General features: G+C 54.2%; 39 protein-coding genes, 5 tRNA genes and 1 pseudogene (1 of these 45 running past the window's edge). 19 read left to right on the top strand and 26 right to left on the bottom strand.

Going from position 1 to position 57671, the window contains the following annotated elements:
• Together msrQ and msrP are read right to left on the bottom strand one after the other, a co-directional pair.
• A protein-coding gene (gene msrQ, locus ACMHXI_RS04580; protein WP_275955705.1) for a protein-methionine-sulfoxide reductase heme-binding subunit MsrQ crosses the window boundary here: on the bottom strand, window positions 1-6 show its 5' end (the start). It extends 609 nt beyond the left edge of the window; the window shows 6 of its 615 coding nt (coding positions 1-6); its start codon is at window positions 4-6; its stop codon lies off the left edge, out of view.
• Complete coding sequence (msrP, locus tag ACMHXI_RS04575; protein ID WP_413734355.1) at window positions 3-998, bottom strand: protein-methionine-sulfoxide reductase catalytic subunit MsrP; 996 nt, start codon at window positions 996-998, stop codon at window positions 3-5. The genes msrQ and msrP overlap by 4 nt, the downstream gene beginning before the upstream one ends.
• 279 nt (window positions 999-1277) lie before the next feature.
• On the opposite strand from msrP, the gene rmuC reads away from it, so the two are divergent.
• The 11 genes from rmuC (at window position 1278) to ACMHXI_RS04520 (ending at window position 20659) form a co-directional block, all read left to right on the top strand.
• Window positions 1278-2774, top strand: a complete 1497-nt coding sequence (gene rmuC / locus ACMHXI_RS04570; RefSeq protein WP_071237600.1) for a DNA recombination protein RmuC — start codon at window positions 1278-1280, stop codon at window positions 2772-2774.
• A gap of 123 nt (window positions 2775-2897) precedes the next feature.
• Window positions 2898-4772 (top strand): transglycosylase SLT domain-containing protein, encoded by a 1875-nt coding sequence (locus ACMHXI_RS04565; protein WP_413734353.1) that lies wholly within the window; start codon window positions 2898-2900, stop codon window positions 4770-4772.
• Between the two features lie 170 nt (window positions 4773-4942).
• A complete protein-coding gene (locus ACMHXI_RS04560) occupies window positions 4943-5659 on the top strand; it encodes an EAL domain-containing protein (RefSeq protein WP_025009651.1) in 717 nt (238 codons plus the stop codon).
• 13 nt (window positions 5660-5672) lie between these two features.
• Window positions 5673-6575: an AAA family ATPase gene (locus ACMHXI_RS04555; protein ID WP_028779274.1), complete on the top strand. Its 903-nt coding sequence runs from the start codon at window positions 5673-5675 to the stop codon at window positions 6573-6575.
• Window positions 6463-7563 carry a DUF58 domain-containing protein gene (locus ACMHXI_RS04550; protein WP_413734139.1) on the top strand — a complete coding sequence of 367 codons (1101 nt, stop codon included), beginning with the start codon at window positions 6463-6465 and terminating at the stop codon, window positions 7561-7563. The genes ACMHXI_RS04555 and ACMHXI_RS04550 overlap by 113 nt, the downstream gene beginning before the upstream one ends.
• Window positions 7560-9623, top strand: a complete 2064-nt coding sequence (locus tag ACMHXI_RS04545) for a transglutaminaseTgpA domain-containing protein (protein ID WP_413734137.1) — start codon at window positions 7560-7562, stop codon at window positions 9621-9623. Before ACMHXI_RS04550 ends, ACMHXI_RS04545 begins: the two co-directional genes overlap by 4 nt.
• A gap of 51 nt (window positions 9624-9674) precedes the next feature.
• Window positions 9675-13286, top strand: a complete 3612-nt coding sequence (gene recC / locus ACMHXI_RS04540; protein ID WP_208142756.1) for an exodeoxyribonuclease V subunit gamma — start codon at window positions 9675-9677, stop codon at window positions 13284-13286.
• Between the two features lies 1 nt (window position 13287).
• Window positions 13288-16941 carry an exodeoxyribonuclease V subunit beta gene (gene recB / locus ACMHXI_RS04535; RefSeq protein ID WP_413734135.1) on the top strand — a complete coding sequence of 1218 codons (3654 nt, stop codon included), beginning with the start codon at window positions 13288-13290 and terminating at the stop codon, window positions 16939-16941.
• Window positions 16938-18923 (top strand): exodeoxyribonuclease V subunit alpha, encoded by a 1986-nt coding sequence (gene recD, locus ACMHXI_RS04530; RefSeq protein ID WP_248952071.1) that lies wholly within the window; start codon window positions 16938-16940, stop codon window positions 18921-18923. The genes recB and recD overlap by 4 nt, the downstream gene beginning before the upstream one ends.
• 215 nt (window positions 18924-19138) lie before the next feature.
• Entirely contained in the window at window positions 19139-20149 is a 1011-nt protein-coding gene (locus ACMHXI_RS04525) for a D-alanine--D-alanine ligase (protein ID WP_413734133.1), read from the top strand.
• A 117-nt stretch (window positions 20150-20266) separates the two neighbouring features.
• A complete protein-coding gene (locus ACMHXI_RS04520; protein WP_101058896.1) occupies window positions 20267-20659 on the top strand; it encodes a VOC family protein in 393 nt (130 codons plus the stop codon).
• A gap of 111 nt (window positions 20660-20770) precedes the next feature.
• On the opposite strand, the gene ACMHXI_RS04515 is transcribed toward ACMHXI_RS04520, so the two are convergent.
• The 5 genes from ACMHXI_RS04515 to ACMHXI_RS04495 are packed head-to-tail and all read right to left on the bottom strand — an operon-like array spanning window position 20771 to window position 24806.
• On the bottom strand, window positions 20771-21358 hold the full coding sequence (locus ACMHXI_RS04515; protein ID WP_025009645.1) for a cytochrome c3 family protein: 588 nt from the start codon (window positions 21356-21358) through the stop codon (window positions 20771-20773).
• 8 nt (window positions 21359-21366) lie between these two features.
• Window positions 21367-21843, bottom strand: a complete 477-nt coding sequence (locus ACMHXI_RS04510; RefSeq protein WP_101058895.1) for a nitrate reductase cytochrome c-type subunit — start codon at window positions 21841-21843, stop codon at window positions 21367-21369.
• Window positions 21844-21856: 13 nt separating this feature from the next.
• Window positions 21857-24346, bottom strand: coding sequence for a nitrate reductase catalytic subunit NapA (napA, locus tag ACMHXI_RS04505; RefSeq protein ID WP_107004986.1), 2490 nt, complete (start codon window positions 24344-24346; stop codon window positions 21857-21859).
• A 2-nt stretch (window positions 24347-24348) separates the two neighbouring features.
• On the bottom strand, window positions 24349-24606 hold the full coding sequence (locus tag ACMHXI_RS04500; RefSeq protein WP_025009644.1) for a chaperone NapD: 258 nt from the start codon (window positions 24604-24606) through the stop codon (window positions 24349-24351).
• 38 nt (window positions 24607-24644) lie between these two features.
• Window positions 24645-24806, bottom strand: a complete 162-nt coding sequence (locus ACMHXI_RS04495; protein WP_025009643.1) for a nitrate reductase — start codon at window positions 24804-24806, stop codon at window positions 24645-24647.
• Between the two features lie 618 nt (window positions 24807-25424).
• Here ACMHXI_RS04495 and ACMHXI_RS04490 point away from each other — a divergent pair.
• On the top strand, window positions 25425-26738 hold the full coding sequence (locus ACMHXI_RS04490; protein WP_413734350.1) for an ammonia-forming cytochrome c nitrite reductase subunit c552: 1314 nt from the start codon (window positions 25425-25427) through the stop codon (window positions 26736-26738).
• Window positions 26739-26951: 213 nt separating this feature from the next.
• On the opposite strand, the gene hrpA is transcribed toward ACMHXI_RS04490, so the two are convergent.
• The 3 genes from hrpA to ACMHXI_RS04475 form a co-directional block, all read right to left on the bottom strand.
• Window positions 26952-30827 carry an ATP-dependent RNA helicase HrpA gene (gene hrpA / locus ACMHXI_RS04485; RefSeq protein WP_413734130.1) on the bottom strand — a complete coding sequence of 1292 codons (3876 nt, stop codon included), beginning with the start codon at window positions 30825-30827 and terminating at the stop codon, window positions 26952-26954.
• A 108-nt stretch (window positions 30828-30935) separates the two neighbouring features.
• Entirely contained in the window at window positions 30936-31352 is a 417-nt protein-coding gene (locus ACMHXI_RS04480) for a CBS domain-containing protein (RefSeq protein ID WP_028779284.1), read from the bottom strand.
• Window positions 31353-31447: 95 nt separating this feature from the next.
• On the bottom strand, window positions 31448-32482 hold the full coding sequence (locus ACMHXI_RS04475; RefSeq protein ID WP_071237610.1) for an isoaspartyl peptidase/L-asparaginase family protein: 1035 nt from the start codon (window positions 32480-32482) through the stop codon (window positions 31448-31450).
• Between the two features lie 184 nt (window positions 32483-32666).
• Here ACMHXI_RS04475 and ACMHXI_RS04470 point away from each other — a divergent pair, with 184 nt between their 5' ends.
• Window positions 32667-34466, top strand: a complete 1800-nt coding sequence (locus tag ACMHXI_RS04470) for an autotransporter assembly complex protein TamA (RefSeq protein WP_144164866.1) — start codon at window positions 32667-32669, stop codon at window positions 34464-34466.
• The gene (locus ACMHXI_RS04465; protein WP_413734127.1) at window positions 34463-38461 is read left to right on the top strand and encodes a translocation/assembly module TamB domain-containing protein; all 3999 of its coding nucleotides are present in this window, start codon (window positions 34463-34465) and stop codon (window positions 38459-38461) included. The genes ACMHXI_RS04470 and ACMHXI_RS04465 overlap by 4 nt, the downstream gene beginning before the upstream one ends.
• A gap of 174 nt (window positions 38462-38635) precedes the next feature.
• Here ACMHXI_RS04465 and rplY read toward each other — a convergent pair whose 3' ends face one another.
• Window positions 38636-38923 (bottom strand): 50S ribosomal protein L25, encoded by a 288-nt coding sequence (gene rplY, locus ACMHXI_RS04460; protein WP_025009640.1) that lies wholly within the window; start codon window positions 38921-38923, stop codon window positions 38636-38638.
• Between the two features lie 294 nt (window positions 38924-39217).
• Between rplY and ACMHXI_RS04455 the strand changes: the two genes are divergently transcribed.
• Window positions 39218-39721, top strand: coding sequence for a hypothetical protein (locus ACMHXI_RS04455; RefSeq protein ID WP_025009639.1), 504 nt, complete (start codon window positions 39218-39220; stop codon window positions 39719-39721).
• Here the strand turns inward: ACMHXI_RS04455 and ACMHXI_RS04450 are convergent.
• Together ACMHXI_RS04450 and ACMHXI_RS04445 are read right to left on the bottom strand one after the other, a co-directional pair.
• Window positions 39609-40157: a DUF882 domain-containing protein gene (locus tag ACMHXI_RS04450; protein WP_081737067.1), complete on the bottom strand. Its 549-nt coding sequence runs from the start codon at window positions 40155-40157 to the stop codon at window positions 39609-39611. The two genes, ACMHXI_RS04455 and ACMHXI_RS04450, sit on opposite strands and share 113 nt — an antisense overlap.
• Window positions 40158-40341: 184 nt before the next feature.
• Window positions 40342-41796, bottom strand: a complete 1455-nt coding sequence (locus ACMHXI_RS04445; protein ID WP_413734124.1) for a L,D-transpeptidase family protein — start codon at window positions 41794-41796, stop codon at window positions 40342-40344.
• Window positions 41797-41999: 203 nt separating this feature from the next.
• Between ACMHXI_RS04445 and ACMHXI_RS04440 the strand changes: the two are divergent.
• A pseudogene (locus tag ACMHXI_RS04440) lies at window positions 42000-42290 on the top strand (HU family DNA-binding protein); the annotation flags it as partial.
• A gap of 213 nt (window positions 42291-42503) precedes the next feature.
• Here ACMHXI_RS04440 and ACMHXI_RS04435 read toward each other — a convergent pair.
• The 8 genes from ACMHXI_RS04435 to ACMHXI_RS04400 form a co-directional block, all read right to left on the bottom strand.
• Window positions 42504-42577, bottom strand: a tRNA-Cys gene (locus tag ACMHXI_RS04435).
• Between the two features lie 36 nt (window positions 42578-42613).
• Window positions 42614-42689, bottom strand: a tRNA-Gly gene (locus tag ACMHXI_RS04430).
• Window positions 42690-42852: 163 nt separating this feature from the next.
• The gene (pgsA, locus tag ACMHXI_RS04425; RefSeq protein WP_028779289.1) at window positions 42853-43401 is read right to left on the bottom strand and encodes a CDP-diacylglycerol--glycerol-3-phosphate 3-phosphatidyltransferase; all 549 of its coding nucleotides are present in this window, start codon (window positions 43399-43401) and stop codon (window positions 42853-42855) included.
• A gap of 47 nt (window positions 43402-43448) precedes the next feature.
• On the bottom strand, window positions 43449-45278 hold the full coding sequence (gene uvrC, locus ACMHXI_RS04420; protein WP_117200649.1) for an excinuclease ABC subunit UvrC: 1830 nt from the start codon (window positions 45276-45278) through the stop codon (window positions 43449-43451).
• A gap of 90 nt (window positions 45279-45368) precedes the next feature.
• Window positions 45369-46013, bottom strand: a complete 645-nt coding sequence (gene uvrY / locus ACMHXI_RS04415) for a UvrY/SirA/GacA family response regulator transcription factor (protein ID WP_025009635.1) — start codon at window positions 46011-46013, stop codon at window positions 45369-45371.
• A 276-nt stretch (window positions 46014-46289) separates the two neighbouring features.
• A complete protein-coding gene (gene abiEi, locus ACMHXI_RS04410) occupies window positions 46290-46811 on the bottom strand; it encodes a type IV toxin-antitoxin system AbiEi family antitoxin (RefSeq protein ID WP_025009634.1) in 522 nt (173 codons plus the stop codon).
• Window positions 46812-47169: 358 nt separating this feature from the next.
• Window positions 47170-47260: transfer RNA gene (locus tag ACMHXI_RS04405), tRNA-Ser, on the bottom strand.
• Between the two features lie 988 nt (window positions 47261-48248).
• Window positions 48249-48339: transfer RNA gene (locus ACMHXI_RS04400), tRNA-Ser, on the bottom strand.
• A 206-nt stretch (window positions 48340-48545) separates the two neighbouring features.
• On the opposite strand from ACMHXI_RS04400, the gene ACMHXI_RS04395 reads away from it, so the two are divergent.
• Complete coding sequence (locus ACMHXI_RS04395) at window positions 48546-50150, top strand: Lon-insertion domain-containing protein (protein WP_123116252.1); 1605 nt, start codon at window positions 48546-48548, stop codon at window positions 50148-50150.
• Window positions 50151-50226: 76 nt separating this feature from the next.
• Window positions 50227-50742, top strand: coding sequence for a bifunctional 3-hydroxydecanoyl-ACP dehydratase/trans-2-decenoyl-ACP isomerase (gene fabA / locus ACMHXI_RS04390; RefSeq protein WP_025009632.1), 516 nt, complete (start codon window positions 50227-50229; stop codon window positions 50740-50742).
• Between the two features lie 97 nt (window positions 50743-50839).
• On the opposite strand, the gene rmf is transcribed toward fabA, so the two are convergent.
• From rmf to rlmKL, 5 genes are all read right to left on the bottom strand, one after another.
• On the bottom strand, window positions 50840-51016 hold the full coding sequence (rmf, locus tag ACMHXI_RS04385; RefSeq protein WP_081737068.1) for a ribosome modulation factor: 177 nt from the start codon (window positions 51014-51016) through the stop codon (window positions 50840-50842).
• Window positions 51017-51198: 182 nt separating this feature from the next.
• Entirely contained in the window at window positions 51199-53040 is a 1842-nt protein-coding gene (locus ACMHXI_RS04380) for a DUF3466 family protein (RefSeq protein WP_413734120.1), read from the bottom strand.
• 29 nt (window positions 53041-53069) lie between these two features.
• On the bottom strand, window positions 53070-54983 hold the full coding sequence (locus ACMHXI_RS04375) for an ABC transporter ATP-binding protein (protein ID WP_208125948.1): 1914 nt from the start codon (window positions 54981-54983) through the stop codon (window positions 53070-53072).
• Between the two features lies 1 nt (window position 54984).
• On the bottom strand, window positions 54985-55215 hold the full coding sequence (locus ACMHXI_RS04370; protein ID WP_208141604.1) for a glutaredoxin family protein: 231 nt from the start codon (window positions 55213-55215) through the stop codon (window positions 54985-54987).
• The gene (gene rlmKL, locus ACMHXI_RS04365) at window positions 55208-57337 is read right to left on the bottom strand and encodes a bifunctional 23S rRNA (guanine(2069)-N(7))-methyltransferase RlmK/23S rRNA (guanine(2445)-N(2))-methyltransferase RlmL (RefSeq protein WP_208184711.1); all 2130 of its coding nucleotides are present in this window, start codon (window positions 57335-57337) and stop codon (window positions 55208-55210) included. The genes ACMHXI_RS04370 and rlmKL overlap by 8 nt, the downstream gene beginning before the upstream one ends.
• A 243-nt stretch (window positions 57338-57580) precedes the next feature.
• Between rlmKL and ACMHXI_RS04360 the strand changes: the two genes are divergently transcribed.
• A tRNA-Met gene (locus ACMHXI_RS04360) sits at window positions 57581-57657 on the top strand.
• Window positions 57658-57671 lie beyond the last annotated feature (14 nt).

Raw genomic sequence — 57671 nt, 5'->3', positions numbered from 1 at the left:
CATCAATAATATTTCCTTAAATCCAGATCCCGGTAAAGATGGGCTACCTGCTCGCCATAACCGTTGAACATCTGGGTCGGGATCCGTTTGGCAGAGAATATCCCACCTTCGGCAATCCGCCGCTCTGTCGCCTGTGACCAACGCGGGTGATCCACCTTGGGGTTCACATTGGCATAAAAACCATATTCATGGGGTGCCAGCTGATTCCAACTGGTCGGCGGCTGTTTATCCAAAAGCCTAATTTTCACGATAGATTTAATGCTCTTGAAACCGTATTTCCAGGGCACCACCAAACGCACGGGAGCACCATTTTGCGGTGGCAGTGTCTTGCCATAGAGGCCCACCGACAGGAAGCTTAACTCGTTCATCGCCTCATCGAGTCTTAATCCCTCCACATAGGGATAATGAATGCCGCCGCCCATCAAGCGATTGCGTTGCCCCGGCATCTGCTCGGGATCAAACAGGGTTTCAAAGGCCACATAAGTCGCAGAGGATTTAACTCCGGCCTTGGCCAGCAAAGCCGCCAGCGGAAAGCCGACCCAGGGGATCACCATGGACCAGGCCTCGACACAGCGCAAACGATAGTGGCGCTCCTCAAGGGGAAGCAACTTGAGCAGATCGTCATAGTCCAGCGTCAAAGGGCGCTCGACCTCGCCTTCCACTTTCAGCATCCAGGGATTGACCTTGAGGTCCTGACTGTTTTCGAAGGGATCTTGTTTACCTGTGCCAAACTCGTAGAAGTTGTTATGGCGGATCACCTTGTCAAGGGGTGTCAGGCTTCCCGGTAATTGAAAGTTAGGGTTGCTGCGATAGTTGAGATTTGAGGTCACAAATGCCTCGCTCTCGCGCTTTTCACCAAAAAGGTCAAACAGGCCTGCCTGAACATGGCCGGGAATACTGGCACCTATGGCGCCGAGCCCCAACACCTTAACTATATTGCGCCGATCGCGAAACACGGCTTCCGGCGTGACTTCAGTTGCCGGCAACTCCCAGGGCATTTGCCTGCCGATACCCGGTTTAAATTTTTTATTGCTCACAGAGACCTCTCAATAGCTGCAGTCAATTCAGTTTATAAGACCCAGGCAGGCAAAGAAAAATTTCCTGCTGGAATAATTCCTGCGGCTTCATTGGCTGAACCTTGGCTGACAAGGGGTACAAAATGGGCAACTCTTGGCCATTTATCCTGAGTCTGCATGCCCTGGCCCTTGAAGGCCCTGACTCATTCTGCGACTCTATCCGGGTTTTCCGCTCCTCTTTTTGCACTCAAGGGACATGATATGGACTTGGCCACCACAATTTCTGCGCCTCAACTCATTGCCGCCGCAGCCGTATTACTGCTGGGTATCTTGCTTGGCGCCCTCTTTAATCAGCGCATGACCCGCGGCCGCTGGCAACAGATCAAAGACCAGTTGGTGCTGCAACATGAACAAAGATGCAGCGAACTTAACGAACAACTCAGCAACAGCCAGGAAAAAGCCGAATGGCTGGTGTCCCAGCTCGGCAAGGCAGAGGCCATTGCCGAGCGGGTGCCCGACCTTGAACAGCAACTCAAGGATGCTCAGCGCAAGCAGTTGGAAACTCAGTTAAACCTGTCAAAATCCAATGCCATGCAGCAGACAATCAGCGCCCGCTTCGACGCCGAGCAGCAGGCGCTCAACGATAAGATTGAACTGCTTGAGCGCAGTGAAGCCCGCCTGAAAGAGCAATTTGAAAACCTGGCCAACAAAATTTTTGAAGACAGAAGCGAAAGGCTAAAATCCCAGAATCTATCGCAGCTGGATGGTGTTCTTGGACCACTGAAGCAACAACTCGAAGGATTCAGAAGACAAATTCATGAATCCTACTCACAGGAACAGAGTGAACGTTCCTCACTGAAACACCAGCTGGAAGATCTCAAGCAGCTCAACCTGCGCATGAGCCAGGATGCGGTCAACCTCACCAAAGCGCTCAAGGGTGACAACAAGCAGCAAGGCAATTGGGGGGAAGTGATCCTGGAGCGGGTGCTGCAGGAAAGTGGCCTCAGACAAGGGCACGAGTATGACGTGCAGCAGGATCTGAAAAATGATGCCGGCAAGCGCTTTAAACCCGATGTCATCGTCCACCTGCCAGCCAACAAGGATGTAGTGATAGATGCCAAGATGTCACTGCTAGCCTATGAGCGCTACTACAATGCCGAAACCGATGAAGAGCGCGCCCTGGCGCTGCGTGAACATATCAACTCTATCCGCGGTCATATCAAAGGCCTGAGTCAGAAGGACTATCAGCAACTGCACGGCATCAAGAGCCTGGATTATGTGCTGATGTTTATTCCGGTGGAACCCGCCTTCCTGCTGGCGCTGGAACAAGAGCCGCAGTTGGTTAATTTTGCGCTCGAAAACAACATCATGCTCGTCAGCCCAACCAATCTTTTGGTGGCACTGCGCACCATCAATAACATCTGGCGCTACGAGTATCAGAACCAACATGCACAGAGGATCGCCAGGCAAGCCGGAAAAATTTACGATAAACTCTGTGGCTATCTGGAAGATATGGACAAACTCGGGCGCGCGCTGGACAATGCAGAGAAGTGTTTCAACGGCGCCATGAATAAGCTGGCTACCGGCAGAGGTAACCTTGTCCGCCAGGCTCACCAGATGCAACAGCTGGGCGTTGAAACCAGTAAACAACTGGATAAACAGTTGCTTGAAAAGGCGATGACAGAGACTTCCTTGCCGACAGACCAGGAGGTTGATGCCATAGAGGATACAGAGCCGGACAGCGAACTGGCTTCCTGAGCTCAACCCCGCTCTCAAGTGAACCAGGCCATCAACAAGGAGTTTTAGATGCGCAGAGCCTTGACCCGAATCGCCCTCGCCGGCAGTGTTGCCTTGAGTGCATTGACAGTATCCACTCCCTGGATGCTGTTTCCCGGGATAGGCCATGCGGCCAAGGCACCTGCCGCTTTGGAGCAACAACGCCAAAGCTACCTAAAGGCCAGAGAAGCGCTGGATAAGGGCCAACTTGAGGAGTATCGCAAGCTCAGGGCCCAACTCAAGGATTACCCACTCAGTATCTATCTGGATTTTCACGCCGAGCTGGATGACATAATGGCGCTTTCTGGCTCAAAGGCGCTAAAGGCATTGGACAAGTTTGAGCATTCACCCTTGCACGCCAGTGCCCGCCACAGGTACCTGGTGCAAGCCGGTGCCGACAAACGCTGGCAAGACTTTCTGGCCATTTCCCCGGAACTTCCACGAGCCACAGAGCTGCAATGCTATTTTTACCGGGCCAAGCTTGGCCAGGGTGAGGCTCAGGTCGCCTGGGATGGCGCTCGCCAACTCTGGCTCTATGGTCGCTCCCGTCCCAAGGAGTGCGATCCCCTGTTCAATGCCTGGAGCAAGGCCGGGCACCGCACTCAGGAATTGATTTGGTCGCGGATGATGCTGGCCTTTGATGCCGGCCAAAGCGGTCTGTTGCAGTATCTGGGGCGTAAAGTGACTCAGCATCAGAGCCAGGCCAAGCTGCTGCAGGCGGTATACAAAGATCCCAATCGCCTCAGGCACATGAATCAGTTTGATGGCGATGCCCCCATCTACAGCGACATAGTGTCCGCCGGGCTTAAGCGCCTGGCCCGCAAAGATCTGCGTCAGGCAGTTCGCCTGTACGTCAAGTATGAAAAAGCCGGCAGATTCAGCGATTTCCAAGGGCGACAACTCAACCGTTATCTGGTCAGACGAGCGCTTATCGTCGAGGACGAGGGGCTTAGAGATCATATCGACACCATGCTGCCGCTGCTCAAGGCCGACGATCTGACCGAGCGCCGTCTGCGCTGGGCTATTGCCGAGCAAAATGACGCCGATATCCGCCGTTTTCTGCCGCTGCTCAGCGACGAAGGCCGCAACGATGCCCGCTGGCGCTACTGGCACCTGAGGGTCAATGGCCGGGACGATACCATGCTCGAAGCGCTCAGCAAAGAGCGTAATTTCTATGGTTTCTGGGCCGCCGCCGAACTCGGTGTCGCCCCCAACCTGGCGCATGTGCCGACTCAATCCCAGGCGCAAATGCAGGCAAGACTCGCCGATGACAAGGCGCTGGCGCGGGTATCTGAACTGCTGGCACTGGATAAACTGGTCGATGCCCGCATCGAATGGAGCCAAATGCTCGCCCGCCACAACAAGCAGATGCGCGCCCAGTACGGCGTCTACGCTCAGCAGCAAGGTTGGGACGCGCTGGCGGTTGAAGCCAGTATTCAGGCCAAGCTCTGGAATGATATGGAGATGCGCTTTCCCTATGCAGCAGACCCTTTCTTTACCCGGGCAGGCAAAGACTTCAAGGTCAATGTCAATGAAATTCGAGCAATCTCCCGCCGCGAAAGCGCCTTCTACCCTTATGCGACTTCGTCAGTGGGCGCCAGAGGCCTGATGCAGCTGATGCCGGCCACCGCCAAGCAAACCGCAAAAGAGTTCAAACTGGCGTTCAACGGCAGTCGCAGTCTGTACGACCCGGCCATCAATGTGCCACTCGGTAGCGCCTACTACACCAAGCTACTGGAACAGTTTGACAACAACCGGGTGCTGGCCGTTGCCGCTTACAATGCTGGCCCTCACAGGGTAAAGCGTTGGTTGAAGCAGAGCGATGGCAAACTGGATGTGATGAGCTTTATCGAAACCATCCCCTTCAGTGAAACCCGCTCCTATGTGCAGGCCGTATTCACCTACCGGCAGATTTATGAGCTGCGTCAACAACAGGCGCTGCCACAATTCAGTGAAACAGAGCTTGGCCGCCGCTATTGAAGCGGCGGTGAATTGGCACTGAGTCAATTTCCCAACGCTTTGATATTAAAGCGCTTGTTCCTCGCTGTATTTTTCAGCGCTCGGTACTTTAGTGGGGTAAATGGGCTTGTTATCCCACGGCTATAATGGGAATAATTAGCATTCATTTAGCTAACTCCGTTGATGACTGCATGGATCTTTCTCCTCCGCGGCACATTGCCTGCGAATATCAGCCACTTGTTTGCCCCCGGACCCTGACCATTCAGGGCTATGAGGCCCTGGCCCGCTTTTACAATCAAGAGGGAAAGGCGCTGGCGCCCAATCTGGTATTCGACTGGCTGCACAGAGACAGCCGCGCCCTTGCAGCGGTAGAACTGCAAGCCAAGCTGTTGCAACTCAATCAGGCGCCTAAAACGCCAAGGCTGCACCTGAATCTGGATCCCCACGCGCTGGACAGCGCCAACTGTCAATGCATGATGCAGGCGCTGGACAAATATCAGCAGCAAACCGGAGGCTTGACGGTAGAGCTGATAGAAAACACCTGTGTCAATGACGCCGATAAAGCCCAGGCACTACTCAAGGAACTGCACCGCCGCGGGATTACCGTGGCACTCGATGATGTCGGTGCTCCCCATGCCATGGTGTCGCTGCAACTGCTGACTGCCATCGACTGCATCAAGCTCGACCGTCACTGGCTGAGTGCCATCAAGGCACCGCTCATGGCTAAGCTTTTGGAAAATCTGCTTAATTTTGCCAAGTCCTGCCAAAAAATAACTATACTCGAAGGAATTGAAACCGAGCAGCACCTGTCTCAGGCACTGGCTTTGGATGTGGATTTAGTGCAAGGTTTCTATTTCAGACCTCAGTTCATCCAGACGGAGCCGGAACTGATTTCAGTGACCATCTAACAAGGAAGCCAATGTGTCCAAGAGCCAGATAACCCAGGTACTGCAGCAACTCGAGCAAGTTTTGATAGGCAAGCCCAGGGTAATACGGCTGGCACTGGCCTGTTTACTGGCCCGCGGCCACCTGCTGATTGAAGATCTGCCGGGCATGGGCAAAACCAGTTTATCCCACGCACTGGCGCAAACCTTAGGCTTGAGTTATCAGCGGGTTCAGTTTACCAGCGACATGCTGCCAGCGGATATTCTCGGGGTTTCCATCTTCGATAAGCAGCAATCTGAGTTTGTATTCCACCCCGGCCCCATCTTCAAACAGATGGTGCTGGCCGACGAAATTAACCGCGCCAGCCCCAAGACCCAGAGTGCCTTACTCGAGGCGATGGCAGAGCGGCAGATCACTGTCGACGGTGTGACCCACAGGCTGCCGCATCCTTTTTTTGTGGTCGCCACCCAAAACCCCACCGACCAATCAGGCACCTTTCCACTGCCGGAATCCCAGCTGGACCGCTTTATGATGCGCCTCTCCATTGGTTATCCCAGCCAGGACGCCGAGTTGGCCATGCTCAAAGGACAGGAGCGTAACCAGCCCCTGCCCCAGTGTCTGAGTGCGCTCGAGCTGGATCAACTGCAGCAGGAGTGCGAGCAGGTGGCCGCTTCCGATGCCCTGCTTAACTATATTCTGGCGCTGGTGGAAGCTTCCCGCAGCCAAAACGAAGGCTATGGCCTTTCCCCCAGAGCCACCAAGGCGCTGCTGGCGGCGGCCAAGGCCTGGGCCTATATCCAGGGGCGTCAATATCTGGTGCCCGAAGATGTGCAAGCAGTGTTTGGCGCTGTTGCCGAGCACCGCCTGCGGCATTCGAGCCAACTTCAGGGCGAGCAGTTATCGGCCAAGTTACTCGGCACCATTAATCCCATTCGGTAACAACGAGATGGCCTCTGTGACCTCCCTCTTCTCTGCCCGGTTCAACCGCTGGTTGTCACGGCGTATTCCCGCCGCCAAAGAGCAACGTTTGAGCCACAGAAGCATCTTTATTCTTCCCAGCGCCTTCGGCGTTATCTGGCTGGCGCTGGTACTGCTGCTGTTTCTGTTCGGCACCAACTATCAAAACAACCTGGTGATCGGCCTGGCCATAGTATTGGCCAGCGTGTTTCACACCTGCATCATTCACAGTTACCGCAACTTAGCGGGACTGAGACTCAGTGCCCGTAAGCCTCCGCAAGCCTACGCCGGCGACAGCCTCTCCTTCCCTGTGACCGTCAGTGCCGACAGAAGCCTGTTTCGGCTCGGTTTCAGCTACCCGGGAGAGCGGCAAGTCTTTGTCTCCTGTGTCGATAACCAGGAGCAGACGGCTTTGGTGCCCATGCAGCCAAGACCCAGGGGCCTTTGGCATCCAGGCAGGCTCAAGGTAGAGTCCTGCTACCCTCTGGGGCTCTGTCGCGCCTGGTCTCATCTGGATCTCGACACCAGTCAATGGGTGTTTCCAGCGCCTGTGGTCAGCACACCTAAACTGGGGCGCAGTGAACACGTCCCCGAATCCCAAGACAGTGGCGAGTGGCTCAGCGGCGTCGATGAATACGCCGGGCTTAAGAGCTATGTTCCGGGGGAATCGCTCAAACAGGTGGCCTGGAAACAGTGGGCTCAGGGCCGAGGCATGCTCAGCAAGGAGTTTGCCGAGCCTCAGGGGGCGCCCTTGTGGCTGGAGCTTGATAGCAAGTTAACCGGCGATGAGTTGGAAAAGCGCCTGGGTGAGCTGAGTTATCAGGTCAATCAACTGGCCCATTCAGGCCAAACCTGGGGGCTTAAGTTAGCGGGCAGGACCATAGCGCCTTCTCAAGGCGAACCTCAGCGTCAGGAATGCCTCAAAGCCCTGGCGCTCTATCCAGGTAAGGCTGAAGGTACCGGCCGATGAAAGCCGCTCGCTTGAAAGCCGCGCTCAAGGAGACCTCGGAGGAGATCATCACCCGCCGCACCTTGCTTTGGCTGCTGATCACCAATCTGGCAGTGCTGGCGCCGCTTGCTGGCAAAATCACCCTGGGAACCCTGGGGATCTGCGCCATCTGTTTTGTCTGGCGCTTGGGGATCTATCTTGGCAAGGTCGCCAGGCCCCCCAGAGTGCTGGTGACTGTGCTGGCCATTGCTGCGGCGCTGACGCTGGCGCTGGTGAGTCGCGAACTTGGCCTGCTCAATGCCCTGGTCAACTTGCTAATCCTCGGCTATTCCCTCAAATATATCGAAATGCGCAGTCGCCGCGATGTCAAAGCCGTGGTACTGGTGGGCTACTTTCTTATCGCCCTCACCTTTATCGACCATCAGCAGATGCTCGACGCCCTGCAACTCTCGCTGGTGGCGGCGCTCAACACCTGTGTGTTGGCAAGCCTCTACCACGAACAGGCCTCGTTCAATCGCCAGATCAAGCTAACCCTGGTGCTGCTGGCACAGAGTCTGCCGCTGGCACTGCTGCTTTTTGTGGTGCTGCCGCGTTTCAGTCCGCTTTGGATGGTACCGCAGATGAAAAGCAGTACCACAGGTCTGTCCGATGAGCTTAGCTTTGGTGATATCTCGCGCCTGACCAAATCCAACGAGCTGGCATTTCGCGCCAGTTTCAAGGGCCAGATACCGGCTCCGGAAGACAGGTATTGGCGCGCACTGGTATTGGAAGAATATGACGGCAAACGCTGGCAGCAGTCACGGGGAATAAAGGCGCTGCAGCAAGACAGCTTTATCATGAATCGCCGCCCCGAACCCGGCGCCCCCAAAGGGCCTTTTATCGATTACAGCATCATAGCCGAGCCGAGCGGCCAGCATTGGCTGTTCGGCTTGGATCTCGCCTACAGCATGGATCCGCGCCTGGTGAATCTGCCGGACTTTCGCCTCTATGCCATAAGGCCGGTAGAACAAAGGTTGCAATACCGGGTGATGAGCTATCCTGATGCACCCCTGGATAACCGCTTGAGAGCGCCGCTGCGGCAGGTCAATCTGAGCCTCCCCGATGGAATCAACCCCCGCAGCCGCAAACTTGCCGCCGATTTTGCCCGCCGTTATCCGCAAGCCCAGCAGCGCTTGACGGCCATGATGCAGTATTTCAACAGTCAGCCCTTTTTCTACACCCTGACGCCCCCGCCGGTGGGGCCGCAGCAACTGGACGACTTTTTGTTTGAAAATCGCGCCGGGTTCTGCGTTCACTACGCCTCGGCATTCACCTTCATGGCCAGAGCCACCGGCTTGCCCGCCCGCATTGTCACCGGTTATCAGGGCGGCGAATACAACCCGCAGGCCGGTTATTTCAGCGTGTATCAATATATGGCCCACGCCTGGAGTGAGGTCTATCTCGAAGGTAAAGGCTGGGTACGTTACGACCCCACCGCCATGATAGCGCCCGAACGAATTGAGCAGGGTTTCGACTCCCTGTTCAGCCCGGAAGAAAGCTATCTTTCCGAACTGCCGTTTGCCGGGGTGCGGGCAAGCGACTGGTACAACAGCCTGAGACTCAGGCTCGCCAGCCTGGATTACTACTGGAGCGTCTGGGTACTGGGTTTTGACAACGCGCGCCAGCAAGAAGTGCTCTCCAAACTGCTGGGGGAAGTGAGTATCGGCCGTCTGGCAGCCTTGGTCCTCGGGGTGATGGCCCTTACCTTTATCGTCATTTTGTTCACCACTGGCCTGCTGCGGCTTAAAAGAGGCCCGGACAGCATTAACCGTCACTATCTCAAGGTATGCCGCCAGGCTGCCAGGCTCGGACTGCCAAGGCAGACTTCCCTGGGGCCTGTGAATTACGCCGCGGCGCTTGCCGCGCGCTGGCCGGCGCTGACAGAGGAGATAGAAAGCTGGACCTCACTCTATATTCAGCTCAAGTATCAAGACGCTTCCAAGGAGTCGGCAACGCTCAAACGCCGCTTTATCCGCCAGTCCCGCGCTTTGTGGTTCAAACTGCTGAAACAAGATTTGCAACCCGATAAATCAAGCACCTAGAATAGAGCACCAAAGCAATAAACGGCTCAAAGCCAGGTAACCTTGCTGCCTATGTTTACTCTTATCCAGTCCAACAAGATGGAATTGCTGTCGGCCACCCTGGCAGACCGGCTTCGCGATGGCGTGCCCGGCATGTCGCCGCTTAGCTGTGAGCAAATTCTGGTGCAAAGCCCCGGCATGTCCACCTGGCTCCGCCTGGAGTTGGCGCGCCACAACGGCGTGGCAGCAGCGCAGGAGTTTCCGCTGCCTTCCAGCTTTATCTGGCAGCTCTGTTATCTGCTGCTCGATGACGTGCCCAAGGAAAACCCCTTTACCAAGGCGGCGATGACCTGGAAACTGATGGCACTGTTGCCCTCCCTTCTGGATAGAGACAATTTTGCACCGCTCAGACATTATCTGGGCGACGATGTCGAGCTCAAACTGTTTCAACTCAGCGGCCGTATCGCCGATATTTTCGATCAATATCTGGTATACCGTCCGGAATGGATCCTCGGCTGGGAGCAAAATGAATCTCCGCTGGAGATAGCGCCGCAGCACGCCTGGCAACCCGAGCTTTGGCGCGAGTTGGTGCGTTACAACAATCAGGAGTTGCAACAGAGCCATTACCACAGGGCCAATCTGCACCAGGCGCTGATTGAAACGCTGACAGGCAGCAATCATGCCTTGGAGGGCCTGCCGCCCAGGTTGTTCGTGTTCGGGATCTCCTCGATGGCGCCGCAAACACTGGATGTACTCTATGCGCTCGCCAGTCGCATCGAGGTAGTGATGCTGAGCCTCAGCCCCTGTCGTCACTATTGGGGCGATATCATAGAGCCCAGGGCGCGGGCGCGAATGGCGCTGGCTTTTGAGGGCAAGAAACAGTTGCCCGAGCTCTGGGAAGACAAGCTGGAAGTGGGCAATCCCATTCTGGCCAATAACGGCCGTCTCGGCCGCGAGCTGCTGGATATGGTGCTGGAGCTGCCCCCTGAGCGGCTGGAACTGGAAGAGCTGTTTCACCCCGGCAACACAAATACCCTGCTCGGCGGCATTCAAAATGACATTCTGGAGATGGAAACCTTAGGCGAGCCTCTGGGGCCGGATGTCAGCAAATACCTGAATATCGCCCGGCGCAGGCCCTTGGCCGCCACCGACGACTCCATCACCCTGCGAAGCTGCCACAGCCCGCTGCGGGAAGTGGAAACTTTGCACGATCATCTGCTGCATCGCCTGCGCAGCGACCCTTCGCTTGCCGCCAAGGACATCATGGTGATGCTGCCCGATGTGGCCGCCTACGCCCCCTATATCGATGCGGTGTTTTCCGCCAAGAGCGGCGATCATTTCATCCCCTATGCCATAGCCGATCGCGGCGCGGCCCAGGAATCCCCCTTAATTGCCGGTTTTCTCAACCTTTTGGCGCTGGACAAGAGCCGCTTTGGCCTGACAGACATCATCAGTATTCTCGAAGTGCCCGCTGTGCTGGCCCGCTTTGGCATAGCTCAGGAGGAGCTGGAGCAGCTCAAGGGCTGGCTCAAGGCCGCCGGTATTCGCTGGGGCCGCGACAGTCACAACCGCGAAGAGCTTGGCTTGCCCGGGTTTGACAAACATTCCTGGGCCTTTGGGATCCGCCGCATGCTGCTGGGTTATGCCCTGGGCGATGATGCCGAGCTGTATCAGGGCGATCTGCCGCTGGCCGGTATTGAAGGCCAATCGGCGCAGGCGCTTGGCAAGCTATTGAATTTTATTGAAGCGCTCGATGACTTCAGGGAAGAGCTCAAGCAGCAAACCCCGCCTGATGAGCGGGTGGCGCAGCTTAACGCCCTGCTCGATGCCTTTTATCTGGCCCAGGAAGACGATGCCAGGGAAGAGATCAACGACATTCGCCAGGCCATAGACAGATTCGCCGAAGAGCTGCGACTGTCGGGCTTTAGCGGGGTATTGCCGCTGACAGTGGTTTGGCAATGGTTCAACTCAACCTTGAGTGAGTCCAGGGTCGGTCAGCGTTACCTCGCCGGCAGCGTCAACTTCTGTACCCTGATGCCGATGCGCTCCATTCCCTTCCGCCAGGTGTGTTTGCTGGGGATGAACGATGGCGTCTACCCCAGGGTACAACATCCTGTGGGGTTCGATCTCACCGCCCATGAAAAGCCAAGACGCGGCGACCGCTCAAGACGCCTGGATGACAGATACCTGTTTCTCGAAGCCTTGCTGTCGGCCCGGGATCAGCTCTATATCAGTTACATAGGCCACAGCGAGCGCGATAACAGTGAGCGTATTCCCTCCATGCTGGTATCGGAATTGCTGGAATACATTCAGCTGTGTTATCGCCCGGACGAGGCGCAATTTACACCGCCATCAGTGCCCACAGATGCCGATGAGATTGCCGCCCTTGGCGATCTGGCGGCCGATGCGCTGATGCAGCGCCTCATCATTCAGCAGCCGTTGCAACCCTTTGATGCCCGGCTCTACAGTGACAGCGAGCTGCCCGGCAGTTTTGCAACCCAGTGGTGCCCCCGGGAGATGTTTGCCGCCCAAAGCCCGGCGCCTTTTATTGAGCATGAGCTGGGCGAGGAAACCGCCCTCAAGGAGCCGGAGCTTGAACTCTCGGCGCTGATCCGCTTTTTCCGCAACCCGGCGCAGTATTTCTGTCAGCGGGTGCTACAGCTGGACTTGAGGCTGGATATCGACAGTCAGGACAATGATGAGCCCTTTGAGCTCAACGCCCTGCAACGCTATCAGCTGCAGCTGCTGATGATGCAGGATGCGCTGGAAGACGAGCGCGGAGAGCTGGATGAAACCCTGCTCGACAAGCTCAAGGCCGAAGGTCTGCTGCCGATGGCGCCGTTTGACGATCTGCTGCTGGATCAATACCGCCGCGATATCGCCCCGGCGGTGGAGCGTACCCGTTTTCTTCGCGCCGAATTGCCCAAGCCGGATGCCGTTGAAATAGCGCTCAAGCTTGAGGTCAATGGCCGCAAACTGCTGCTCTGTGGCCGCATCGAAGACTGCTACCCCAAGGGCCTGGTCAACTTAAGGCCGGGTACCACCAAGCCCAAGGATCTGTTGAGCCTCTATATTCGCCATCTGTGCCTCAATGCCAGCGGCATTCACAGGCACAGCTATCTGCTGGATGCCGGTCACTTCCACGCCATGGCGCCGCTCAAGGCCGAATCTGCCAAGGCCCTGCTGGGTCAGTTGGCCGCCTTGTTTGAGCTGGGGCAGCACAGGCCGCTGCCCTTTATGGCGCAAACCTCCATGGCGTACTTCAGCGCCGAGGTAGAAGATGGCTTAAGCGTTGACAGTGAACATCAGCTGCGGCTTGCTGAGGCCGAGAGCGCCTGGTTGGATGATGCCGGGTTCGGTGACGGCCAGGATCCCCATAACGCCCGCCTGTTCCGCTTTCCGGAAGACTTTGGTTTAACCCTTGATGACAGCGCCCATGCTGCCACGGCGGCGGATTTTGGGCTCAAAGCTGGCGAACCTAAGCTGAGTGAAAATGAGTTGAGTGAAGATGAGTTTACGCTGAGCAACATGAGTACGGGGTTGCCAGGCGGTTGGCAACTCAGACTCAAGCAGAGCCTGAGTTTCCCGGCGTTGGCCCAAGGGATTTTGGCGCCGCTTATCAGCCTTTACCACAAAGACAAACTGGCCGCCCTGGCCGATTTTACCCAGATGGGACAGGAATAATATGCAAGCACTGGAGCCATTGAGTTTACCGCTGAGCGGCCGGCGCCTGATTGAGGCCAGTGCCGGAACCGGCAAGACCTACACCATTTCCGGCCTCTATCTGCGCTTATTGCTGGGTGATTTTGAGCGCCCTGGCCTCAGCTGTGAGCAGATCCTGGTGGTCACCTTTACCAACGCCGCCACCGAAGAGCTACGCGACAGAATACGCAAAAGGATCCGCAGCTGTTATCAGCGCTTTATCGGCTTAAGCGTCAAAGACGATTTTATCGAGCAGCTTTATCAGCGCTGCCCGCCAACGCAGCGTGCAACCGCCCTCAAGCAGCTGGATCTGGCGCTCAAGAGCCTGGATGAAGCCGCCATTTTTACCATTCACGGCTTTTGCCAGCGGATCCTCTCGGATATGGCCTTTGAGTCGGCGCTGCTGTTCGAGTCGGAATTTACCCTGGATGACAGCGAATATCTGCGCCAGAGTGTGCGCGATTTCTGGCGCCATGTCTGCTATCGGCTGCCAACAGCGCTGGCGACCGCGATAGCCGCCCATTACGCCACTCCGGATGCGCTGGGGCGCGAATTGAGACCGCTGCTCGGCGCCAGTCAAGCGAGCGCCAACCGCGACCCGGGGAAATTCGACCAATATGCCGAGCAGTTGCAGACTCAGCTCGCAAGGCTACGACTGAGCTGGCCAAGAGAAAGGGACGCCACCGAGGCCCTGCTCCACAGCCTGCCGCTCAACGGCACCAGCTATGGCAAGCAGGCCGATGGCTACCCCAAGCTCACGGCCATGCTGGAGCAGATGGACAACTGGGCCAAGTATCATCAGGGGCTGCCGACCCCGAAACTCCTGGACAGCCTGGCTCTCGGGTCACTGAAACTGAGAAAAGGCGGCGAAATCCCTACAGCACAACAGGCGCCGCTACTGGCGCAGATAGAAGCGCTCAGAGACAGCGTAGACTCGCTTATTCCGGCATTTCTCTATCAGGCAAGAGCCCAGATAGCCGAGCGTTTTGCCGAGCTCAAGGCCGAGCGCAACTTGCTGAGCCCGGACGATCTGCTGCTGACCCTGGCCAAGGCCATAGACGGCCTGACCCAGACGGCGCCGGATAGCGGCCTTGCCATAGGTGAGCAGCTCAAGCAGGAAATAGGCAAACGCTTCCCGGTGGCACTTATCGACGAATTTCAGGATACGGATCCGCTGCAGTTTGCAATTTTCTCCGGCATCTACCCGGCGCAATTGCCGCAGCAGGATGCGGATGCCGGCGCCGAGCCTGAACCCAAGCCTGATCCAAGTCGCACGCTGTTGATGATAGGCGATCCCAAGCAGGCGATTTACGCCTTTCGCGGCGCCGATATCTATACCTATATTGAGGCCAGGCGCAATACCGCCGATCACTATAATCTGGACACCAACTACCGCTCGGCCTGCAACATGATTGCAGCGGTCAACCGCCTGTTTGCCGGTCGCAGCGATCCTTTTATCAGCGACGCCATCCCGTTCGAGCCGGTCAAGGCCAATGACGCTGGCAGTAAACAGCTGCTCGCGCCCGGCAGAGACTCGGCGGCGCTGCAGCTCAGGCTGCTCAAGGAAGATCCGGACAAAGGCCTCAACAAGACCCAGGCCCGTAAACTGCTGGCCGAAGATACCGCCGCCGAAATCGTGCGCCTGCTCAATGCCGCCAACCGCGGCGAGTGCCGCCTCACCGGCAGTGAGCAGCCGCTGCGCGCCCGGGATATCGCCATTTTGGTGCGCGACAGAAATGAAGCCGCCGTCATGCAACAAGCGCTCAATAGCCGCCAGATCGGCGCCGTGTTCCTCAGCCGCGACTCGGTAATGGTCACGGAGGAAGCGCGGGAAATCGCCCTTATCCTCAAGGCGCTCGCCAGCCCCAGGGATGAACGGGCGATTCGCTCGGCACTGGCCTGCCGCTTGCTGGGCTTCAGCGCCAATAAGATCCATGAGTTCAACCAATCTGAGACACTGCGCGCCGAGGTGCTCGATACCTTCATGTCGCTGCATGAGCTCTGGAGCCGCCGCGGCATCATGCCGGCGCTGCTCAATCTCGCGGATCACTGGCAACTGCTGGAACGGCTCGGCCGTGAGGCCAACGCCGAGCGGCGTCTCACCGATTTTCGTCATCTGGCGGAACTGCTGCAGCAAAAATCCACCGAACTCGAAGGCATGAGCGCCCTGGTCAACTGGTTTGAGCAGGAACTGCTCTCCGGCCAAAGCCGTGAAGAGCAGCAACTGAGACTCGCCAGCGAGCAAAACCTGGTGCAGATAGTCACCATCCATAAGAGTAAGGGGCTGGAATATCCTGTGTGCTTCATCCCCTTTGTCAGCCTGGCCCGCGACGGCAGTCGCCGCCCCTCGCCCATGCTGTACCACAAGGACAATCAATTAGTCTGGGATCTGGACGCCAGTGACGAAGGCTGGGAAGCCTGTAAACGCGAGACGCTGGCCGAAGATCTGCGCCTCTTGTATGTGGCGCTGACCCGGCCCGTATATCGCTGTTATCTGGGGCTGGCCAATCACTGCCGCATGAACAAGACGGGCATAAACAGCTTTTTGAAAGACACCGCCATAGGCTATCTGCTCGACATTGAAGACAAGGACTGTGACGGCGACAGGTTGCAAAGCGCCGCCGCATCCCTTGTTTGCGAGGCTATCTCCTTGACCGGGATAGGCGATGCAGACCCAAGTCGCCTTCAAGGCACTGAAAGCCACTCCCAAAGCCCACTTTGTGCCCAGGTGCCGGCGGCGCGTCAAGGCGCGCCCTGGCGGGTCGGCAGCTATTCCGGCTTGGTCAAACATCTGCCCCACGAACGGGTGCTGCCGGGCGCCGGTGATGAGGAGTTTGAAATCGAGCCGGCCTCTGTCTATGAACCACAGGATGTCTTACAAGCCAACCGCTTCAGCTTCGAGCGCGGCGCCAATGCCGGTTCTTTTATGCACCTGGTACTGGAGAAAATCGACTTTACCCAGGCCGAGGAGGAGCTCTTGCTGCATCTGCCCCAGGCGATGCAGCAATACGGCATCGACAGCGATTGGCAAGATGTGCTTTATGACTGGTATCGGGATCTGCTTAACGCCGACATCGCTCTGCCCCAGGGGCAGAGTCTGCGCCTTGGCGACCTCAGCAAGCGCCAAAAGCTGGTGGAGATGGAGTTTTATCTGCCCATTGGCGGCGATACCCAGCTTATCGATACCGAGCTCAGTCGCTTGCTGGCCAAGCACGGTTATGGCGGTGAACTGCGCTTCGATGCCTTCAAGGGCATGCTCAAGGGGTTTATCGATCTTACCTTTGAATATCAGGGCCGTTTCTATATTGCCGATTATAAATCCAACCATTTGGGGGACGATTTCAGCGATTACCGCCAGGACAAGATGGCCGCAGCCATCAGCGAGCACAGATACGATCTCCAGTACCTACTCTACAGCCTGGCGCTGCACAGATACCTGAGCCTCAAACTGCCGGACTATTGTTATCAAAACCATTTCGGCGGCTGCTGTTATCTGTTTTTACGGGGCATGTCCGCGGCCCATCCCGGCGCCGGGGTGTTTGTGGACAGGCCGGATGAAGCGGTGATCCTGGCCCTGGATGCCTTACTCAAGGGTGAGTCGCCCTCGAGCGCCCCTCAGTTGGAGTTGAGTCTATGACAGATAGCCCATCAATACTGCAAAGCAGCCAAGCTGTTACTGCGCTGCTCAAGCAATGGGAAGAGCAGCGGCTGCTGACGGCGCTCGACCGCCACTTTGCGCTGCAGATGGCCGCCATTCACCGGGAGCCATCGCCGCTGTTTCTGCTGCTGTGCGCCCTGCTGAGCCGCCAGTTATCATCGCAGCACGCCTGCCTGCCACTGGGGAGCATAGCGTTTGATAATCCGCTCGCAGAGCCCCACCCCAGTGTGCGCCTCAATACCGACCCGGCAAGCCTTGAGCTGGCGGTGGCCAATTTTGCCGCCGTCGGCGCCCCGGGTGAAGACAAACCCTTGATCCTCGACGCTGGCCGCCTCTACCTCAAACGCTATTATGATTTTGAGTGCCGGGTCGCCCGGCGACTCACCGCCATGGCCGCCACTGAATACCCCGCCACCGACGAAGTGCGGCGCGCGCTGGATTGCCTGTTTTTGCCGCCCGCCAGCCATACTGGCCAAGCGACTAATGATGCAGCTCAAACTGATAGCGAAACTCAAACTGATAGAGAAAATTCCGGCAAACGCGATTGGCAAAAAGTCGCCACCGCCACCGCCTATTGTCGCCAGTTGGCGGTGATCACCGGCGGCCCGGGCACAGGCAAGACCACCACAGTCACTAAGCTACTGATGCTCCTGTGTCTCGGCAGTGAGATGAACATACGTCTGGTGGCCCCCACGGGTAAGGCGGCTGCGCGCCTGACCGAATCGATAAAGGCCTCCAAACAGCGCCTGGCCAAAGAACTTCTTCCCTTTGCCGCCGAGCTTGACCTTGGCGCCATAGACAAGATCCCCGAAGAAGCCGCCACTTTGCATCGTCTGCTGGGGGTGATCCCCGGCTCGCACAAATTCCGTCATCACCAGGACAACCCGCTGCATCTGGATCTGCTGATTGTCGATGAAGCCTCCATGGTGGACTTGCCTATGATGGACCGGCTGCTCGATGCCCTGCCCGCCAATGCCAGGTTGATACTGCTCGGGGATCAGGATCAGCTGGCCTCTGTGGAAGCCGGCGCCGTGCTCGCCGATATCTGCGCCGGTCTGCGCCACCAGCAGGACTGGCGCATGCGTTACAGCGCCGAGTTTGCCGCAACACTGACAAGGCTCACCGGCTTTGACCTCAGCGATTGCGTCAATCTCGCCCCCGGCATAGGCAATAATCTTTGTATGCTGCGTCACAGCCACAGATTCCGCGGCGATGCCGGCATAGGCGTGCTGGCCAAGGCGGTCAACCTCAGTGATGGCACCGCGATAACTGATGCCTGGAATGGCGGCTATCAGGAGCTTGAGTGGCTGGAAATCGGTAAACAGCAGCAGGGGCTGGCTCAGCTTCTCAGCCAAGCCTGTGAGCACTACCGCGACTATCTGGAAGTGGTGCACAGGCCGGACATCAGCGCCGAGGAGATCATCGCCCGTTACAACCGCTTTCGACTGCTGTGCGCCACCCGTGGCGGCGATTTCGGTGTCGAGGGGATCAATCGGCAACTGACACAAGTGTTGAAACAGGCCGGATTGATCGCCCCGCAGCAGGAGTTTTATCCGGGCCGGCCGCTGATCATCCAAAGCAACGATTACAACCTGGGGCTGTTTAACGGCGATATCGGCGTTATTCTGCCCGACCGAGACAGCAACAGGCTGCTGGCGCACTTTATTCAGGCCGACGGCAGTGTGCTCAAGGTGTTGCCGGCGCGTCTTCCCGGCCACGAGACCTGTTTTGCCATGACAGTGCACAAGTCCCAGGGCAGTGAATTTGATTCTGTGGCCTTGGTGTTGCCGCCGAGCCCGAGCCCGGCGCAGCTGCAACTGCTCACCAAGGAGCTGATCTACACCGCCATTACCCGCGCCAAACAACATTTTTGCTGCCTGGGCAACAGCTCAGTGTTTGACGGCGCCTGTCGTCGCCTCACGCGCCGGGCCTCAGGGCTGGCCGATAGGCTGTGGCAGTGATTGTGGCAGAGATTGTGGCTATGGCGGCTTTGGCCGCGACTGGCTGGGACGATAGCGAGAACAGCAACCGGGCCAGATGCCATACGGCCCGTTTCACTCTGGCGGCAAAATAACCAGATGAGAGCCTGCGTCAGCTGCCGTTATACTCAAGGCCTGTCTAAGCAGGCATAATATCGGCCAAGGTTATTTATCAGGCCGCTCAGTCAGGAGAATTCATGAGCAAAACCCATATCTTGTTACTCTGTGGCGGCGGGGCCGCCGAGCACAGTATCTCTCTGATGTCGGCTGACTATATCGAAAGCTGCCTGGCAAATATTCCCGACATGGAAGTGCTCAGGTTGGAGCTGGACGCCGCCGGCCACTACCACACCAAGCAGGGCCAGGTTTGCGAGCTGACCAATCGCCGTGAAGTGCGCTTCGATGAGGCCGAGCCCAGCTGGCCGGTGGACTATGTGATCCCTTGCATTCACGGCTATCCGGGTGAGACCGGCGATATTCAGTCCTATTTCAATCTGATCAACCTGCCCTATTTCGGTTGCGGCTCCGAACCCAGCAGCAACTGCTTCAACAAGGTCACGGCCAAGATGTGGTTCAGTGCGCTCGGCATCCCCAATACCCCTTATCTGTTTCTCAGTGAAGCCGGTGAAGCGGCCAACACCCGCTGCCGTGAGGCCTTGAATGAATGGGGCTCACTGTTTATCAAGGCGGCATCCCAAGGGTCATCCGTCGGCTGTTACCGGGTGGACAACGGCGATGATATCCCCTCGGTGCTGGAGCAAGCCTTCAGTTACTCCCCCTACGTGGTGGTGGAAAAGACCATCAAAGCCAGGGAGCTGGAAGTGGCCGTATATGAATACCAGGGTGAAGTGATAGCCACAGTGCCGGGTGAGATCATCTGCGCCAACAACACCTTCTACAGCTTCGATGAGAAGTATGATGCCAAGAGCAAGGCGGTGACCAAGGTCGAGGCCGAATTGAGCCAAGCGCAAATCGATACCATACGCGATTATGCCATTCGCGCCTTTAAGGGCATGAAGCTGTCCCACCTGTCGCGTATCGACTTCTTCCTTACCGATGAAGGCGAGATACTGCTCAATGAGATCAATACCTTCCCGGGCATGACGCCCATCTCCATGTTCCCCAAGATGCTCAGCAACAATGGCCATGATGTCAGCGAGTGGTTGGTGAGTAACATAAGACGCCATCTGAGCGAACCGCTCAAGTAAAGCATCAGTCCTGAGCCAAGCACCAACCGGACCGAAGCAAAACCACACCCGCCACTCGCGCGGGTGTTCTTTATCCTGCTAAGCTGACAATAGGTGTGACGGCATGCAGGAGATCTTATGTTCAGTGCGATAGATATAGATCATCTGGTGTTGATCTGCAGCAGTCTGGAAACCAGCGAAGCATTCTACACCCAAGTGCTGGGGGCTCGGTTCGAGCGGCGGCTCGACGCCCCTAGCCTGCTGCAACTGAGATTCGGCGGTGCCCTTATCGATCTGGTGCCAAGAAGCGATCAACCCGCAGGCCTCAATATGGCGCACTTCTGCCTCAATATTGCCGCCAAGGATGAAGCCTCAGTGCTGCAACACCTGGAGCAACACGGCGTGCACCATGAAGGCTTTTCGGAAAAATATGGCGCCCGGGGATACAGCCGCTCTATCTATATTTACGATCCGGACGGCAATCAAGTAGAACTTAAACTCTTGAGTCGGCAACAGCAGAGCGGCCAATAAGGCGTTGCTTAATCATGGTTTTTGACTGGCGATTTAACAGATAAAAAAGCGCGCCGGGAAAGTCCGGCGCGCTTTTTTATGAAGCAATAGGCTCTGCCCATAGCTTTGGGCTCAGAAGCCTTCCACTCCCTGCATATCCGGCAGGTGGTGGGCTATCCCCTTGTGGCAGTCGATACAGGTCTTCTCACCGCTTGCCAGCGAGGTGGAGTGCATATTGGCCGCCCGCTGTGACTGACGGGTGAAGTCCATATACTGGAAGTTATGGCAGTTTCGACACTCCAGCGAGTCGTTGGCCTTGAGTCTGGCCCACTCATGCTCGGCCAGTTCGCGCCGCTTGGACTCGAACTTCTCCCGGGTATTGATGGTGCCGAACACCTTGCCCCACACCTCTTTGGAAGCCTGCATCTTACGGGCTATCTTGTCGGTCCAATTATGGGGAACATGACAGTCCGGACAGGTCGCCCGCACCCCGCTGCGGTTAGTAAAATGTATGGTGGTCTTCAGCTCCTGATAGACGTTGTTCTCCATCTCGTGGCAACCGATACAAAAGGCCTCCTGGTTGGTGGCTTCCAAGGCAGTGTTGAAACCACCCCAGAAGATGATCCCGGCAACAAAGCCTCCCAGGGTCAGAAAACCCAGACTGAAGTGAACACTGGGCCGGTTCAGCACCCGCCATATCTGTTTCAGTTTCTCAAACATAGCGACTCCTAATGGCTGGCTGGGTTTTCAGCCCCGGACTTGAGCAAGTGATCCATATCGACAAAGTCATTCTCCACCATCAATCTGGCGTCCAGTTGCGGCACATGGCACTGGGTACAGAAATAACGTCTGGGCGACAACTCGGCCAGAAAGTTATTGTCTCTGTCCATATAGTGAGTCACGCTCACCATAGGTGCCTGCGATTCGCCGGTGCGACTGCGGGCATGACAGGACATGCACTTGTTGACCTTAAGATCCAGCTGGTAGCCGTCTATCTTGTGCGGTATAACCGGCGGTTGCATCGGATAGTTACGGGTCTGTTTGATATCCGTATTTCTCACCTTCTGCATCACAGGCGGTGTCGGCTGGCTATTGAGCGGCGCCTGACGCAAAGTCGCCACCTTATCTTCGGGAATACCGGCAGCGTTGACAGTCAAAGTGGTCATAAGTGCAGCGAAGGCCAACAGGGTATGATTCGATTTCATCTTCTTATCCTCCTCAGGCCTTCATCACTTTCACGGCACACTTCTTGAAATCGGTCTGCTTGGACAGCGGATCCGTGGCATCCAGAGTCACCTTGTTGATCAACTGACTGGCATCGAACCAGGGGACAAACACCAAACCCACCGGTGGCTTGTTGCGGCCGCGGGTTTCCACCCGGGTCAGTATCTCGCCGCGGCGGGACACTACCTTGACCTCATCACCTCGGCGCAGGCCGCGTTTTTTGGCATCATCCGGATGCATAAAGCACACGGCATCCGGGAAGGCGCGATAGAGCTCGGGTACCCTCTGGGTCATGGAGCCTGAGTGCCAATGCTCAAGTACCCGCCCGGTAGAGAGCCAGAGATCATATTCTGCATCCGGGGATTCTGCCGCCGGCTCGTATGGCAGCGCGAAGATAACCGCCTTGCCGTCTTTTTTGCCATAAAACTCAAAGCCCTTGCCGGGTTTAACGTAGGGATCCGAGCCCTCACGGTAGCGCCAGAGGGTTTCTTTGCCGTCAACCACAGGCCAGCGCAAACCATGGGCCTGGTGGTACATTTCAAAGGGAGCCAAGTCGTGACCATGACCACGGCCAAAGGTGGCGTATTCTTCAAAAAGCCCCTTTTGCACATAGAAACCAAAGTGCTTGGCCTCGTCGTTCAGGTACTTGCTGTCGCTTTCACTGAGAGGGAACTTATTGACATTGCCGTTCTGGTACAACACTTCATACAAGGTCTTGCCCTTGTATTCGGGATTGGCCGCCAACACAGCCTCGGACCAGACTTCGTCTGTGGTAAAGCGCTTGGAAAACTCCAGCAACTGCCAGAGATCCGAGCGAGACTGTCCGGGCGCTGTCACCAACTGATGCCAGAACTGGGTGCGGCGCTCGGCGTTACCATAGGCGCCCTCTTTCTCCACCCACATGGCGGTGGGCAAAATGAGATCCGCGGCCTGAGTGGTAACCGTTGGGTAAGCATCGGACACCACAATAAAGTTTTCCGGATTACGGTATCCTGGCAAGCCTTCTTCGTTGATATTGGGGCCGGCCTGCATATTGTTATTCACCTGCACCCAGTAGCAGTTGAGATCGCCATCTTTCAGACGCCGGTTCTGCTCTACCGCGTGGTAGCCTGGCTTGGGCGGAATGATCCCGGAAGGGATTTTCCAGATGGTCTCGGCAATCTTGCGGTGCTCTGGATTATTCACCACCAGATCCGCCGGCAAGCGATGGGAGAAGGTGCCCACTTCCCGCGCAGTACCGCAGGCTGAAGGTTGACCTGTGAGTGAAAACGGACTGTTGCCCGGGGTGGCTATTTTGCCGGTCAGCAAATGGATATTGTAGATAAGGTTGTTACACCAAACCCCGCGGGTATGCTGGTTAAAGCCCATGGTCCAGAAGGAGGTCACCTTCACCTCGGGATCGGCGTAGAGTTTCGCCAGCTCCAGCAATTTATGTTCGGGTACGCCCGAGAGCTTGCTGACCTTCTCCAGGCTGTAATCGGCGACAAACGCCTTGAACTGATCGAAGTCCATCGGGGTGGATTCACCGGCGGTGGCCACGTTCTTGGCTTTTTGCTGCAACGGATGTGAGGGCCGCAGGCCATAGCCGATATCGGTTGTACCTCTGCGGAAGTTCACATGCTTGTTGACGAAGTCCCAATTAACCTTGTCATTGCTGATGATGTAGTTGGCGACATAGTTGAGAATGGCCAGATCGGTTTGCGGCGTGAAGACAATCGGCAAGTCGGCCAAATCAAAGCTTCTGTGCTCGAAGGTGGACATCACAGAGACTTTTACATGGGGCGCGCTAAGGCGTCTGTCTGTGACCCGGCTCCAGAGGATTGGGTGCATCTCGGCCATGTTGGAGCCCCAAAGCACAAAGGCGTCGGCAGCTTCAATATCGTTGTAGCAGCCCATGGGCTCGTCCATGCCAAAGGTACGCATAAAACCGCCCACGGCCGAGGCCATACAGTGACGGGCGTTGGGATCGATATTATTGGAGCCGAAACCCGCCTTCATCAGCTTGGAAGCAGCATAACCTTCCCAAACCGTCCACTGACCTGAACCAAACATGCCCACCGCCGTCGGCCCTTTGGTCTTGATGGTGTGCTTCCACTTCTCGGCCATGATGTCAAAGGCCTGATCCCAACTGATAGGGGTAAATTCACCGTGCTTGTCGTATTTGCCGTCTGTCATCCGCAGCATGGGAGTCTGCAGCCTGTCATGGCCATACATGATCTTCGACAGGAAGTAGCCTTTAATGCAGTTGAGGCCGCGGTTGACCTCACTGTTGGCATCGCCATGGGTCGCCACGACCCGGCCTTCGCGGGTGGCCACCATCACAGAGCAGCCAGTACCGCAAAAGCGGCACGGCGCCTTGTTCCAATCTAACTGGGTGTGCTCTGAACTGGTGATCAGGTTGCTGGCTGTGGCAGGTAAAGCCAATCCGGCGACCCCGGCTGCCGCCATGGCGGCATTGGCCTTCATGAATTCGCGTCTGTTCATTTTCATTGCTCTTCCTCTTCGAGCTGTTCACACTGGTGATACACCATAGCGGTGGAGATCACGCCCTTGAGGGCATTGATCTTGTCCATGGTGGCGAGGATCGCCTGTTCGGTCGGGCCTTCCAGCACCACAACCAGCTTGCTTTCATCGTTAACCGACAACTCGGCATTGCCGAATGACAGAATTTGCTGACGAACGCTGGCCATCTTGGGTGGCATCACCTGAAGGATCAGGCTGCTGACATGCAATTCCCTACTCATCTCGTTCCCCTGTTTTAAGGACTCTCGTTATGCTGGCGTTAACCGGCTCCCGGTGGACCGGTTAAAATTTGACTGAACCAGATGGCAAAACCCAGACCGCTGACCAGTAAAACCGACAGCAGGGGTGCCAAAAAAACCGTCAGGAAGATAAATATCTTCAGCTCCAGACGTTTTTCATCAGTACTCGGTGTCTCGCTCATGGCTCCTCCCTAGGCGCTATGAAGATGGCTTGCTGCTGTGCTGTTCCAGGGCAACGGCCGCCAAGCCAGGCAGATTAAAGCCGCCTTTGAAATGCAACTTGTTTTTCGATTTCAATCATAAAGGCAAAGTGTTAACAAACTGTATACCCCCAAGTTGGTAAACACCTGATGCCGTTGATCTGGATCATATAAATAGCCGGCAAAAGACGGATATCACAGCTTTCAACCGCCTCAATCGATTGTAATTTCGACATTTTCCGTTTTTAGCTATTCAGGCTTACATGAAATACAGCAAAGAAGTGGCTATTTCGCCAATAAAGAGAGGTCAAAAAACCAACGAAATAAGCAAAATATCCATTAGGGAGTAGAGCCCAGCCTGGGCAGGCTTCAAAGGCATAGATCGACAATCAAGGGCGAAACAGAATCCTGTTCTATGTCACAGAACTCAGTAAAAACAGTATCTTGCAGTTGAAGCAACTAGCGTGGAGCCTTAGCATTATCATGCATTTTAGTTAAGTCTTTTAATTTCAGGGCAGACTTCACACGCCTGATTGTACGTCGCCCAACCAAGGAGAGCCTTTAGTGAATCCCTTCCCCCACTCTGCTGCCACACTCCCCATTTTGCTCGGCCTGAGCCTGTCATTTTCCGTTGTCGCAGCAGACAAAACATCGAGCCTGCAATATCAGACCTGGGCCCAAACCGCCGAAGAACTGCAGCGGGAAGATATGCTTGAGAAAAACCCCGCCAGCGTCATCCTCTGGGCTGGCTCGGCTTATGCCGAGGAGTACCATAGCCCCAGAGGGCATCACTTTGCCGTCGCCGATGTCAGCCATAGTCTACGCAGTGGTGTTAGCCCCAAGGCTGGTGAAACAGCCCTGTCGGCCAGCTGTTGGACCTGTAAGACGCCGGATGCGCCCAGGCTGATGAAAGAGCTGGGCGTCGAAGGCTTCTCGGCCAAGAGCTTTGCCGAGCTGGGTCCGGAAATCCAAAACCCTGTGTACTGCTCCGATTGCCATACCCAGGGCTCAGCTGAACTGACACTGCCAAGACCTCATGCCCAGGACGCCATGGCCAAAGTGCACAAACCCTTTGGTGAACAAAATCAGTCGATGCAGCAATCACAGGTTTGCGGCCAATGCCATGTCACTTATTACTTCCAGCCTGAGCGTCAGGACAAGGTCAATATCCCCTGGATCTTCGGCAACAGCGCCGATGAGATAGAAAAGTATTATGATGCCCGGCAGTTTTTCGAGTGGGTGCACCCGGTATCGAGAACGCCGCTGGTGAAGGCGCGCCATCCCGAGTTTGAACATTGGAATCGCAGCGCCCACGCCAAGGCTGGTATCAGTTGTGTCACCTGTCATATGACCCAGGAAACCAGCGCCGACGGCAAATCTTTCACCAACCACAAGATAACCAACCATCTGCCGGACTTTGAAGCGGCCAATTGCAGCAGTTGTCACCAGAGTCAGCAGCAAATTACCCAGCTGATTACCGACAACAAGGCGCTGCTGGAAGCCAAGGCGCAGCAGTTACAGGAACTGCTTATCAAGGCCCATTATGAAGCCGGCGCCGCCTGGAAGGCAGGAGCCCAATGGCAACAGATAGGGTATGCCATCATGGGGATACGACATGCACAGTGGCGCTGGGACTTTGCCATGTCATCCCACGGTATTCACGCCCACAACGCCAAAGAGGGTGAAGCCCTGCTGGACAAGGGCTTAGAGCAGATCCGCACTGCCAGAGAGATATTGAGCAAGCTGAATGCCGACCTTGGCGTAATCCGAGTCGATTATCCGGACTACAGTACCAAGGCCAAGGCGCAGGCCGCCATAGGCGTAGAGCTGGAAAAACTGACCGAGGAGAAGCAAGCCTTTATCGAGACCGAAGTTAAAAAACATTGGTCCAAGGCTGCAAACTTCGGCTATTGAGCGGCAAGGTGAACAATAGCCGGGATGAGAGCCAAGCCTTAATCAAAACATGCAATTTTGATTGGAGAATAAGCGGCGTTCAACAATAGCCGCGGTGGGAAATATGGCCGTTTACCAGGCGGGCACCAGCAGGCACTGTATTGTTCTTGCTGTGCTCTGGGCCCGCCTGTTTTTTTATCGCGTCCACTTTAGGAGCCAGCTGCAGCTGTCCAGTTAAAACTGCTGCAACTGGTTAAGGATGCGCTTTTCCGATATCGGATAGGCAGTGCCCAGACTCTGAGCAAAACAGCTGACCCTGTACTCTTCCAGCATCCAGCGCACCTCGGCCAGCGCCTCCGGTACCGCCTGGCTGCGCGGCACCTTGGCAAGCGCGGCCTTGAACTCTGTCTCGGCGTTGTGAATGCTGTGCAGGTGCAAACGGTCACGGTTGGGATCCACCGGCAGCTTGTCCAGGCGCAGCTCAATCGCCTTGAGATAGCGGATCAGATCGCCAAGACGTCGCCAACCGGAAGCTTCAACAAATCCCTTGAACACCAGGGTGTCCAATTGGCTTTGAATATCACTCATGGCAAAGGCGATATCCAGGCTGATTTTGCCCTTGAGACGCTTACGGATCTTCTGGTGCAAGGTCAAAATCTGCTCTACTTTGAGGGCGATGGCCGCTGCGGTTTCATTGAGCTCGGCCCTGACAATCTCCTTGGCTTTGGCAAAGTCATCGGCGCTGCGGACATCCAACTGCTGCTCATCCAAAAGCTGCTGAATTGCCGCGGCAATAATGTCATCTATCAGTATCTGCACCTGGCCGAAAGGATTGAAATACATCGCCAGTTTGGCCTTGTTGGGCAAGGCCTGCTGTAGATGTTTCACCGGCGATGGAATATTGATAAGCAGCAGCTTTCTCAGTCCTTGTCTGTGGTGGGAAAGAGCCTGCTGTTCGTCATCAAATAATTTGATGGAAACTGTATCACCGGCATCCACCAAGGCGGGGAACGCCTTCACCTCATAGCTGCCTTTGCGGCTTTGATATTCTTTCGGCAGGTCGCCAAAGTTCCATTCGGTCAGGGCGTTTTGCTCTATGCCCTTGTCGGCAACCTTGCGTATCGCTTGGTTCACCTGCCCCTGCAATGATGCCTTGAGACTGTCGAGAGCCCGGCTCTGAGCCAGGAGTTTGCCCTTGTCGTCTTCCACCTTGAAGTTCATCTTCAGATGGTCGGCAATGGCGTTGAGATCGAAATCCTCCGGATTGACACGGGTGCCACTCATTCTCAGCAGCTGTTTGCACAGGGAGGGCAACAAAGGCTGGGCAAAAGGTTCCATCGCCTGCACACAGGCGCGGGCATAATCCGGCGCCGGCACAAAATTGCGCCGCAGCGGTTTGGGCAAGGACTTGATCAGGGCAACACACTTCTCCTCTCTGAGCCCCGGCACCTGCCAGTCAAAATCGGTTTCATCCAACTGATTGAGCAGCGCCACCGGAATAAGCACAGAGACGCCGTCATCCTCGGCCGCCGGTTCAAAATGGTAACTCAGCTTGAGGCTGAGATTGCCCTGCTGCCAGCTGTCGGGGAAGTCCAATGCCGATACATGGGTGTCATCCCTTTGCATCAAGAGTTCGCGGCTGAAATTGAGCAGCTCAGGGGTCTCTTTCCTGGCCTGTTTCCACCAGGTGTTGAATTTGGGCTGGTTGTATATCCCTGGTGGAATGCGCTCATCGTAGAAGGCGAACAAGGCATCTGTATCCACCAGAATGTCGCGCCGCCGCGACTTATGTTCGAGATCTTCCACCTCTTCGAGCAACGCCTGGTTGGCCTTGAAGAAGGCTTCATTGCAGCGCAGCTCACCCTCGGCCAGAGCCGAGCGAATAAAGATTTCCCGAGCCTTAACCGGCTCCAGCGGGCCAAACTGTACCCGGCGGCGGTTGACTATGGTGAGGCCATAGAGCACCTGATTTTCCAGGGCGATCACACTGCCCTGTTTGGCTTCGAAATGAGGCTCGTTGTGCTGCTTCTTGACCAGATGCGCCGCCAGAGACTCGAGCCATACAGGGTCTATACGGGCGCAGGTACGGGCGAACAGGCGTGATGTTTCGGTAAGCTCGGCCGCCATAATCCACTTGGGGCCCTTCTTGGCCAGCGGCGAGCCGGGAAACACAAAGAAGCGCCGGTTGCGGGCCCCCAGATACTCGTTGTCTTTATCCTTGAAACCGATATGGCTCAGCAGCCCCGAGAGCAGCGCCTGGTGCAGTGGCTCATATTCGGCGGCCTGACTGTTGAGGCGCCACTTGAGGTCGTGCACACTCTGACGCAGCTGGGCATAGAGATCCTGCCATTCGCGAATACGCAAATAGGCCAGATACTCGGCCTTCACCTGCTTGCGGAACTGGCTGGATGACAGGCTCTTCTGCTGCTCTTTGAGGTACTGCCACAGATTGAGCCAGGCAACAAAGTCGGAGTCTTTATCGGCAAAACGGCGATGGGCCTCATCGGCGGCCTGTTTCTTCTCATGTGGCCGCTCGCGGGGATCCTGAATCGATAACCCGGCAACAATCACCATCACCTCATGCAGACAGCCAAGCTTATTGGCCTCAAGCACCATGCGGGCCAAGCGGGGATCGACCGGGATCTTCGCCAGATCGCGCCCGAGCGGGGTCAGTTTCAGCGCCCCTTTGTGCTTGCTCACCGCCTGCAACTCTTCGAGCAGCAAGAAACCGTCGCGGATATGGCGCGGATCCGGTGGCTGAATGAAGGGGAAGCCCTCAATGTCACCCAGGCCTATGGCCAGCATCTGCAGGATCACGGATGCCAGGTTGGTGCGCAGAATTTCAGGATCGGTAAACTCCGGCCGATTGATAAAGTCCTGTTCGTCATAGAGGCGAATACAGATCCCCGGTCCAACCCGGCCGCAACGTCCCTGGCGTTGATTGGCACTGGCCTGGGAGATGGGCTCAATCGGCAAACGCTGCACCTTGGTACGATAGCTGTAGCGGCTTATCCTGGCGGTACCTGGGTCGATAACATAGCGGATCCCGGGCACAGTCAGCGAGGTTTCGGCCACGTTGGTGGCCAATACAATGCGCCGCCCTGGATGCGGCTTGAATACCTTGGACTGCTCGCCGTATGACAAACGGGCATAAAGCGGTAAGATCTCGGTATCGCGCAGGTTACGCTTTTTCAGCTGCTCAGCGGTATCGCGGATTTCGCGCTCGCCGTTCATGAAAATCAGAATGTCCCCCGGGCCTTCGCGACAGAGTTCATCGACGGCGGCAAAGATGCCGTCCATCAGATCCAAGTCGGCGTCGTCATCCTGCAACAGGGGGCGGTAGCGGGTTTCCACCGGATAAGTACGGCCGGACACTTCCACCACGGGCGCATTGTCAAAATGCTTGGAAAAGCGCTCCACATCTATGGTGGCCGAGGTGATAATCAACTTGAGATCCGGGCGCTTTTGCAAAATTTGCTTCAGATAACCCAGAATAAAGTCGATGTTGAGACTGCGCTCATGGGCTTCGTCTATGATGAGGCAATCATACTGACTGAGCCATTTATCCGATGCCAGTTCTGCCAGCAGGATACCGTCTGTCATCAACTTGATATAGGAGTCCTGGGAAACCGCATCGGCGAAACGAACCTTAAAACCCACCGCCTGACCCAGCTCTGTCTTGAGTTCATCGGCAACCCGGCTGGCCACGCTGCGGGCCGCCAGCCGTCTGGGCTGAGTGTGGCCAATCAGACCACGGCTGCCAAGCCCTAAGTCGAGACAGATTTTGGGCAGCTGAGTGGTCTTGCCCGAGCCGGTCTCACCGGCCACTATCACCACCTGATGATTGATGATGGCCGAGGCGATTTCATCGCGCTTTTGTGACACCGGCAGCTCATCCGGATACTCGATGACAGGTCTGTCTGCCAGCCTTTGCTGCGCCCTTTCATAAGCCTGCAGCGCGGCTTCACTGAGCTCGGCGAGTTTTTGCTGTTTGGCTTCTGAGTCGGGGCTTTTTTTCAAGCGAAACAAGCTGCGGCGAATGCGCGCCGCATCGGCCTGAAAGCAGAGATCCAGATATTCGCGGGAGAGTGGGTGCAGCTTAGCGTTCAAAACCTTTGTCCATTGGGATCAAAAACGGCGATCCTAACAAGGATACGCCGTCTTGGGTATGCTTACTGACTGATAACGCCCAAATTTCAGTCAAATCAAGCGTTGTTGTCAGGCCGGAGTCAAATAACACTGCTGCATATAGATGTTCATGGCCTTGAGCACATTGGTACGGTTGATGGTTCCCACCACCCGGCCATCTTCCACCACTGGGTATATTTTCGGCTTCTGCCCCAGCATCTGCTCGGCCAGCTGCAATATGCTGTCATCCGGCCTGACCCAAAGGACATCGGCGCGCATGCAGTCGCGCACCACGGCGGTCAAATCGCAGTGATAACTGCTCTTGAGCATGGCAGCCATACAGTCTTGCTGTGACAAAAAGCCCACCAGGCTTCCTGCTGCATCCACCACGGGCGCCCCACCCTTATTGGCCTCAAGCAGTTTTTCCACCGCAGTGGCTATCGACATATCCGCCTTCAGCAACACAGGCTGACGGTCCATATGATCACGTATTTTTATCGAATCCATAGCTTTCCCCAAGTTCAAAACGGCTTCATTGTTCAGTGTAGCCAATATTTTGCCCTTGGGGTTCAAGGCAGCAGCGATTGCCTCAATCCAAAATTTTAGTTATCCCGCCAGATCATCACTTCCGCCGCTTGATTGCTCTTGCGCCAGGCACGGTACATACCTTCGGTGTTGAACGGTGTTGCCACATTGCCTCTTTGGTCAATGGCAATCACCCCACCACTGCCGCCGGCTGAGATCAGCCGCTGATTGATCACTTCATCGGCGGCCTGCAAAATCGATTTTTGCTGATACTTGGCCCTGGCGCAGATATCGCCGGCCACATGGAAACGGATAAAGTACTCACCGTGGCCGGTCGCCGAAACGGCGCAGACACCGTTCTCGGCATAAGTGCCGGCACCTATTACAGGTGAATCACCGATGCGGCCATAACGTTTGGCTGTCATGCCGCCGGTCGAGGTCCCGGCTGCCAGGTTGCCCTGCTTATCCAATGCCACTGCGCCAACGGTACCGAACTTGTAATCAAGATCCAGAGGACTAAGACGCGCCTGAAAGTCTTTATTGGCTTCGGCGGCGTTGATTTTGGCCTTAGCATCGAGAAGCTGCTGATAGCGCGCTTCGCTGTCAAAGCGATTGCCGGGCACCAGCTCCATTCCCAACGTCAGGGCGAACTCCTCGGCGCCCGCCCCCGAGAGCATCACATGCTCTGACTTGTCCATCACGGCTCTGGCGAGATCGATTGGATGACGTATATGTTTAACCCCGGCCACTGCACCGGCATTCATGCTCTTGCCGTCCATAATGGAGGCATCCAGTTCATGAGCACCATCAAAGGTATACACTGCGCCGACTCCGGCATTAAACAAGGGACTGTCTTCCAGCACTCTGATGGCAGCCTGCACCGCCTCCATGCTGGCGCCGCCCTTATCCAGCACCTTATAACCGGCATTGACGGCTTCAGTCAGCTTGTCGCGGTAGGCTTTTTGCTGCTCTTCAGTCAAGGCCGCCTTGGAAATAGTGCCGGCGCCACCATGAATGGCAATCGCAAAAGGAGCCTCGGCCGCCCAGGCCGGCAGCAACCCAGGTAACAGGAGTCCCAGGCTCAGGGCAAGAGTTTTTATTTTTGTTTTCATTGTATTGCTTCCATATTAACGACTGCTGCCTTTGTAACCATTTTATGCCTGGATGGCAATCTGTTACTTGCCTGAGCCAAGATCAGAGGCGACAATAGCAGCAATGTTACGCTAAGCAAAAGTTCTGATTTCCTTGACCAAATACAGTCGCTTTCCCGCGTATATCCTGAGTTTTGCGTCGATCATGCTGGCAAGCCCCCAGGTAGTGGCCGCCGATGATCCTCTGCTTAATCTCCGCATTGAAGGGGTTTCGGGCGAGCTTGAGAAAAATATCCGCGCACACTTGGGCAACTTTCCGGAGTCCAAGGTGCAGCGCCGTGCCTATCTATTTAATGTCAGCGACAGCGTTGAGGCCGCGCTGGAATCCATGGGTTATTACCATGGCAAGCTGGAACAAGAGCTCAAGGAAAGCGAACAAGGGCCGTGGGAGCTCAAGCTCACTATCACTCCGGGAGAAGTTACCCGTCTGCAGTGGGTCGATATCCGCCTCGAAGGCGAAGTACTCAACGACCCCTGGATCAACCGCTGGCTCAGCCAGGTCAAGGTCAAACCCGGCGATCCCCTCAATCACGGCGATTATGAACAGATAAAGTCGCAGCTTATTTCGCTGGCGCTGGCCCGGGGCTATTTTGATGGCCATTATCAAAAATCAGAGATCCGCGTTAATCGCGATCTCAATCTGGCACAGTTCAACCTGTATTTTGACTCGGGTAAGCGTTACCAGTTTGGCGAAGTAAGCTTTGAAGGCCACAGCCTGCAGCCGCAATTGCTCGATGACTTGTTGCCATTCAAACCCGGCGCGCCCTACAGTACCCGCAAGCTCACGCGGCTCAATCAGGAACTGCTGGATACCGGCTATTTTGCCAATATCAAGGTGTTGCCCCAAATCGACAAGTTGACAGAAGACAGCATCCCGGTACGGGTCGAATTGACCCCAAGACCGGATCACTCCATTGAGCTGGGTCTGGGTGCCGATATCGGCTCCAGCACAGACAGCAGCCTGGATCCCAGGGTCCGGGTGACCTGGCGCACCCCACAGATCAACAGTTACGGCCATTCCCAAGAGACCAGCATAGAGTGGTCGAGAGACAGACCCAAATTCCTCTCTACCTATACTATTCCCCTGACTCATCCTTTGGATGATCAGCTCAAGATCCGTGTCGGTCTGCTGAGGGACAAATACGGCGTAACTCAGGACTATGTTCCTGAGGACAGGGACTTTAGCAATACAGGTCAGTTGGAATCGACCAAGAAGCTTCTCGGGGTTGGCCGCAGCAAACGCCTGCATAACGGTTGGCTGCTGAGCTACTCGCTGGAAGCGATTCAGGAAAGCTACACCCAGTCGGATATTGATTATGATCCTGGATTTTTGCTGTTTAGTACCACGCTGTCCAAGACCATCCGCGGCGATAACAGCCTGGATCCCAAGTCGGGTTTCCGGCAACTTTACAGTATTGAATATGCCGATCCTTCACTGGGTTCAGAGATCCGCCTGACTCGGATGCAGGCCAAATTCAAATGGATTGAGACTTTCTTTGAAAAGCACAGATTTGTTTCCCGTCTCGATCTCGGGGTCAACCTGGCGGCCGAAGGCGATCTGGCCTTGATCCCGCCGTCGCTTCGCTACTTCGCCGGTGGCGATCAGAGTATTCGTGGTTACAGCTATCAGGAACTTGGGCCTCACTTGGATTACACCAATGATCAGGGTGGTCTTTCACGGGAGGTGGTCGGTGGCCGCTATCTGGCGGTCGGTAGCCTGGAGTATCAATACTACCTGACCCCAAGCTGGCGGCTGGGTACCTTTGTCGACGCAGGTAACGCCTTTGATGTCAGTCAATTTGAACCTGTGGTTTCCGTGGGCGGTGGTATTCATTGGATATCCCCCATAGGCCCCATCAAACTGGATGTGGGCTTTGGCCTGCACGAATCCGATGCCGAAGACAGGCCCTGGCGTATTCACCTGACCATGGGGACAGAATTATGAGCCAAGCCCCAATGCCACAGGAACCCAACCCAAGCAGCAAGCAAGTGGCAAAAAAGACGCGCCCCCTGTGGCTCAAGTCCTTGAGGTGGTTCACCCGCACACTTTTGTATATCCCGCTCGGCTTGCTGGTGCTGTTGGCACTCTTGCTGGGCACGGCACCCGGGAGCCATTTAGCGGTATTTCTTGCCAGTGCTCTGGTGCCGGATCTTGAGCTGGAATATGCTTCCGGCACCCTGAACCGGGAGCTGCAACTCAAACAGGTACACTGGCAGATGGACGGCATCAGTGTCGCTGCAGATGCCGTTACCCTTGCCTGGCAGCCTGCCTGCCTTTTGCAAAAGCAGTTATGTGTCGACGCCCTGGTGTTGACAACGACCCGGGTCGACATAGACACCCAGGCCTTCGCCTCAGATTCAGCCACAGAGGAAGAAGCGCCAAGTTCGGGAGAGCTGGTACTGCCCTTTGGCATCAGCCTGAAGCGAGCAAGCCTCACGGATATTCAAGTGCGAGTCGATGAGATGCATTTTGATGCTGCGGCATTGAATACAGCAGCCAATTGGCAGGAAAGTGGTTTGCAGATCATCCAGCTTGAAAGCCGCGGGCTCAGCGTGCTGATCCCTGAAGCTAATGCGGCAGAAGCGCAAGCGACTGACAAAGACAAATCAGCCGCAGCGGCCATGCAACAAAAAGCGGCACCAAAGAGTGAGACTGATGAATGGGCGCTGGCGCAGATGCCAAACGTTGCCATGCCCTTCCCCATCTATTTAAAGCACGCCGAGTTGCAGAACTCGCGCCTGCAGATCATGGGGCGGGATGACAGGTTTGAGGAACTGCGTCTCAGCGCCAGCTACATCGGCGCCGAGCTGCGGGTCAACGAGTTTTATGCCAAACACACAGATGCCAGTCTGTCGCTGGAAGGTGAACTGACTCTGGATAAGCATTGGCCCATGGCACTGACGGTACAACTGGAGTTACAGCGTTTACCTGAACTACCGGGACTCGAACAGCAACAGTTGGATCTCGCCCTCAAGGGAGATTTCAGCGACTTGCAACTCAAGGCCAAACTCAGTGGCGAGCAGAGCCTGGCACTCAATGCCAGCGTCAATCTCGCTAACCCGGAACTGCCCTATTCAGTGAACATCTCAGAAGGGGAACTGCACTGGCCCTTTGATCTGGCCCAGTACAGTGTCAGCGGACTGGCGTTGGAAAGCCGCGGCAGCCTCAAGCAACAGGCCGCCAGTGTGGTCGCTCAGATAAGCACTCCCTTCTACCCTGAGCTCAGCCTCAATACCCGCCTGGTGCATCAAGGCCAAAGACTCAAGGTTGAAGAGTTCAGCAGTGACAGCAGCGCCGGTAAACTTGTACTCCAGGGTACGCTGGATTACGCCGATGGCATCGCCTGGGATGCAAATCTTGCGCTTTCACACTTCAACAGCGGCGCAATAACCCTGCCTTCTACCGAAGAAGCTGCGAAGGGAAAAGACCCAAATAGCCAAGTTGCCCACAACAAGCGTAAGAGTGACAACGAGGCAACAAGTGCACAAAGCCAAGCTGACGAGGGCAAATCTGAAGAAAGTCTGGCGGAAGATACGCCGGTGATCCCATCCAGCGATATCAGCGGACAGCTGGCCAGCAGTGGTCGCTGGCAGGATAGCAAGTGGCGAGTGAGTCTGAAGCAGACCCAACTTCAGGGCTCATTGGACCGCCTGCCCTTTGAACTGACTGGCGATCTGGATATAGATGATTCGCTTGAGCTCAGCAGCCAGGGATTATCGCTGCGGGCGCTCAATACCCGCCTGGACCTTTCCGGCAGCGCCAAAGAGCAATGGGATCTCAGTGCCACGCTGGACGTGCCCGATTTCAATCTCTGGCATCCCGAGGCTTTCGGTGCTTTGACAGCCGATATCCAGGTGGTGGGCGATGCCAAACACCCGCAGGTACAGCTCAAGGCCAATACCCAGAGCATCAGATTTGGCGATCTCAAACTCAGCGGCAGTCAACTCAAGGCGCTCTATGCGCCGCTGGATCTGCATGAGTTTGCCCTATCGCTGAAGACAGGTGAATTTGACGGCGTAGGTATTCATCTCGATGGCATCACTCTCAGAGCCAAGGGTAATGAACAGCAACAGAAACTGGGGCTGGAAACCGAGGGCGATCTGCAGCTGGATACTGCCATCCACAGCAAGCTGGATCTCGCCAAACAAAAGGCCAAGGTGGAACTCAGCAAATTCAACTTGGGATCCGTTCTGGGGCTGTGGCAGCTTGAACAAACAGTGTCACTGGACTGGGATCTCAAGCAGACCCGTGGTGAACTCAGTGGCTTTTGTTTGAGTCACCCATCCAGCAGACTCTGCCTGACCGATAATGTTAGCCTCAGTGACAAGGGTGAAGCCAAGTTGCATTATCAGGGGCAACCCGGGCAACTACTCGCCAAGCTGTTACCCGAGCAGTTCAGCTGGCAGGGTGACGCCTTGATGGATGCCGCCATCGCCTGGAAACCCGGCGCGCGTCCGCAGGGTAAGCTCGACTTCCAGTTGGCTCCCGGGAAAGTCAGCCTTAAACGCAAACAGCAAGCCAGTGCCAGCATCGACTATCAGGCGTTGAAACTCAACGCCACCCTGGATGATGATGCGCTGAGAAGCCATATTCTGTTCAATTCCGATGCTCTCGCCCGCTGGGAAAGCCAGCTGGATATCAAGGTCACTCCGGATCGCAGCCTCAGTGGTTACGTCAATATTGAAAAAATCAATCTACAACTGCTTGGCCAGTTCATGCCACAACTTGAAACCATTGAGGGTTTACTCGGCGCCAACTTGAAGTTGGATGGCAGCCTCAACAACCCAGAGCTCAGTGGTCAACTTAACCTACGCGATGGAGCCCTGGCCAGTACAGTCAACCCCACTAGACTGGAGCAGATATCACTGGATATGGCCTTTGCCGGCCAAACTGCCGAGCTCCATGGCCAGTGGATGATGGGCAGCGGCCAGGCGAACCTCAGCGGTCAACTGCGCTGGCCTGAAGGACAATTCAGCGGTGATATCCAGCTCAAGGGGCAAGAGCTCGGTGTCATTCAACCACCACTGGCGATTGTCAATGTCAGCCCGGATATTCAACTGCATTTCAGCCCGGACGCGCTCGATATCAAGGGTGAGGTCAAGGTGCCTTCTGGCAATATCAAGGTGGTGCAACTGCCGGCCGGAGGAGTGAGCGTATCATCCGATGTGGTATTCAGCGACTCTATTTCCGAGCAGGAGGCCAAGGTATCCCCCATGGCTTTGAGCGCCGATCTGAATATAGATGTCGGTGATAAGCTGGCTATCGATGGTATGGGTCTCAAAGGGATGTTGGTGGGTACCTTACGGATGCAGCAATCGCCGCAGAAGCCGCCGCAACTCTTTGGTGATATCAAGGTAGTTAACGGCAGCTATAAATTCATGGGGCAGACGCTGAAAATTGCCACAGGTGCGGTGCAGTTTGTTGGGCCTATGCAAATCCCCAACCTCAATATCGAGGCTATTCGGGAGATCCGCGATGAAGATGTCACCGCCGGGGTACGTATTACAGGCACTCCCAACAAACCGATAGTGACCCTGTTTTCCAACCCCGCCAAGGAGCAGGCCGAAATCCTCTCCTATATTGTTCAGGGTAAAGGTTTTGGCTCCGGCAATGAGCAGAACAACTCACTGATGATGGGCGCAGCGCTGTCGCTGAGCTCCCAGGTCGATGGCGGCGCCATTTCCAGCCTGGGCGACACGGCGGCCGGCCTGGTGGAGATGTTTGGCTTCTCCAATGTGCAGTTGGATACCAATGATGATGGTAAAGTCGCCATCAGCGGCTATATTGGCAAAGATTTGATGATTAAATATGGTGTCGGTGTATTCAATCCGGGTTATGAAATGACGGTACGCTACTATCTGTTGTCGCAGCTCTATCTGGAAAGTGTATCCGGCACTCTGGGCCAGTCACTGGATATCTACTACAGCTTTGATCTTTAAGCTGTAAACACTCATGGTAGCGGATGCCAGCCTTGCGGGTATCCGCTACTTATCCCATCCGGCCTGGACATAAAATGCGACTTAAAGCCTAATTAGCTGTCCCCGCTGCTCAAAACCCAAAATGCAGACATAAAAAAAGCGCCCTGAGGGCGCTTTTCAACATCCAATTATCGATTAAGCGTAAACGAAGTCTACGTGCTCGATCATTGGCTTGAACGCGTGACGCTGCATAGCCTGAGCGCGTACTTTAACTTCTTTGCCGTCCAGAACTATGGTCAGATCGCTGGTGTAGAAGTCATCGTTGCTTTGGATGTTGATGATATCTTTGTGCTCGAACACAATAGCAACGGCTTCTTTGCCGGCGCCATAGATAACGGCTGGAACTTTCCCGTCACGACGCAGGCGGCGGCTCGAACCTTTCCCAATCTCAGTGCGGGTTTGTGCTGGAATAGTGTAAGACATAATAATACTCTTTTGATAGTCAATAACTGGCCACTATTTTCGACCAATAGCGGCCTTCATATAAAGCGGGCGAATACTAGCACAGAGGTAACTGAGCCGACAAGCTGATTTACCCTTTACAGGTAAAAGTGAAGTCAATTTCTCTCTCCCGCTGTTGCTCATCTGTAACATCTGTAATCATTAAGAAAAGCCATTGCTTAGCAGAGGTTTTACCCTGATCGAGATCACAATTTTTCCATCGCCCTGCTGCTACCCTGCTTTCAGTAATCTGGTTTTATTACATGAAGCAGGCCGATGAACGCCAATCTGCAGCAACTGATACGGGATGATAGCCTGTGCTATAAACTGGCAGCGGAACTCCATTACCTGATCGAACATGCTCCGTTTCAACAGGAGAAGCTCGACCTGATTTTATTGGAGTTTCTCGCCTGTAATCAGCAGAAAAGCGGCCATCTGTTACATTTGATGCGTGCCTGCAACTGCCCGGATCTTATCGAGCAATTGAGCTCAGACGCTCTCTTTTATGACAGACTCAACACCTTGGTCGCCGACTGGCAGCAAACCCGCGAGCTGTTACGTCTCAGATTGCAGTTCAGCGAGCTGCTGGCACTGCTTGAAGATAGAAAGCCCCGCGAACAGGGCTTTATCCGCAGGGCAGAAACCAATCTCTCTGTGCCGGAAAAACCTACCAGCTGCGCACCGGCCCGCAGTCAACGTGGACAAATCCCGACTTCGGATAATAGCCGACTCCCCCTAGTTTTAATGACAGGGCAGCCTCACGCAAAGTCTCAAGCTTAACGCCGGGGATCGCGATATCCATTGCCATACCCCGCATATGGTAACTCTTCTTGGCTACGCCGTTACTCTTGCCGGCCAGCATGGCGTTGGTTTTAGGCGAGCGATAACCTGAAATCACATGGATCTCTTCAGAAACCGACAGCGTCTGCTGCAGGTTGAACAGGAGATCGAACAGGCGTTTATCCATAGGGGCCGCCAAATTCAGCCGATGATCTCTCAGCAGATGGCTGAACTGCGACAGAGTGTTACTCTGATAATGACCGTCTTTCCAATAAGTCCCATCGCCACGCTCCCCTGTATGCCGGTTATAAAAACTCAGATATCGACTACCTTTAGTAGACCGACTCGCCATCGCTTTTGAAGGAAGCATAGAAACCATTGCCGCGCCGCCAAGGCCCATCAACAACTGCCTACGGGCAGGACATACTACTGACACTTATTCACCTTGCACAAAAAACAACCACAAGGCGGCAAATTATACGGGATTAACGCCAAGGTCAAGCGCCGATTTAGAGGCAGCGCCGCGGCCTTTTGAGATGAACTAGACAGAAATCGAGATAATTCCTTGCACCACATTAAGTTAGTAAAGCTTGGGTTAGGCGTCCCAAAGATACTGTTTATCAAGGACGCAGCAAATGCTCCTCACTTCCCTGACGCTGCTCTGCCTTGTGGGCCAATTCAGTATTCCTTATTGTCTGCGCCCCAAGTGCCACCTTAACTCCCGGGCTCAATTGATAGATGTCACTGCGAAATTGCGCTGTTTCCCGCTCATCCATCCACGCAGTCCAATAAACCAGATGAACAGGCAGGCGCTGCTCAAAGGCAAACCATTGAGTGGTTTGATAGTCACTTTGCATCCGCTGCCAGGTTCTCTTGTCCCGCACCAGATTATTGGCCATCCAGGACGCCAACTCTTCCACCTTGTCGACCCGGATACAACCGGAAGACAGGGCTCGATTGGCTTTGGCAAACAGATGCTTGTCCGGTGTGTCATGCAGATAAACATTAAAGCCATTGCTGAAATGGAACTTGTAGCGTCCCAAGGCATTATCGGCGCCCGGTTGTTGTACCAAACGATAAGGGAAACGGCCACTCGCCTCTTTTTGCCAGGCTTCGGCGCTCTCTTCCACTCTATTGCCCTGATAGTCATAGACATTGAAATGCCGCTGCTGCAGATATTCACCATTCTTGCGGATCTGCGGCAGTAAGTCGCGCCTCAGTATACCCCTTGGCACAGTCCAGGTAGGATTTAAAACGATATTGGATACCTCACTGCTGAGCAGTGGTGTTTGCCGATAGGGTTTGCCGACTATGACCCTGGAGCGTAACTGCACCTGGTTGTCATCCACCAGAGTCAACTCGAACGCCGGGATATTCACCAACAGATAGCGCTTTCCCAATTGCTGCTTGTAGACGGTGCGGGCAACGAAGTTGCCGGCCAGCATGCGGGCACGTTGCAATGGTTCAGTATTGAGCCAACGCAGCGTATCAGGGCCTATGATGGCATCGGTTTTAAGCCCATGACGGGATTGAAACGCTTCTACCGCCGAGGCCAGCTGCGGTGAATAAACCTTGTTATCGCCCGGCTCGCTGCTGAGATCGCCAAGCCAATATAGACGCTTCGCAATTGTTGGGATCAGCAGATGACTGTCGCCAGGGCGCAGCCAACCACCGGGATCCAACCTGGGCCATTGATGCCGCTCAGCGAGCCAAATCAGATAGCGGATCCGGCTGCTGGTTGCCAGATAGTCGTCTTCCTGAGGTTCCAGCGCCAGCGCCCGGCTGAGCGAATTGGCGTCAAGGGGTAGCGTGTTGAAGGCCAAAGGAACGCCACGACGCTTCCAGAAGGCTGCAATATCCTGTTCAATCCCCTCACGCAACTCCAGTTGAAGGTTAAGATCGCCGCGGCTCATGGAACGTAAATCATCGGCAAACTCCTGCCCTTCAGGCAGCAGAGCCAGCAACTGCAGCTGATTATTCAGGATCCTGATAGCGGCATCATCGGCTTTAACTGCATATGCCGCGCCGCTGAGGAGCAGAATGATCAGTAAAGGCATTAACACGCGCTTTGTCATATCGGCCTCCCGGGACATAAGCTCAATTATGGCAAATATGCGCCGTGATTCGATGATATTTTGCTGACAATTGGCTGAACGACCATTGATTAACATAATACATTGGCAAGTAAATGATTATTAGCGATTGATAATTAACCACTTATCAGCACAAGCCTGTGATCATGGAGATTATTCTGATATAAAATCCTGCCAAAGCAGTAACAGGCAATATAATGAACAGACAAATGCTCATTCGGCAGATGGCCGAAAGACAACAGATCTCAAAGGCTCAAGCCAAAGTGCAACTGCAGCATATTCTGGCTAGCCTTACCCAGGCACTCAGTGAAGGCGAGAAGGTTTATCTGCCGCAGTTTGGCACTTTCGAGCTCAGATACCACCTTCCCCGCAACGGCCGTAACCCACAAACCGGTGAACCTTTGGAGATTGCCGGCAGCAATCAGCCTAGCTTTAAGGCTTCCCCTTCGCTGAAACAGGCTCTGCAGCCAGAGTAATACGTTCTCGGGGCAGGCTCTCTGCCCCCTGCATCAATAGTCATGCTTGTTGCTGGCCAAAGATATCAATACTGACGCTTGTATCTGACAGTTGAACCGGGATTTGATGTGATAAAAGTCAGCAGCTATTAACGAACGTAAACTTGGTATGAAAACAAGGGCTAAGTCTGCTTCTAGTGACTTTAAGGGAATTCAATTTAGGGGGATTAAATTTGGAGGCGCGACCCGGAGTCGAACCGAGATCGACGGATTTGCAATCCGCAGCATAGCCATTCTGCCATCGCGCCTTTTTGGGGTCACAGCATTGAGGTGCTGTGTGAGATTGGAGCGACATATCGGGTTCGAACCGATGACCTGTACCTTGGCAAGGTACCGCTCTACCAACTGAGCTAATGTCGCATCACTTTTCTTGCTTCGTATTCAGAGCCAGCCCTGACCACGGATTGGCATTCTACGCTTTTAACCCCGACTGTCAACGAAGAATTAGTGCTTAACTGTTTGCTTGGACACTAAATAATCTTATCGAAACATTATTGTGCAATCGGGCACAAACTAGCACCGTTTAACCTGCTATCAGATCCTTCCAGGCGGCCTTGATATAACTGATCATCGACCAGAAGGTTAAGAAAGCCGCCACATACAGCAAGGCATAGGCGGTATAGATCATCCAGTCGCCCTGCTTCCAGATAAGGCCAATAATTGCCACCATCTGGGCTGCCGTCTTGTACTTGCCAATCCAGGATACCGCCACAGCGCCGCGTTTACCTATCTCGGCCATCCACTCACGCAGCGCCGATATCACCAGCTCACGCCCTATCATAAACAGCGCCGGCAAGGTCAGCCAGATGGTGTTGTAGTCTTCAACCAGCAGCACCAGGGCCGTGGTCACCATCAGCTTATCGGCCACAGGATCCAGGAAGGCACCAAAACGAGTGGACTGCTCCAGTTTACGGGCCGCATACCCATCCAAGGCGTCGGTAATGGCTGCGAGCCAGAAAACAAATGCAGCCATAAACGGCGCCCAACTGTACGGTAAGTAAAATACCAGAACAAAAACAGGCAGTAAGAACAGCCTAAACCAGGTAAGGGCGATGGGTATATTAAACGGCATGATAAAACCAAATAATCAAAAGCAGCGCCAATCTTGCCTGATTTTTACTACCCCCGCAATGCATCGTGTATCGTTTGAGCCATTTCTGGACTAATCCCGGGCACTTTTGCCAATTCCGCCACACTTGCCCCCTTCACCTGTTGCAATCCCCCCAGATATTGCAGCAAAGCCTTGCGTCTTTTCGGGCCAATCCCCGGGATAGACTCAAGGCTTGAGGTGTTGCGGGTCTTTTGGCGTTTATTTCTATGACCGGTAATCGCAAACCTGTGGGATTCATCACGAATATGTTGAATAAGATGCAGCGCCGGTGAGTCATCCGGCAGTGAAAAGCTCTCTTCGGTATCACCGAAGATCAGGGTTTCCAACCCGGGTTTGCGGCTTTCACCTTTGGCGACCCCGATAAGCGTGGGTACGGCCTCTATGCCGACAAACTTTTCGTTGACCACTTCCTGAGCCATTCTGAGTTGCCCAAGGCCGCCATCGATAAAGACAATATCCGGGATCTTGCCCTGTGCATTGACTTTATCAAACCTGCGAGTCAAGGCCTGCTTCATCGCCGCATAATCATCACCGGGGGTAATGCCCTTGATGTTGTAACGCCGGTATTCGCTCTTGTCCGGTCCTTCGCGATTGAACACCACGCAGGAAGCCACAGTGCTCTCCCCCATGGTATGACTGATATCGAAGCACTCCATACGCTTAATCGGGGTGCTTTGTTCAAGCGCCTCTTCAAGCAGCAGGAATCTCTGCTCCACCGTATTGCGGTGGGCCAGCTTGGTATTGACGGCATTGGTAGCATTGGTCTTGGCCAGGCGCAGATAACCTGCTCTGTCACCCCTGACCCGGGTGCGGATGGCCACTTTCTTGTTCAGTGCGTCCATTAACACCTGCTCCAGCTCTTCCAGCTCCTCATAGCCGTCACTCAGGAGAATTTCCCGCGGGATAGTACGCTGAATATCGACATTGAGATAAAACTGCAGCATAAAGGCTCTGAGTACCTCAGCCATTTCGGTCTGCGCCGGCACGCTGGGATAGTAGCTGCGGCTACCGAAAATCTTGCCCTCGCGAATAAACAACAGGTGGAAACAGGCCACCCCTGAGGCGTAGTGAACCCCAATAACATCAAGATCACCATGGCTGGATGACACTTCCTGCTGCTCGGCCACTCGTCTGAGCGCCATGATCTGATCCCGATAGCGGGCCGCCTGCTCGTAGGCCATGGACTCGGCCGCCTGCTCCATTTTCTTGACCAAGGCGCTGAGCACCTGTTGATCCTTGCCCTTGAGAAACAGGGTCGCCAACTTGACCTGCTCCAGATATTCCTCGTCCGAGACCTTGCCGACACAAGGGGCGCTGCAACGCTTGAGCTGGTACTGCAAACAGGGACGCGAGCGCGCCTTGTAGTAGAGATCGTCACATTGACGAATAGGAAACAGTTTCTGCATCAAATGCAGGCTTTCACGCACCGCACCGCCATTGGGATAAGGCCCGAAATACTGCCCCTTCTCCCGTTGCGGCCCCCTGTGGTAAGCAAGCCTGGGGTGTCTGTGCTGGCTCAGCAAAATAAAGGGGTAAGACTTGTCATCCCTGAGCAGCACATTGTATTTCGGCAAGTACTGCTTGATGTAATCGTTTTCCAGGATCAGTGCTTCGGTTTCACTGTGAGTCAGTGTCACATCGATATTGGCGATATGGGACACCAGCGCCTGAGTCTTCACATTGGGCAGATTCTTGCGAAAATAAGACGAGAGCCGTTTCTTGAGATCTTTGGCCTTGCCCACGTAAATCACGCTACCGCCGCTGTCGTACATACGATAAACGCCCGGCGCTGAGGTCAGATTTTTAAGAAAAAGCTTGGGATTGAATTCCTGCGGCATGAACCCACTCTATGAATAACGGCTGAAGAGATAAAGATTTCAGGGACAGAAAACAACAAAGAAAGAGGGAGCCATGGCTCCCTGTGTAAATCAGAACTGCCCGGTGTCGAGCATTTTATACCGAATCGCCAATCGGGTCAGCTCCACATCGCCGCTGATCCCCAGTTTGGCAAACAAGCGATAGCGGTAGCTGTTAACCGTCTTGGGGCTGAGGTTCAGCTGCTCGGAGATATCATTGACCTTCTCACCATTGGTGATCATCATCATGATCTGCAATTCCCGCTCAGACAGCGACTTGAAGGGGTTCTCATCTGTCTGATCAAACTGACTCAAGGCCATCTGCTGGGCAATTTCCGGTGACAGATATCGCTGCCCGTGAGCCACCTGTCGAATGGCTTGGATCACCTCCGGCGGCTTGGCTCCCTTGGTCAAATAACCGGAAGCACCGGCCTGCATCACCTTGGTCGGGAAAGGATCCTCTGAGTGAATAGTCAATACTATGATTCTGGCATGGGGTTGGTAACGCAGAATTTTACGGGTTGCCTCAAGCCCCCCTATTCCGGGCATATTCATATCCATCAAAATCACATCGGCTTCATTCTGCCTGCTCCACTGCACAGCAGCTTCGCCATCACCGGCTTCCCCTACAACTTTAATGCCTTTCTCATCTTCGAGGATCCGGCGGATCCCGGTTCTGACCAACTCATGGTCATCCACCAAATATACGGATATCAACTTCAACCCACCTTATTATTGTCGGCCTTTTCGTGTAGCCCTGATTCTTCGAAGCCTTTGGGATAATTTAGCCCATCTGCCGACAATAGAAAAGCTCAAGTTAACTTTATGATTATAAAAGAAACTCATTCTTATGTTGACTTGGATAAGGGATAAAGTGCAACAATCTTCCCTTTTGTTGCATAAAAATTCTCTTGCCAAGGCAATAAAATGCCAAAATCAGTGCAACAATGCCTTGGCCGAAAGACAAATAGGTTCTGGTCAACATTGAGCCGGTTAGGATTCAACCAACATATGTAAGTTCCGGCCAACCCGTTTCAAATCTCTCAGGGCAGCCGCTTCTGTAGCCATACGCAGCGGCCTTTGCGGAATTTTGATGGTATTATGCAAAATATCCATGTCATCGCGCTGGGTATGGGTAAATTCGATCGTGCCATAGGGTGTCTTGAAAACTCCCTTTCGACCTGTGGTCATCACGGTAATGTAGCTGATAGGGATCTGCGAAATCGCACCGTATTCAGACAGGGCCGATTCCAGCGAAACATAGTTATACTCACCGCGCCGCAGTGCACAGGCGATATGCTCTACCGCGTAACTATCTCGCCGGCTCAGTGCAAACAGGTATACGCCGCGGCAGGGCCTTTCCAGGATCCCCTGCTTTATCAACCTAGGCAAGCTCTGCTTAAACGCTTCTGCCGTATCATCAAAAAATAGCCGCCTGAGATTCCCCTTGGTATAAACATAAATACCTTTACGATCAAAACTGTGCAGCCGTTGCAAAGCAGTACTGATATCCATAATCCAATCAAGTAGACATAAAAGTGCTTAATAGCATACCTAAATGCCCACTTAAAGCTATTGGAACGAGATGGCCTCTCTGTCTGAATTAAGAGGAAAGTTTATGGACTCGAAACTGTGTAGGTGAGCTCTAACACAGAACTGATTTTCCAGTAGCAATCATTAAAACTGGGACACGAAAAAGCCCGCTTATTTGCACAAGCGTGTCTCTCAGAATAAGGCAGAGGTACAGAGATTTAAATCCTGCATAACGGCGCTATAAACCCAGCAATCCGCTAACCGATACCAGGCTAATCGCTATTATCAAAACCAAGATATGAAAAGCCCGCCTGTTCACACAAGCGGGCCTCTCTGGATATGGCGGAGGAGCAGGGATTTGAACCCTGGATGGGCTATAAACCCATGCCGGTTTTCAAGACCGGTGCATTCAACCACTCTGCCACCCCTCCGGAACGACGCAAATAGTATATCCAACAAAAAAGCGTGTAAACCTTTAATAAATCATTTTATTCCAACTGCTTATTCGTTAAACAAAGCGGCTTTTAGTTAAGCATTTCAGGGCTATAAACTGTCCCAACCCCGTCAGATAGATCTGAGTATCGTTGATGTAGTCGTTGGACAAACAAGTGGATTGGGTTGAGAACCCCTACTCTATTGGCGACTTTAAGTCTATGACTGGCATAGGAACGGAAATACGAAAAGGCCCGCCTGTTTGCACAAGCGAGCCTATCTGAATGCGGCGGATGAGCAGGGATTTGAACCCTGCATAACGGCGCTATAAACCCTCAATACTCTGAGTGGGGCCAGTCCAATAGCAATCATCAAAACTAAATACGAAAAAGCCCGCCTGTTTTCACAAGCGGGCCTCTCTGAATGTGGCGGAGGAGCAGGGATTTGAACCCTGCATGACGGCGCTATAAACCCAGCAATTCTCCAAGTGGTACCTAGCCAGTAGCAATCATCAAAACTAAATACGAAAAAGCCCGCCTGTTTGCACAAGCGGGCTTCTCTGAATATGGCAAAGGAGCAGGGATTTGAACCCTGCATAACGGCGCTATAAACCCAGCAATTCTCCAAGTGGTACCTAGCCAGTAGCAATCATCAAAACCAAATACGAAAAAGCCGCCTGTTTGCACAAGCGGGCTTCTCAGAATATGGCGGATGAGCAGGGATTTGAACCCTGCATAACGGCGCTATAAACCCTCAATACTCTGAGTGGGGCCAGTCCAATAGCAATCATCAAAACCAAATACGAAAAAGCCCGCCTGTTTGCACAAGCGGGCCTCTCTGAATGTGGCGGAGGAGCAGGGATTTGAACCCTGCATAACGGCGCTATAAACCCGCCATTCTCTAACCGCCTATACCTGGCTAATCGCTATCATCAAAACTGAGATACGAAAAAGCCCGCCTGTTTACACAAGCGGGCCTCTCTGAATATGGCGGAGGAGCAGGGATTTGAACCCTGGATGGGCTATAAACCCATGCCGGTTTTCAAGACCGGTGCATTCAACCACTCTGCCACCCCTCCGGAACGGCGCAAATATTATAAGCTCACTAAGCCGTTGTAAACCCTTATTTCTAAAAATATGTTCATATGCCTAAATCTCAGCCATCCGAAAGATTCAAACGGAACTCATATCGAACAATAAAAGCCGCTCCAGAATGGAGATTTACCATGCCGCTCCGTCACCCCTGTGGTAAAATCAGCTTATCTTTAAATGACTTTGAGCCACAATGAAGCCTAGCTTGATCCCGGCCGGGGCCCTTACCCCTCAATACTCCAATCTGCAGCTTCCCACATCGAGCCAACTGACAGATCTATTACTTGGACAAGAAAGAGTCATAGACGCCTTTGGTCTGCTGCAAACCTTATCAGGACAACAGCTCTTCCTGGCAGACTTCCAGGGAATCCACCGCACTTGGCTGTTTGAAGCCCTGAGCGCCCAAAGCAAAATGCCGATGCAATATTTAAGCGGTCGCATCACCCGGGCGCAGCTACTCGGCTATCCGGATAGTCAACCATCAAGGCAACCGGGTGCCCTCGCAAAGCCCGGACTACTTTTTATCTGCGCCGAGTCCTTGTGGAAACGTGAGCCTTTGTGGGAGCTATTGTTGGATGCCATCGAAAAAGGTGGCTTCGAGCTTCAGGGACAATGGCAGCCACTGCAAGCCAAAGTTGTATTGGTGGGCTCGAGTCTGCTCTACAGCGAGCTCAGGTACCATGAGCGCAGATTCAGCGAGTTGTTCGCCCTGCTTGGCGAGCTGGTATTTGAAATTGATTTGCAAAAGGTTACTGTCAATGCCTATGTAGCCTGGCTGGCAGAACTGGCCAAGCTCAGTCATTGTCAACTGACTGAGTCGGCCTTACTGCCTCTGCTCAGGTACAGCAGTCGCCTGACAGAGCATCAGCAGCGCTTGAGCCTCGCCAGCGCAGATTTGGCACAAGTGTTCGCTGAAGCTGCTTTTTACAGCCAGGGGCAAGCGCTGGATGCCAACGCCATTGAACATGCCCTGGCACAACGTCAGCAGCGACATAACGCCCAAGAGCAGCAGTCGGCACAAAATCTTGATGACGCCTTCATCTATTTGCCAACTGAGGGTGCTATGGTGGGGCAAATCAATGGCCTGACAGTGATAGACACCTTGGATTATTGCTACGGCGAGCCGGCCAGGATCACGGCATCAGTGCATTATGGTGATGGTGAAGTGGCTGATATTGAGCGGAAATCTGAGTTGGCGGGCAATATCCACGCCAAGGGAATGATGATCCTGTCCGCATGTCTCTATCGGGTATTTGGCCGCGACGCGCCCTTGCACCTCAATGCCAATATTGTATTTGAGCAGTCCTATCAGGAAATTGACGGCGACAGTGCCTCCTTGGCCGAATATTGCAGCCTGATCTCGGCGATAACCGAACAGCCGATAGACCAAGGACTGGCTGTAACAGGTGCGCTTGATCAGTTCGGCAACGTACAGGCCATCGGCGGTGTCAATGAGAAGATTGAGGGTTTCTTCAAGCTCTGCGCCAGGCGTGGCTTGACCGGCAGCCAAGGGGTGATTATGCCCAAGTCCAATGTGCAGCAACTCAACCTGGCACCCGAGATCATAGCGGCGGTAGAGCAAGGCCAATTCCTGCTCTACGAAATCACTCATGTCGACCAAGCTGTCACTCTGTTGATGGGGATAGAGGCCGGGGAAGCAGACGAAGACAACAACTTCCCCGAAGACACTTTATACGGCATGGTGCAGCAACGACTGGACAAGTTGGCAGGCAATCTTGATGAAGAACCGGGCTATTTTGCGAGCTTGCTGGCAAGATTGCCATTTTTTCGCCAATAAGTAGCTGATCGGAGTTGTTTGGCTTACACCTGTTCGCTAATCTTGGCGGCACTTGATGAAGGATGTGGTAACAACAATGACTAAAGCAAACAGTTTCAACAAAGAAGAGCTCATCGCCTGCGGCCATGGTGAGATATTTGGCAAGAACTCCCCTCGCCTGCCCGTGGACAACATGTTGATGATCGACAGAGTCGTCACCATCAACGACAACGGCGGAGCCTTCGGTAAAGGTGAAATTGTTGCAGAACTGGATATCAACCCGGATCTCTGGTTCTTTGGCTGTCACTTTGTTGATGACCCTGTTATGCCAGGTTGTCTGGGACTGGATGCCATGTGGCAACTGGTTGGCTTTTTCCTTGCCTGGGAAGGGGCCGTGGGTAAAGGTCGCGCACTTGGTGTAGGCGAGGTCAAATTTACCGGCCAGGTGCTGCCAGGCGCCAAGAAGGTGACTTATAAGCTTAATATCAAGCGCACCATACACCGCAAACTGGTGATGGGTATTGCCGATGCGACTTTGGAAGTAGATGGCCGCGAGATCTACTCAGCCACCGATCTGAAAGTGGGTGTATTCAGCGATACCTCAACCTTCTAAAGCCATCGAATACAAGCAACAAGGTCGGCAATTGCCGACCTTGTTGTTTTCAGAGCGCTATAAAAATGCCCTCATCTGGGAGGGCAGTCTTGCTGAATTACTTATTGAACAGGCCGTTTATCCGGCCTTCTACCCCTTCGCGCCAGCCTCCTAGCCACTGGGAGCGAGAATCAAGATTCGAATAAGGACAAAGCTCCTTGGAGCGGCCGCCGACACCGGCTTGGAATCCCTTCGAAAAGGCTCGGTCTAAACGATCTCGTTTTTGTCTCTTCATGCAAGCGTCCTCTGTACTATTTTACATAGAAGCATCAGCTTCACTTGCTATGAATAGAACTTTTCAACGCCGAGATCAATCAAAAAATCGCCAATTATAGCGAAGAAATTTTAAACTATTGAGATCCTGATTAAAAAAAATCGGCGCCTTTTGGGCGCCGAACTCACAGGCTTAAACTAAGCTTAAATTTTGCGTCTGCGCCACCAGATCAGCGGCAGCAATGCCAACCAACCCAAACTGGCCGCACCGGAACGCTCAAACGGCTTATCGATATCACCGTCGTCCACCTGAGTACAAGCTTCCCCACTGCTACTGGGCTTAAGAACAACCATACGCGGCAGATAAGAAGTCACTGGCTGACCGTTACCGTTAAGCTCAAACAGCGGCTTGCCGTTTTCGCCGATCACCAAATTGCCGTCGTCATCAAACTGGTAAGAAGGCTTACGGATAAAGGCAGTACCTACTATGGTGCCTTCCTCATTGATGCTGTTGGCTTCCACCACCACTATGTCAGTGTTGTAGGTCAGGGTTTTGCCTGAGCCATCTTCAACACTCACTTCATGACGTTTCCAGTTGCCTTCGGCATCTTTCTCATAGCCTTTGGACTCACAGGTCAGCAGCTTATTGAGATTACTGAACTCACCAGACTCTTTGTCAAACAGGAAACCCACCTTAGGTCTTGGTTTATCCTTGTCATGGGTAGACTCGATATAACCCACGACCTGACCTTTGTTGTTGATATCTCTGGGCTTGCTGGAGAGATCTGACATGGTGTTGTAGAAATCATTGGGGGTAACCGGCTTGGTCTCAGGGGTATTGGTATCATAGATAAAGAACTTATCGCGGATATAACCCTGAATGTACTTGTTGTAGCTACCGACCAAGATCCCTGCATCATTGACATCATAGGCAATGGAGTTGCGCACATCATCATCGACAACCGGGATCCAATGGTACTTGTATTCACCATTGGCATCTTTACTCCAGTAGGCCGCATCCATTCTCAGGTTGTCTGAATCGTTATAACGATAAACATGGGAGCGTCCGGCAACAACTCCTGAGTTGTTCAGCCCCAGTCCCTGAGCGGTAAAGGTATAGTCTGAATCACCGGGAGTCAGACCAAGTGGTAGTTCAGTACCGGTAACCGCGCCATTTTCATACTGCCAGACATAGGCACGCATCTGGTACTGAATATTGCGGGTGTTGTTGGCGTTGGGATATTTTTCCCGCTGCAAGCACACATCCAGCGGCAGCGTGTTGTCGTCACTGAGGCAAGCCGCGGCCCGTTCGGCGCCATAGTTGCTGATGGCGGTACTGGCATAGCCGGCAACCAGGTTGTTGCTGTTGATGGCTGATGCCATGGACCAACCGCCGAGCTCGGCCGTCTTCTCGTCCTTGGTATAAGTAGTATAAGGCGGCAACAGCGGCACTTCAGTACTGCCGTCTTTAACAAAGCCGCGCTGCTCGAAGTCACGGTAATACCAGTACTCCTGCCCTTCGGTTTCTCCGGTGTAGTCGACTTTCTTCTCTTTACCTGTCATGGCACCGACACGAATACCGGCGTCATTGACGTCGTAGAAGAAACTGTCAACCGAGTTGGCACTGGCCGGATCGGCAGGGTCGGTATCCGCAGGCGGCGTGCTACCGTTTACACTCTCGAAATTGGGTGTCCAGGGACTGGCAGGATCGTTTTCCTGAGAGTTGAAGGTGAAGTTATTGGCAATGATGGGATCATTGATGGAATAGGTGATCTTTTCCTCTGGGGCGATACCATCTTCAATGTCGATAATGCCGTCATCATTATCCACATCCGAGGTGCTGAGCTTTTTCTTGCCCTTGGCTACACCTATGGCTTCATTATTGGCATTAACGCCCATACCATAACCAGTACGAGTATCGGTCAGGTTACCTTTGAGATCATATTCATCCAGGTTGACGACTTCATAGACAGGAGCCGCCTGCGATACCTGTAATACACTGATAACCCCCATGGCCACCAATGACAGCGCACTATTCAACTTCATTAATTTGATTCCCATTTAAATTTTTGAGCTTACTTCATTGACTCGAGTTCTTCCCAACGCTCGAAGTAAGCCTCCAGTTGCTGTTCTTTCTCTGCCAACTGTTGCAATTCGCTGCTCACAATAGCTTGATCCTGCGAATAAAAGTCCGGCTGATTGACGCGCTTCTGCAGCTGTTCCAACTCCTGCTCCAGAGTTTCCATCAAGGCAGGTAAAGCATCCAACTCACGTTGAAGCTTATAGGAAAGCTTTTTGGCTGTCTTGGGTTCTGCGGCTTTTTGCGGCGCAACCTCCTGTTTGACAGGCTTAGCTGCCTCAGGTTCCTCAGCGTCGCGATAGAAACGTGCCCCTTGGGCAACCGCATCCTGATAGCCGCCGACATATTCACTCCAACGGCCGTTGCCACTGAACCACCAGGAACTGGTGACCGTATTATCAATAAAGGCCCGGTCATGACTGACAAGCAGCAGAGTACCTTCATATTCAGTGAGCAGAGACTCTAGCAATTCCAGTGTCTCTATATCAAGATCATTTGTCGGTTCATCGAGAATGATAAGGTTGGCCGGCCTAAGCAGCAGTCTGGCCAGTAGCAAGCGGTTTTTCTCACCGCCGCTGAGCGCCTTGACCGGAGTCCGGGCCCGCATGGGCGAAAACAAAAAGTCCTGCAGATAACTGAGGATATGCCTGTCTTTGCCGTTGACAGTAACAGTGCTCTTACCCTCGCCGACGTTTTCTTCAACTGTCTTCTCCGGATCCAAGGCTTCACGGTATTGGTCAAAGTAGGCGACTTCCAGCTTGGTACCCGTCTTGATTTCACCACTCTGCGGCGCCAACTGACCTATCAACAACTTGATAAGCGTGGATTTACCGCAACCGTTGGGGCCAATCAGTGCGATGCGATCGCCACGCATCACATTGGTGGAAAAGTCTCGTACCAGGTCCTTATCTGCCAGGTTGTAATTGAGATCCTGCACCTCAAACACCAACTTGCCACTGCGATCGGCTTCAGACACCTGCATTCTGGCATTGCCCTGGCGTTCCAGCCGGGCCCGGCGCTCCATTCTCAAGGCCTTGAGAGCCCTCACCCGGCCTTCATTACGGGTACGGCGAGCCTTGATCCCCTGACGGATCCACACCTCTTCCTCGGCGAGTTTCTTGTCGAAGTGCGCATTTTGCTCGGCCTCAACCCTGAGCCACTCCTGCTTACCATCGAGATAACTCTGGTAATCACCGGGCCAGGAGGTAACCACTCCGCGGTCCAGATCCACTATGCGGGTGGCTATCTTCTGAATAAAGCCACGGTCGTGACTGATAAAGGCGATGGCGCCCTTATATCCCAACAGAAACTGTTCCAGCCATTCTATGGTGTCGATATCCAGGTGGTTGGTAGGCTCATCAAGCAGTAACAAATCCGGCTCGCTCACCAAGGCTCTGGCCAGGGCTACTTTACGTTGCCAGCCGCCGGAGAGTTCAGACAGAGGTTTATCCGGGTCCAACCCCAGCAGCCGACAGTTTTGCTGAATACGGTTGTCGAGCTGCCAACCATCGAAGTGATCCAACTTGGATTGCAACCGCTCAAGGTTTTTCAGCATTTTGTCGAGCGCTTCGCCCTGGGCCTTGGCCATAGACTGCGACAGTTGATGGTATTCTTCGAGCAGTTGGCCCACATCGGCCAGACCTGCGGCGATATAGGAATAGACAGTGCCCTGTTCCGCTTTGGGTGGATCCTGTTGCAGGCGGCTGACTTTAACATCGGTGGCGATATTGAACTCACCATCATCAAGCAGGACTTCTCCTGCCAACACCTTCAATAGACTGGACTTGCCGGCGCCATTACGGCCGACAATACAGACCCGCTCGCCGGCTTCAATACTGAAATCTGCCTGCTGCAGCAGAGGGGTATAACCATAGGCAAGCGAGCCACTATTGATACGAACCAGACTCACATTATGCTCCTGTAAAGCGTTTTACTTGCTGTTCATCGAAGGGCCAACAGAGTTCCTCACCCATGCTGTTGGCCAGCACAGGAATAAGCACTCCATAGCGCTCGGCAAGCGTTTCTTGCTCGCAAATATCCTGGGTGCGATAACCAATATTCAGGCCATCGAGCAAGGTCATGGCCAACTCACACAGATGGCAACCATCTGTGTGGTATAGGGTCAATGGCGTCTCAGGCATGGGTGATCAACCAGGTATTATGAATATGCGGATTGCGCTTGTAATCCATTGGCAGCATCTGGGCATCCATATTGGTGACTGACATGCCCTGAGCCGCCATGGCCTCGCTATCCATTTTGAACTTACGTTTATTGTTGGAAAAGATTATCTCTCCGCCCGGATTGAGCAGTTTGAACAGATCAGACAACAACTTGATGTGATCGCGCTGCACATCGAATGAGTCTTCCATCCGCTTGGAGTTGGAGAAGGTCGGCGGATCGATAAAGATAAGATCGAACTTACGGTCACAATCGCGGATCCATTGCAGGCAGTCGCCCTGCTCGAAACGATACTGTTTGCCAATCAAACCATTAAGCACAAAGTTGTCCTTGGCCCAGTTAAGGTAGGTGTTGGACATATCCACAGTCGTGACCGACTTGGCGCCGCCAAGCCCGGCGTGCACCGACGCAGTTCCCGTATAGGCGAACAGGTTGAGTACGTCACGGCCATTAGCTTTACTGCCCACCAGTTTGCGAATAAGCCTGTGATCGAGAAACAACCCGGTATCCAGATAGTCGGTCAGGTTAAGTTTGAAACGGGCACCATATTCCTGGGTAACCAGCTCCAGCTTTTCCTTGTCGAGCCGTTGATACTGATTTGTACCCTTCTGCCGCTCGCGGGTCTTGAGGATGATCTTGTCCGGCTCAACACCTATGGCACCGGGCAAAGACAGAAGCACATCGGTCAAACGTCGCTTGCTGACGGCTTCAGGTATGCTGGAAGGCGCCGCATACTCTTGGATCACAACATAATCCAGATACTTGTCGATAGCGACATTATATTCAGGGATATCTGCATCATAGAGGCGATAACTGTCGATCCCCTCTTTACGAGCCCACTTATCCAGCTGTTTCAGATTCTTTTTCACCCGGTTGGCAAAGGCACTGGCGATGTCACTGACCTCAGCCCCTGACTGCTCGGCCGCTACAGCCGCCCTGCGGGTAGAGTTGGCATGCAGAGTATAGAGGTTAAAGGCGCACTCCAGTGCCCCGTTGAACATCTTCATCTGCTTATCGGCCTTGAGCTTAAGCGATGAGATCAATTCGATATCACTGCAAAGCAAGGCCACTTGCCAGCCACCAAACTCACGCTTGAGCTTGTCGCCAAACTGATAGTAAAGCTGCAACAAAGAGGAGACATTACCCAAACGCTCGCCGTAGGGCGGGTTGGAGATCAACAAACCTTTGTCCAGCGGTGGCGTGATATTGAGAGCATTGGCAACACTGAACTCAATCAGGTGACTGACACCGGCGCTCTTGGCATTACGTTTGGCCAGCGCCACCATGCGCGAGTCTATGTCCGAGCCGAAGAACTTCACATCACAACGGTTCTTGCCTATGCTGGCCCGCGCCTTGGCTTCCTCGACTATGCTTTGCCAAAGTTTGGCGTCATGGCGATACCAGTGCTCAAAGCCAAAGCGACTACGTTGCAGCCCCGGGGCCATATCGGCCGCGATCAGAGCCGCCTCAATCAACACTGTGCCGCTGCCACAAAATGGGTCCAGCAAAGGCGTTTGTTTATCCCATTGGGCCCTGGCCAACATGTTGGCGGCAAGGTTCTCTTTTAATGGCGCCTCACCGGTACCGCTGCGATAGCCACGTTGATGCAGCGCCGGACCGGAGAAGTTCAGCGCTATGGTTACCTGACCGTTTCGGTAGTGGGCATCGATTTTGAAGTCGGCATCGACACGTTGCACATTGGGGCGGTTGAGATCGTCTTCGCGGAAGCGATCCACTACAGCATCTTTAATCTTGAGGGCGCCGAACTGGGTGTTCTTGATAAAACCGCCCATGCCGTGAAAGTCGATACTAAAGGTACAACGGTTATCAAAGAGGCTCGGCCAATCGATACAGAAGGCCGCATTATAAAGCTGTTCGGCGGAATCACAGGGACCGCGATGCAATATAAGCAAAATACGGCTTGCCAGTCTGGTCCAAAGGGTAATGCGGTATGCCAGCTCCAGTGGACAGGAGAAATAAACCCCGGCCAGGCTTTCCTTGACCTCAAGCGCACCAAACTCGCGCAGTTCCTGCGCCAAAGCATATTCAAACCCCTTGGGGGCCGCCGCAAAAAAATTCAACATGAACAAACCAGATAGCAAAGCAAAAATGAATGGCGCATTATACCCTTTGATTAAGGTAAAAGATAAAAACTTCCGTTTTCAGGACCGCTTTTCTTGGTCAATCCTGCCGAATTGTTGGAGTTGTGACCGATACGTTTAATCTCCGTGCACGGATGAATTAAATTTGAACACTCAATGGCATTTTGATGATTTGTCCTTGCATTGCCGCCCCTTGGCCGTTATAGTCCACCCCGCTTTAACGGACGCGGGATGGAGCAGCATGGTAGCTCGTCGGGCTCATAACCCGAAGGTCGTCGGTTCAAATCCGGCTCCCGCAACCAATTCCTTAATTATG

The sequence above is a fragment of the Shewanella sp. BJSY2023SW005 genome, from assembly GCF_047314585.1.
Taxonomy (GTDB): Bacteria; Pseudomonadota; Gammaproteobacteria; order Enterobacterales; family Shewanellaceae; genus Shewanella; species Shewanella algae.
This window is presented reverse-complemented; position numbering and strand designations above follow the sequence as displayed.

Coding starts and splice junctions, on each gene's coding strand:
- msrP (WP_413734355.1), bottom strand. CDS start 998: ATGCCCTGGGAGTTGCCGGCAACTGAAGTCACGCCGGAAGCCGTGTTT.
- rmuC (WP_071237600.1), top strand. CDS start 1,278: ATGGACTTGGCCACCACAATTTCTGCGCCTCAACTCATTGCCGCCGCA.
- ACMHXI_RS04565 (WP_413734353.1), top strand. CDS start 2,898: ATGCTGTTTCCCGGGATAGGCCATGCGGCCAAGGCACCTGCCGCTTTG.
- ACMHXI_RS04560 (WP_025009651.1), top strand. CDS start 4,943: ATGGATCTTTCTCCTCCGCGGCACATTGCCTGCGAATATCAGCCACTT.
- ACMHXI_RS04550 (WP_413734139.1), top strand. CDS start 6,463: ATGTGCAAGCAGTGTTTGGCGCTGTTGCCGAGCACCGCCTGCGGCATT.
- ACMHXI_RS04545 (WP_413734137.1), top strand. CDS start 7,560: ATGAAAGCCGCTCGCTTGAAAGCCGCGCTCAAGGAGACCTCGGAGGAG.
- recC (WP_208142756.1), top strand. CDS start 9,675: ATGTTTACTCTTATCCAGTCCAACAAGATGGAATTGCTGTCGGCCACC.
- recB (WP_413734135.1), top strand. CDS start 13,288: ATGCAAGCACTGGAGCCATTGAGTTTACCGCTGAGCGGCCGGCGCCTG.
- recD (WP_248952071.1), top strand. CDS start 16,938: ATGACAGATAGCCCATCAATACTGCAAAGCAGCCAAGCTGTTACTGCG.
- ACMHXI_RS04525 (WP_413734133.1), top strand. CDS start 19,139: ATGAGCAAAACCCATATCTTGTTACTCTGTGGCGGCGGGGCCGCCGAG.
- ACMHXI_RS04520 (WP_101058896.1), top strand. CDS start 20,267: ATGTTCAGTGCGATAGATATAGATCATCTGGTGTTGATCTGCAGCAGT.
- ACMHXI_RS04515 (WP_025009645.1), bottom strand. CDS start 21,358: ATGTTTGAGAAACTGAAACAGATATGGCGGGTGCTGAACCGGCCCAGT.
- ACMHXI_RS04510 (WP_101058895.1), bottom strand. CDS start 21,843: ATGAAATCGAATCATACCCTGTTGGCCTTCGCTGCACTTATGACCACT.
- napA (WP_107004986.1), bottom strand. CDS start 24,346: ATGAACAGACGCGAATTCATGAAGGCCAATGCCGCCATGGCGGCAGCC.
- ACMHXI_RS04500 (WP_025009644.1), bottom strand. CDS start 24,606: ATGAGTAGGGAATTGCATGTCAGCAGCCTGATCCTTCAGGTGATGCCA.
- ACMHXI_RS04495 (WP_025009643.1), bottom strand. CDS start 24,806: ATGAGCGAGACACCGAGTACTGATGAAAAACGTCTGGAGCTGAAGATA.
- ACMHXI_RS04480 (WP_028779284.1), bottom strand. CDS start 31,352: ATGGATTCGATAAAAATACGTGATCATATGGACCGTCAGCCTGTGTTG.
- ACMHXI_RS04475 (WP_071237610.1), bottom strand. CDS start 32,482: ATGAAAACAAAAATAAAAACTCTTGCCCTGAGCCTGGGACTCCTGTTA.
- ACMHXI_RS04470 (WP_144164866.1), top strand. CDS start 32,667: ATGCTGGCAAGCCCCCAGGTAGTGGCCGCCGATGATCCTCTGCTTAAT.
- ACMHXI_RS04465 (WP_413734127.1), top strand. CDS start 34,463: ATGAGCCAAGCCCCAATGCCACAGGAACCCAACCCAAGCAGCAAGCAA.
- rplY (WP_025009640.1), bottom strand. CDS start 38,923: ATGTCTTACACTATTCCAGCACAAACCCGCACTGAGATTGGGAAAGGT.
- ACMHXI_RS04455 (WP_025009639.1), top strand. CDS start 39,218: ATGAACGCCAATCTGCAGCAACTGATACGGGATGATAGCCTGTGCTAT.
- ACMHXI_RS04445 (WP_413734124.1), bottom strand. CDS start 41,796: ATGACAAAGCGCGTGTTAATGCCTTTACTGATCATTCTGCTCCTCAGC.
- pgsA (WP_028779289.1), bottom strand. CDS start 43,401: ATGCCGTTTAATATACCCATCGCCCTTACCTGGTTTAGGCTGTTCTTA.
- uvrC (WP_117200649.1), bottom strand. CDS start 45,278: ATGCCGCAGGAATTCAATCCCAAGCTTTTTCTTAAAAATCTGACCTCA.
- abiEi (WP_025009634.1), bottom strand. CDS start 46,811: ATGGATATCAGTACTGCTTTGCAACGGCTGCACAGTTTTGATCGTAAA.
- ACMHXI_RS04395 (WP_123116252.1), top strand. CDS start 48,546: ATGAAGCCTAGCTTGATCCCGGCCGGGGCCCTTACCCCTCAATACTCC.
- fabA (WP_025009632.1), top strand. CDS start 50,227: ATGACTAAAGCAAACAGTTTCAACAAAGAAGAGCTCATCGCCTGCGGC.
- rmf (WP_081737068.1), bottom strand. CDS start 51,016: ATGAAGAGACAAAAACGAGATCGTTTAGACCGAGCCTTTTCGAAGGGA.
- ACMHXI_RS04380 (WP_413734120.1), bottom strand. CDS start 53,040: ATGAAGTTGAATAGTGCGCTGTCATTGGTGGCCATGGGGGTTATCAGT.
- ACMHXI_RS04370 (WP_208141604.1), bottom strand. CDS start 55,215: ATGCCTGAGACGCCATTGACCCTATACCACACAGATGGTTGCCATCTG.
- rlmKL (WP_208184711.1), bottom strand. CDS start 57,337: ATGTTGAATTTTTTTGCGGCGGCCCCCAAGGGGTTTGAATATGCTTTG.